Here is a 55,744-nt window from a genome sequence, read left to right on the forward strand (position 1 = left end):
CGGTCGCTTCGAGGATGTCCTCCTCCGCCTCTCCCCCGTCCAGGTACCGGAACGTGAAGGCCGGTCGCGCGGCGAGGTCGTAGCTGAGGTTCCCCTCGGGGGTGAAGGCCGCGCGCAGGATGTCGTGCTCCCCGGCCCGGGCCAGGAGCTCGGCCCGCTGTTCGGGGGCGAGCCCGTCGAAGACACCACGGACCATGATGCGGAAGGTGTGAGTACTCATCCGGCGACCCTAATCAGCGGGATCGACGTCGCTCCACCGAGTTTCCCGCGACGCACCGCCGCTGCCGTATCAGCGCCGTACGGTGCGGCGTCGGCCCGGGCCCGAGCCCGTCGTCGGGCCCCGCGTTGCGGCAGGGGCGCGTCCGGCACGTACGGTACGGCAGGTGAATGAACCGCTCGAAGCCGTGACCGGCCCCCCTGCGGACGAACGCGTCCGGGCCACGACGACCCGCGTGTTCCTGGCGCTCGCCCCGCCCGACGACGCGAAGGACGAGCTGGCGCAGGCGCTGCGCCCGGCCTACGACGCCTACCCCCGGATGCGGTGGAACCGCATCGAGGACTGGCACATCACCCTGGCGTTCCTCGGTGAACTGCCGGTCGCCGCCGTCCCGCCCCTGATGCCTCCGCTCGCCGGGCTCGCGGCGGGGCGGCGGCCTCTGCGGCTGGCGCTGCACGGCGGCGGGCACTTCGACGAGCGGGTGCTGTGGACCGGGGTCACGGGGGACCTCGACGGGCTGCATCACCTCGCCACGGACGTACGCGCCCTCGTCAGGGAGTGCGGTGTGTCCTTCCCCGAGCGGCCGCTCCGGCCCCACCTGACTCTGGCCCGGTCCCGCCGGGGCGACCACGCGGCCACGGTGGCGGCCGCCGAAGGGCTCGCCGCGTTCGCCGGCCGGAGCTGGGAGGCCGGGCGCCTCCACCTGGTCGGCAGCAACATCGGCCGGGGTCCGGGGCCGATCCACTACCGCGACATCGACGCCTGGGACTTCCGCCACGGTGCGGGCGGGACCTGAACGGGCCTAAGGGCTGTCCCGCACTCAGCCGAGGACGAACGGGAGAACAGCTGCCCGTTCGCCCAATTCGCGCCTCTCTGTATCGGTCGGGGCCCGCCGCCCGGTGCCGACCAGCAGCACGTCCTCGTCGGTGAACGAGGAGGGGAACGCGATCCCGCCGATCCTCTCGATCATCTCGCGCGACCGGGCGAGCCCCTCCCGGGGCGGCCCCGCCGCGTCCGGGAGGTGCATGACCAGGTCGAGGTGGTGCAGAGTCCACTCCAGTACGTACGCGGAGAGGTAGTCGCCCGCGGTGAGGACCTCGCCGCAGGTGCCGACCCGAAGGTCAGGATCGGCGAGCCGGGCGGCGCGTCCGGCGGCGGAGCCCACGTCTTCGAGGTGAAACGTGAGCAGAGCCGGGTCCTCGTAGGCAGCGGCGAGTCGCACGGTCAGGGCGTCGAGCGGGTCGTCACCCGTCGGCGGAGTGCCGGAGACGGTCCAGTAGGTGAGCGCGTCCCTGGTCGGCTCCGTTCCGGCGGGCGTCGCCAAGGTGATCAGGACGTCCTGCGCGTCGATGATCAGGTGGCACACCAGGTCCCGCACGAGCCAGCCCGCACAGCCCGACGGCCGGTCGAAGTCCTCGGCGGGAAGTCCGACGGCCGTCGTGCGCAGCGCTGTCCACGAGCGCGAGAAGAGATCCACATCGGTAACGGTAGTGCGATGCCGGAACAGGCGCCGGGCCGTCGTCCGGTCTCACGCGGTTTCGTGCCGCGCGGGCCGGGCGTGCGTCAGCAGGAATTCGGTCGCCCGCGCGATGGCCTCGGCGGACGTGCTGTGCACGGCCTCCGACTCGTCCTCCTGCAGGTCCGCACCCGTGGCGGTGTACCACCAGGCGTCGGCGCCCGGATCGTGGTGAATGACGGCGTCCCCGCCCGCGTAGTGGAGCGGAATGGACTCGCTGGCCGACTTCTTGGGCACCGCGTGGGGCCACTTGAGGCGGGCCGACTGGCGCTTGATGCCACCCCAGGCCGCGCCGAGCTGCGCGTAACTGGATCCACCGCGTCCGGCGACGGTGGCCGCGCTCTCGGCCAGCCGGTCGACGGACCGCTTGGCCTCGTAGAGGGACCGCAGCATCGCCAGCTGAACGTCGGGCGCGGCCATGAGCGCGGCGTCGAAGGGCTTGCCGGCCGCGCGGTAGGCCGACGCGCGTGTCGAGATCCGTTCGGCCAGCGACCGGACCGCGGCGAGCACCTGCTCGTCCATGGCGAACGTGTCGTCGTCGCCGGGCTCGTTCCAGGCGGGGTCCACCGGGGTCAGGACCGTGGCCCAGAAGTTCTCATCGCTCTGGTCAGGGGTCGGGATCGCCTTCTCGTCATCCATGTGACAACCCTAACTGTCGCCAAACGGGTCGGCAATCATTCTTGTCGATGCGACGCATCGACAGCTTTGACTGTCGCTGCGATTTTCATAACTGTACCTTTCGTCAGGTACAGTTATGAAGATCGGAACGGTTCGCACAGTGAGGCTCACAAGGGATGACCATCAGCACGAAGCGGCGCTGGCTGCTCCTGACAGTGGTGAGCGCGGGGCTGCTGCTGATCACGCTGGACAACTCCATCCTGTACGCGGCCCTGCCGACCCTGGTGCAGGATCTCGGCGCGAGCAGCTCCGAGGGTCTCTGGATCATCAACGCCTACCCGGTCGTGATGGCCGGCCTGTTGCTGGGCAGCGGGACGCTCGGCGACCGGGTGGGGCACCGGCGGATGTTCCTGATCGGCCTCGTGGTCTTCGGTGCGGCATCGCTCGCCGCGGCGTTCTCCACCAGTCCGGAGGCCCTGATCGCCGCGCGGGCCTTCCTCGCCGTCGGGGCGGCCGCGATGATGCCCGCCACGCTCGCCCTGATCCGCGTCACCTTCGAGGACGAGCGCGAGCGCAACATGGCCATCGCGGTCTGGGGCACCATGGCGGTCGTCGGCAGCGCGCTGGGTCCGATCATCAGCGGGATCCTGCTGCAGCACTTCTGGTGGGGATCGGTCTTCATCATCAACATCCCGGTCGTCCTCGCAGCGATCGTGGCCACGCTGTACGTCGCTCCGCCGAACGACCCGGACCCGTCCAAGCGCTGGGACCTGGTCTCCTCGCTCCTGGCGCTCGTCGCCCTGGTCGGCCTCGTCATCGCGATCAAGGAGACGGCGAAGACCGACCCCGCTCCGGCCCTCATCGCCGCCGCGGTCCTCGCGGCCGCGATCGGCGGGTGGACGTTCGCCCGGCGCCAGCGCCGCCTGCCCTACCCCCTGCTGGACTTCGCGATCTTCCGCAACCGGGCCTTCCTCGCGGGGGTGCTGGCCGCCGGATTCGCCCTGTTCGCCATCGCCGGCATTCAGCTCGTCACCACCCAGCGCTTCCAGCTGGTGGAGGGCTTCACCCCGCTACGGGCCGGATTCCTCGTCGCGGCCGTCGCCGTGGGCGCGTTCCCCACGGCGATGCTCGGGGGCGCCGTCCTCCACCGGGTCGGGCTGCTGCCCCTCATCACCGGAGGTCTCGCCCTGGGCGCCGTCGGCACCGTGCTGGTGCTCATGAACTTCTCCACCAGCATGGGCCTGCTCGTCACCGGGCTGATCATCACCGGCGGCGGCCTCGGCGCGGCCATGTCCGTCGCGTCCAGCGCGATCATGGGCAATGTCCCGGCCCGCAGGGCGGGCATGGCCTCGTCCGTCGAGGAGGTCTCCTACGAGTTCGGAAGCCTGGTCGCGGTGGCCCTCCTCGGCAGTCTGCTGACCGCCGTGTACTCCGCGACCATCGAGCTCCCCACCGGGGTGTCCGAGCGTGCGCGCGACAGTCTCGACAGCGCGCTCGCCCTGGCCGGCGAAGGGGCGGAGACCAACAGCGCGCTGGTCACCGCCGCATCCGAGGCGTTCGACGGCGCGTACCTCGCCGTGATGATCGTGGTCGCCGCCGTCCTCGCCGTCGGCGCCCTCGCGACCGGCGTCCTGCTGCGCCGCCACGGCCCGGGCTCGGCGCTGTCCGGCCCCGTGCACCACTGAGTCCCGCACACCAACGACCCCACGGCACGGGAGCAACGCATGCGCACCAGCAAACGGACCCAGATCCTCGAAGCCGCCACCCGTGTCGTGCAGCGTGAAGGCGTCAAGAGCGTCACCTTCGACTCCGTCGCCGCGGAGGCCGGGCTGACGAAGGGCGGCCTCCTCTACCACTTCGCCTCGCGCGACGACCTCGTCCAGGCGATCCACCAGCATCTGGCCGACCGATGGGAAGCCGACCTGGTCGCGGCGGCCGGGAAGCCCTCGGCCGAGGCCACCCGGCAGGAACGGCTCGCCGCCTATACCCGGGTCGCCATCCAGAGCGCCACGCGGGCCGAGCTGCTGCTCATGCTGGAAGGATCGACGAACACCGCGCACGCGGCCGTGTGGGAAGCCGTTACGGAACGGTGGGCGCCGTCCGCGGCCTCGGCGGCCGACGATCCGGCCGCGCTCGACCGGTTCGTCGTCCGCCTCGCGGCCGACGGTCTGTGGCTGTACGAATCCCTGACCTCGGAGCGACTGGATCCCGCGCTGCGGCGGGCGGTCGCCGACCGCATCGCCGACGTCCTGGCCCACCGCGAGAGCTGATCACCGGGCACGGGTTCGCCGGCTCCAGCCGCTCCGTCGCGGCGCGGAGTCGCTTCCGGCCGGGCTCCGGCCCCCGACGGATAAGTACCGGACCCCCGAAGGCTCAGTAGGCGTCGGCAGCCTCGCCCAGGGCAGTGGTGAGACGGCCCAGGACTTCCTGCAGCCCGAGAACCTCGTCCAGGGACAGGCCCGTGGCGGCCAGCACGCCACGGGGGACGGACAGCGCGCGGTCGCGCAGTCGCGCGCCCTCGTCGGTCAGGTCGATCACGACGGAGCGTTCGTCCTCGCGGCTGCGTTCGCGCCGGACCAGTCCGGCGGTCTCCAGACGCTTCAGCAGCGGCGAGAGCGTCCCGGAGTCCAGATGGAGGCGCTCCCCGATGTCCTTGACCGGCTGGGGACCGTGCTCCCACAGGACCAGCATGACCAGGTACTGCGAGTAGGTGAGCCCCAGGTCCTTGAGTGCCTGCCGGTAGAAGCCGCCGAACGCGCGCGACGCGGCGTGCAGCGAGAAGCAGACCTGGTGGTCCAGTCGCAGCAGCTCCGTGTCGGGAACGTCGGAGAGATCGGGCGAGGCGCCCGGAGCGGTGGTCATGAGAACCAGCGTACCGCCGGCCGCACCATTGAGTTGTGCACAACTTAGTTGTGTGCAATCTTTATGTCTGTCGCCGCGACCATCCCGGTCGGGGCTCCAGTGGAGGGTCACCCATGGACGCGTTGTACACCGCCGCCGCCACCGCCAACGGCCGCGAGGGCCGTGCCGTGAGCTCGGACGGTCAGATCGACCTCCCCCTCGCCATGCCGCCGGCCCTCGGCGGCAACGGCCGGGGCACCAACCCCGAGCAGCTCTTCGCCGCCGGCTACGCGGCCTGTTTCGCCAGCGCGATGGCCGCGGTCGGCCGCGAGATGAAGGTCGACACGAAGGACGCCTCCGTGACCGCCGAGGTCTCCATCGGCAAGGAAGGCGACGGCTTCGGGCTCGCGGTGGTCATGCGCGTGGAACTCCCGGACTCCCTCGCGGGCGAGGCCGGCCGGAAGCTGGTCGAGGCCACCCACGCCTACTGCCCGTACTCCAAGGCCACCCGGGGAAACATCGACGTCGAGCTGGTCATCGAGTAGTCACCCACTCCGGTCCGGTCGCCCCACCTCGCCGCACGCCCGCCCCGGCCCCCGCCGTTCTCGCGGCGGGGGCCGGCCGGGAAGGCGCCTTCGGCCCGGCCCCCGCGCATCAGGGCGTCACCCCTTCAAGCGGGTCAGCACCGCGCCCACCGCACGGTGCACGGCCTCGCGCGCCCCGTCGGTCGGGTCGAGCGTCTCGAAGCCGTGCCGCCCCTCCGGTACGTCGATGACCTCGACGTTCGCACCGCAGCGGGCGGCCTCGGCCAGGAACTCCTCGACGGTGGCGGCGATATCGGCACTCTCGCGTTCCGCCCGGACCAGCACGACGGGAAGACGGCCGGCCCGGGAGACCGCTCGGACCGGGTGGAAACGGCTGCCGCCCAGTCCCCAGCTCGGCATCGGCGCGAGGATCGGGTAGTTCGCGGCCACGCAGCGCAGCCACGCCGGGGGGTTCGTCAGCCAGTCCGCCACGATCGGGCCGCCGCCCGAGAAGAACCACAGGGCGACCCGGTCCGCGTCCACCCGTGGATCGGCGCGCACCCGCTCCACCGCGTCGGCCACGTCCGCGGCGGCCACCTCGTAGTCGGTCACGGCGTGCAGGCGGTGGTCGAGCGTCACGCCCACGGCTCCCTGTCCCGCGACGAGGCGCGCGTACCCCGTCAGGGTCGGCCAGTCCCGGGGCGTGGGCCGTGCCTCGGCGGGCACCGGTCCGCCGTGCACGAACACCACGGCCGGGTGCGGGCCCGGACCGTCCGGCAGGTACAGGTCGGTGTTCCCGGCCCGTTCGCGGGGCCGTTCGGGCACGTCGAGGAGGAACGGCCGCAGATGGGCCGGCGTATGGGCAGCGTCGGCAACGGTCAGCCGGTGTCCGCCGCCGGCCGCCGCCTCGATCAGGGTCCCGGCCAGCGCGGCGGGGCAGGACAGCATCGGCCAGTGTCCGGTGGGCAGTTCGAAGAAGGGCACCCGGGCCTCGGCCAGGGACCGGACAGCGGGATCGCCGACGTCCACCAGGATCTGGAGCACCTCGACGCCCGGACCGTTGCCGGTGCACAGCACCCCGGTCACGGGCACCTCGGCCACGGCTCCGGTGAGCCGCAGCGGCTGGAGCAGCGTGCCCAGCGGCTGCGGCGCCGCGAGGGCGGTGAGCCCGTCGAGCGCCGCGTCGGAGAGGCCCGCGGTGCTCCCCCAGCGGGACCACCCGTCCCGGGGCGGGGGCGGCAGCTCGCCTCCCGCACCCCGCTCCCCTCCTCCGGCGGCGCGCTCCACCACCTCGTCGCGCACGAGCTGGTCGGGCACGGCGGCCAGGGCGGGCACTCCGTCCCTCGGCATCCCGGCGTCCAGGTGGACGATCCGTGCGATCGCCCCTGCCCTCCGGTCGGCCGCGCCGAGCACCGGGTGGATCCCGTAGTCGTGGCCGACGAGCACGATCTCCCGGCCGGCCTCCGCCGCCACCGCGTCGATCACCGCCAGCACGTCCGCGACATGGGTCTCCAGGTCGACGGTTTCGCCGGGGTCTCCGGGGCGGCCGCCGAGTCCGGTGAGCGCCACCGTTCGTACCTCGGCGCCGTCCGCGGTCAGCCGGGCGGCGGTGTCCCGCCACACGTGCGGTCCGGTGAACGCCCCGGCCACCAGGATGAATACGGTCATGGTCCCTCCTCGTCACGGTGTCTCCCGCGCACCGGCCCGATCTCCCGGCAGCGCTCGCCGGTACCGTAGGAACTCCCCCTGGTGGAGGTTCAAGTGTTCTCGTCGTACGACGGTCTGTGCACCATCGGCGAACTGGCCGAGCACGCGGGCGTGAGCGTCAAGACCGTCCGCTTCTATTCGGACCGGGGGCTGCTGCCGGAGGCGTCCCGCAGCGCCGGCGGACACCGCAGGTACGCCCCGGAGGCCGTGGAGCGGCTGGGCATGATCCGCTCCCTGCGCGGCCTCGACGTGTCGGTTCCCGAGGTGCGCCGCATCCTCGACGAGCAGGACGACGGGGCCGGGGCGGGCGGCGCGTTGGAGGATGCCGTGGCCGGCCGGCTGCGCTCCCTGGGGTCCGAACTGGCCGCGCTGCGCTGGAGGGAGGCCGCGCTCAGGCTGGTGCAGGAGAGCCCGCCGGCCGAACGGCCCGGCCGGCTGCGGCTGGTCGGTGCGGTCGCCGCCCCGCCGAGCACCGCCTCGCTGGCCCGTTTCTGGCGTTCGTGGCTGCCGCCCCGCATGCCCGCCCGGTCCGTCACCGCGTTCCTGGAGGCGGCGGTGCCGCATCCGCCCGAGGACCCCCGCCCGGCCCAGGTGCTCGCCTTCGCCCGGCTGCACGCCTACGTGACCCGTCCGTGCGGCGGCGGGGGCGGCGGCTCCTGCCAGCCCCGGGCGCACGGCGTCGCGGGGGCCCGGGCTTCGGCCGTGCTGTACGCGGGTCTCGCCGAGGCGTACGAACTGGCGGGCGGGGAGCTGCGGCGCGGTGCGGAGCCCTGTCCCGGTGAGGCGCTGGACGGGTTCGTGGACGCGTACGCGAGCACGTACGGCGCCCACGACACGTCCGCCTTCCGCCGTGTGCTGGCGGGCCGGCTCGCAACCGATCCGCGCATCGACCGGTACTGGGACCTGACGGCCGAGGTGATCAGCGATCCCGGCGGCCGTCCCGAGCCGACCCCGGGCTCCGCGCACGACTGGCTCCTGGCGGCCCTGGACACGCAGTTGGGGACGACGGCCGGCCGCGGCGGTGCGCTGGGCGTGGCCCCGGGTGAGGGGCCGGACGTACCGGATCGGGCGCGGGCCGTTTCACCCCGGTGAGCGGGGCCGTTCCCGGTCCGCGACCGCCTCGATCAGGAACTCCCGCAGGGCCAGGGCCGCCGGGAGCGGCGCGTCGGGCAGCGCCACGTGCACGGTCCGACGCAGGGTGGGGTCGGTGAGGGGGCGCAGGACGAGTTCGCCGGGGACCGCCGGCGCCGCCAGCGAGGGGACCAGGGCCACGCCGAGCCCGGCGACCGCGTAGCCGAACTTGCCCGCCCACCCGGCGATCCGCATGACTTTTCCCGGGGTGAAGCCCGCGCGGGCGCAGGCGTCGGCGAGCGTCGTGGGTCGATCGCCGTACGCGCTCTGGATCCAGGTCTCGTCGCGGAGTTCGTACAGGTCGACGGCTTCGGCCCCGGCCAGGCGGTGTCGGCGCGGGAGGGCGACGAGCAGGTCGTCCTCGCACAGTACGGTGGTCGTGATCCCGTCGGCCGAGGGCAGGCCGTAGGGGTAGTCGCTCACGACGGCGAGGTCCAGCGTTCCGTCCGCGAGCTGCCGCATCAGCGTGCCGGTCGGGCTCTCGGCGGCCACAACGTCGATCCCCGGCCGGGCGTCCTTGAGGGCACGCAGCGCGGTCGGCAGGAGTGCGATGTTGGCGGTGGCGAACGCGCCCGCGTGCAGGGGCCCGCCGTCCCCGGCGTGCAGCACGGTCAGGTCCCGCTCGGCCCGGGCCAGGCGGTCGAGCACGTCCACGGCGTGCCGGTGCAGCACCCGCCCCGCGGGGGTGAGCCGTACGCCGCGCGGCAGGCGTACGAGCAGCGGCCCGCCCGCCCGGAGTTCCAGCGCGGCGATCCGCCGGGACACCGCGGACTGCGTGTAGTTGAGCCGGGCCGCCGCCCGGGTGAACGATCCGGTCTCGGCCACGGTGACGAGCAACCGCAGCGATTCGTTCTCCCACATGTCTTCCTCCTGGCCGCCGCGCTCGTCGCCCGGACACCGGCATCCTCCCCGATCGCATTCCGGTCGCGCATGGGTCCCCCGCGATTCGGTCGCTGGTGTCATGCCCCGGGCAGCCATAGCGTCGGTTGCGCGGCGGCGCCGAGGGGCGGTCGCGCGGCCGTCCGTGCCCGCCGCTCGCTCAGCCGGGGGACACGCGGACCCCGTGGCTTCGATTCAGAGAAGGCGGTTCATCGTGCGACAGACCCGGAGCGGGCCGGAGTTGGGGCAGCGGATCGGCACGTACCACGCCGTGGGGCTCGCGGGCGCGCTCGCCCAGTTCGCGGTGCGGACCATCACGCTGCTGGTGGTCGTCCTGATCGTCCTGCTGGTGTGGATCAGGCCCAACTCCGCGCTGCTCAAGGGCAGCGTGGCCGCGGCCGTGGTGCTCGTCCTGTTCGGCCTGCGGCTGGTGTGGCGCTTCGTCACCGCGCGGTGCGGCGGCAACCGGTGCAGGCTGCACCAGGGGGGTATCGCCGTCACCGGCCCGCTCGGCGGGGTGCGGGACGCGGTGGTGTGGCGGGAGGTGACCGGTCTGCGCAGGACGAGCAGCGCCTCCCTCCTCATGGCCTTCCACCGCGTCGAGGTCGAACGGCGGGGCGCGCCGCCGCTCACCTTCACGGCGCTGGGGCTCGAACCCGCCGTGATCGGGGTCCTGTTGAGGCTCGCCGCACGCAACGGCCTGGAGTAGCCGCCCGGCGGCCCGGTCGCGGTGGTCGACCTGCGGCGTGGCCGCCCGGCCCGGTCGCGGTGGTCAGCCCGCGGCGCACGGGCCGAAGCGCTCGGGGTCGAGCGTCGCCAGCAGTGAGGTGACCACGAGGTCGGTCGATGCGGCCATGTCCACGGATTCCGGCGACAGGAGCCACTGGACCTGCAGGCCGTCCATGACCGCGATGATGGCGTTGGCCGCGTTGTCGGTCAGGTCCGCCCGGTCGGCGGGCGGTTCGCAGGCCTCGCGCAGGGCGTCGGCGACGAAAGCGCGCAGCCCGTGGTAGCGGTCGCGGAAGTACTCCTGGGCGGGGTGGTCGTCGGTGACGGACTCCGCCGAGAGCACCGCGTACAGCCGGACGATGCCCTCGCGCTCCGCGTTGCGCAGTGCGGTGTTCACCAGGTGGCGCAGGAAGTCCAGCCCCTGGGGGCGGTCGGGGCCGAGGTGCTCGATGTCCCGCTGGTCACGCAGTTCGAGCACGCTGGTGAGGAGAAGGGCCTTGGAGCGGAAGTAGTGCAGCACGCCCGCCTGTGTGAGGCCGACCCGGTCCGCGATCTCGGCGAGCGAGGCGTTGTTGTAACCACGGGCAGCGAAGGTGTCCATGGCGATGGCCAGGATGTCCTGTTGTCGCTGCCGGGCTTCCGGGCTGCGCGGCGTACGGGGTTTGGCCGGACTGCGCGTCGGTCTGCCCACTGACTGGTTGCTCACCGGTTCAGCTTAAGCCTGCCGGAGCCCGGTGAAGATCTTCCGGGCGGCGGGGAAGAACACCGGGACAGACTACTTACTAACCACTTAGTGAGTGTGCTTTCATGCCGTTGTCCCGCCCTCTTGTGACCGGCACACCCGGAGCGAGGCGTCCGCCGCGCCCTCCGTCGGCCGGGGTGCAACCTGTCAGCAGGTACGAACCCAAGGAGAGCCGCAACCATGCCAAGCTCCACTCCCCCGCACCGGAGAGCGCGCGCGGCAGCCGCCGCACTCGTCATGGCCGTCGCCGCACTCGGCGTCAACGGCGCCGTCGGAACCGCCCGGGCGGCCGACCCCGCCGCACAGGTGTGGGTCACCACTCCCGACGGCTCCAAGAAGCTCGCCCCGGAAGGGAGCATCCCCTTCACCGGGAGCCCGCAGGCGGTCGACATCCGCATCGACGCCGCCGACAAGGGCCAGAAGTTCACCGGTGCCGGAGCCTCGGTGACGGGCGCCTCCGCCCATCTCCTCCAGAGCCTCCCCCAGGCCCAACGCACCGCGGTGCTGAAGTCCCTCTTCTCCGCGGAGGGCGACGGGATCGGGCTCAACTACCTGCGCCAGCCCCTGGGCAGCACCGACTTCGACGCGGACGGCAACGCGTACACGTACGAGGACACCCGGGGCGCCTTCTCCATCGACCGGGACCGGAGCCGGATCGTCCCGGTCCTGAAGCAGGCCACCGCCATCAACCCCGCCATCCGCTTCATGGGCTCCCCCTGGTCGCCCCCGGCCTGGATGAAGACCAACAACTCGCTCAACGGCGGCAGTCTGCGGACCGAGCACTACCAGACGTACGCCGACTACCTCGTCAAGGCGATCAAGGCGTACGGCCAGGAGGGCATCGCCCTCACCGACCTCACGGCGCAGAACGAGCCGGAATTCGCGACCAGTTACCCGTCCATGAGCATGACCTCGGCCCAGCAGGCGGACTTCCTGCGGGTCCTGGACAGGGCGCTCACCGCGGCGAACCTGCCGACCAACATCCTGGCGTACGACCACAACTGGGACCATCCGAACTACCCGCTCGACGTGTTCGCACGGACGGGCGGCATCCAGCGGATCATCGGCGCCGCGTTCCACTGCTACGGCGGAGCGCCCTCGGCGCAGAAGCAGATCGCCGACGCCGGGAAGCGGGTCTTCTTCACGGAGTGCTCGGGCACCGACAGTGCGAACCCGGCCACGACGTTCGGCGACACGCTCAAGTGGCACACCGAGAACCTCGTCGTGCAGAACATGCGCAACGGGGGTGAGACGGTCATCAACTGGAACCTCGCCCTCGATCGGAACGGCGGCCCCCACCAGGGTCACTGCACCAACCGCTGCAACGGCATCGTCGAGATCGACGGCGGCCAGGTCACCCGCAACGCCGAGTTCTACGTCCTGGGCCATGTCGCCAAGTTCGTCAAGGCGGGCGCGGTCCGGATCGGCTCCACCAGCCAGGGCGCCGGAGGGGTGCAGAACGTCGCCTTCCAGAACAGCGACGGCAGCCGCGCGGCCGTGGTCGTCAACACCGCTTCCGGAGCGCAGCGGTTCTCGCTGACCGACAACGGGAAGTCGCTCGCGTACACCCTGCCCGCCGGGGCCGTCGCCACCTTCACCTGGGACGGCAGCGGCGGTACGACGGAGCCGCCCGTGGGCTCCATCGACCCCGCCGCGTGGTACCAGGTGCGGAACGCCAACAGCGGGGCCTGCCTCGACGCGGCCGACGGGGGTACGGCCGACGGCACGGCGTTGCAGCAGTGGGCCTGCGGGACCGGGGTCAACCAGGGCTGGCAGTTCAGGCCGACCGACGGCGGCCACTACCAGGTGGTGAACCGGCACAACGCCAAGGCCTGGGACGTCGACGGCGGTTCCGGGGCGACCGCCGACGGCACCAAGGTGCACCTGTGGTCCTACGAGGGCGGCCTCAACCAGCAGTGGCGGCCGGAGGCCCTGGCCGCCGGCGGGCAGTACCGCTTCGTCGCCCGCCACAGCGGCTCGTGCCTGAGTGTCGACAACTCCTCGAAGGCCGACGGGGCCGGGCTCTCGCAGCAGCCCTGCTCCGGCTCCCCGGCCCAGGCGTTCACCCTGACCCGCTGACGCGGGCGACCGGGACCGCGGCGGCTCTCCGTACAGGGGGAGCCGCCGCGGTGCGCGTTCTCGGCGGCTCTCCCGTCCGGCGGGCCGCCGCCCCGGCGCGGGTCAGGCGTGCCGTGCCAGCCAGTCGGTGTAGCGGGTGGGGGCGATGCGGGCGTCGCCCTTCGGGGTGAGGACGTCGCCGTTGACCGCGGCGAACATTCCGGCGGTGTCGTCGGTGGTCACCGAGCGGCTGTCGCCCTTGGCGCGGAGCGTGATGAGCCCCAGTTCGTCCAGCGGGTAGGCGTCGGGCCCGGCGAGGTCGACGGTGCCCCGGAGCGGTGCGCCGGCCGCGACCTCGGCGACCGTGGCGGCGACGTCGGCGGCGGCGACCGGCTGGAGCCGGGTACGCGGGAGGCGGACGGTGTCGTCGTCGGAGGTCCAGGAGAGGACGGCGTCCATGAACTCCATGAACTGCGTGGCGCGAACGATGGAGTACGGCACGGGGCCGGCCCGCAGGATCTCCTCCTGGAGCGTCTTGGCCCGATAGTAGTCCAGTTCGGGCACCTGGTCGACCCCGACGATCGACAGGACGACGAAGTGCCCGACGTCCGCCTTCCGTGCGGCGGCGACGAGGTTGTCCATCGAGGTACGGAAGAACGTCGGCGAGGCGTCGTCGAACGTCGGCGAGTTGGTCAGGTTGACGACCACGTCCGCACCGGCGAGGGCGGCCTCCAGCCCTTCGCCGGTGATCACGTCCACCCCGGTGGACAGGGAGTGGGGTACTGCGCGGTGACCGGCCGCGTCGAGATCCCGCACCACCTGGGATCCGATCAGCCCGGTTCCGCCGATGACGGCAATGTGCATGGCCCTGCCCTTCCTCGATCACGCGTCCCGTCCGGCTCCGGGGGCGTCGCCGCACCCCGCACCAAACGCGGACATCTTCTATCCGAGATGCTACTCGGACATCTCCTATCCGGGTACACGGCGCCGTGGAATAGAGTGAAGAAGTGAAAATGTCTGGTGGCGTCGAGTGGGCACTGCACTGCTGCGTCGTGCTGACCTCGACGGAAGAACCCGCGCCGGCCGCGCGCCTGGCGGAGCTGCACGACGTCTCGCCCAGCTATCTCGCCAAGCAGTTGCAGGCCCTGTCGCGAGCCGGACTCGTCCAGTCGGTCCAGGGCAAGTCGGGCGGCTACGTCCTCACCCGCCCGCCGGCGCTCATCACCGTGCTCGACGTCGTCGAGGCGGTCGACGGCCCCGGGCCCGCCTTCGTCTGCACCGAGATCCGGCAGCGCGGCCCGATGGCCACTCCGCCGGAGGCCTGCACCACCCCCTGCGCGATCAACCGCGCCATGGGCCGGGCCGAGGCCGCCTGGCGCGACGCCCTCCGCTCGGTCACCGTCGCCGACCTCGCCACCGATGTCACCTCCGACTACGGACCCGGCGCGCTGGGCAGGATCAGCTCCTGGTTGAACCCGGCCGACACCTAGGGCGTGGTGCGGAAGTCCCGCCTGCCCGGCGACGCCTGTCACGCACGCCCGCCGCCGACACCGACCGGATCGGGCGCGCCGCACCGCACCCACACCCGATGCGCCCTCATATGCTTCGCCTTCTGTCAGTTCGCCCGCTTCAGGAGGTCCTGTGCCGGCCCGCGCCATGTACTGCCACACGTGCGATTCCGACGAGCAGCACCGCTCCCTCACCGCCGACGAGAAGACCTGGCTCCGCGGCAGGACGGGCCGCCGGAGCGTCGACGAGTTCTTCATGTGCAAGGCGCCCGACTGCCGCAATGTGCGCAGCGGTTTCAACAAGCACCCGTTCGACCCCGTGATCCGCGTCCCTCTGCCGGACTGACGTCGGCTCAGGACGCTTCCACGGCTTCCTTAATACGCTGCCCGAACTCCGGTGCGTCCTTGCGCGCCGCGCCGCCGGCGAAGCCGACCAGCAGCTTGCCGACCCCATGGCCCTCCAGGACGTTGAAGAGCCTCACGTGGGTACCGCCGCCCGGCGCGCGTTCGAGGTCGTAGCCGCCCTCGGTCGCGGTGATGAGGTTCTTGGACTGCTCGCGCCAGCGGATGCGCGTCGGCTCCACCAGCTCGCTGATCTCGAAGTCGCGCCGGGACGTCATGCCCGCGTCCTTGACCGTGCTGTGGAAGACGGTGCCGACCCGGGTCGGGCCGTTCGGCTCCTTCTCGATGCGCTGCACCCGGGGGCTGAACTCGGGGTCGTGCTCCCCGTCCGCGAGGTAGGCGAAGACCTCCTCGATGGGCCGGTCGATGTCGACCGTCGCTTCGAACTGTGTGCCCATGGCTCTCTCCGGTCCGTCGGGACGCGCCGGCCGGAGCGTCCGCCGGCGCGTCGATCGCGGGCGATGGCGCGGAATCCGCTGTCCGTCATCAGTTTCGGCCGAGGTCCCCGGGAGCGCACCCCGAGGGGCCGACGGCGCGACCCTTGTCAGTATCCAGAATCCTGTTTACTGTTTGATCCGTGAACGACCTCGACGACCGCTTCCTCACACGCAACGGCCTCGCCGCCCGGCAGCTGGCCGTCCTGCTCCTGCATCACGAGCCGGACACCCGCCTGCCCCGTGTGCGCGACTTCGCCGAGGAGCTGGGCTGCGGGAACGGAACCGTCCAGGCCGCCCTCCAGTTGCTGGAGGACGCCGGGGCGATCTCCACGACCGCGCGCGGCCACCTGGGGACCTTCCTGGTCCGCTCGGACCGCACCGTCCTGTGGCGGCTGTCCGGGCTGGGGACCCTGCTCGCGGCCATGCCGCTCCCCTACTCCCGCAGGTACGAGGGGCTGGCGACCGGCCTGCGCAGCGCCTTCGAGGAGGCGGGCGCACCGTTCGCGATCACGTTCATGCGGGGCGCCGGAGCCCGCACCGCCGCCCTGCTGGAGGGCAAGGTCGACCTGGTGGTGCTGTCGCGCTTCGCCGCCGACCAGCTGATCGCCGAGCATCCGGTGGAACTGGTGGCCGATCTCGGCCCCGCCACCTACGTCGGCGCGCACGGCATGCTCGTACGGCACGGGGTCGACCTGGCTTCGCCGGGGCTCCGGGTGGCGATCGACCACGCCTCGGAGGATCTGCGGATGCTCGTGGAACGGGTGTTCGCCGGCCGGGAGGACATCGTGTGGCGGGAGGCCTCCTACATGCAGCTGCACGACCTGTTCGCACGGAACGAGGTGGACGCGACCGTCTGGAACCTCGACGAGGCGCAGGACCGGCTCGGGCTCGGCGTCGACGTAGTGCCGCTCGGCGACGAGGTGACCCGGGAACTGGCGCTGCGCAACTCCACCGCCGCCGTGATCGGCCGGGCCGAGGGGGCGAAGGCGCTCGCAGCCGTCCGCGAGTCGCTCGACCTCTCGACGGTGACGCGACTGCAGAGTGAGGTGCTGCGGGGGGAGCGCGTCCCCTCGTACTGACCCCCCGCCGGACCGGCTGCCGGGACGCGGATGTCCCCGAACGCCGTACAAGCTGAAAATACAGAATCCTGGTTATTGTTGATTGAGGAGGACCATCATGGACGACCAGCTCGCGCTGCGGATCCAGCTGTTCCGTGAAGGCGGTCAGGTCAAACCGGAGGTGGTCGACTTCGTCGCCGCCGAACTCACCGCCCTGGAAGCCGAGGGGCACCTCGTCACCGAGGCGACTGCCTCCATGCTGACCAGCCATCTCATGATGGCGATCGGCCGGCTGCTGAACGGCGAGCCGATCGAGCAGTTCCTCACCGACGACCAGGTCGCCGCCGAACTGGCGGACCATCCGGAAGCGGTCGCCCGCGCCCGCGCGGTCGCCGCACGGGCCGAGCGGGAGCTGGGGGCAGCGCTCCCCGCGTCCGAGATCAACTTCCTCGGCATGCACCTGGCCGTACTGACCCGGCAGTCCCCGCCCGCCCCCGCGTCCTGACCGGTCGGCGCGCCCTACCTCTCGTACGCCCCTCGCCGTACGCCTCCCCCCGTACGCCCCTCTCTCCTCACGCCCCGCAGGAACACGTAGAAAGCAGAACAGCCATGACGAAGATCCTCACCGGTGGAGTCGGCAAGGTCGAGGTCACCCAGGCCATCGGCGGGCTCGGCATCGACTCCCTCGACGTCGTCCCCTCCAGCGACATGGACGCCGCGATGAAGCTGCGGGTCGGCCAGGCCGACTACTACCTGGGCACCTGCCACACCGGCGCGGGCGCTTCGCTGGGCGTGCTCGTGGGTCTCCTGGGCAGCGCCTCCTGCCACACATTCGGCCGGAGCGTCCCCACCGAGGAGGCCGTCACCGCCCTGCTCGCCGAGGGCAAGAAGGCCTTCGGCTTCTCGATGGACCAGATCGACGTCATCGCCCCGCTGATGGCCCGTGCCATCGCGGCCCGCGGCTGATCGCAGCCTCCTTCTCATCGTCCCGGGCACCAAGGAGTGACTCGTGAGCACCACCCTCGCCGCCGGCGCGGAACTCGACTTCTCGCTGGCCCAGCAACTGACCGTGATAGCCCTCTGCGCGCTCACGGCGTTCATCGCGCACATGGCGCTGGCCATCTTCAACGACGGTGTGCGTCCCTTCCTGCTGGACTTCATCCAGGGGCGCACCACCCGCAGCGCGACGACGGCCGTCTCCTTCGGGCTCTCCGCCGGGTTCATCTTCGGGCTCGGCGCGCCGATGGCCCTGTCCACCGGTGTGCTGAACCCGTGGCTGCTCTTCCTGCCCACGGACATCCTCGGGATGCTGTCACCGAAGAAGTGGCTCGCCCCGGTCCTCGGCGGCGCGTGGGGCGCGGTGGTCGTCTTCGGCCTGAACGGCGCCAACAACATCGCCCATGACCTCCCGGTCGACTTCCTGACCGCGATGCAGCAGATGTCGACGCCGATCCTGTTCCTGTTCACGCTCTTCCCCGTGCTCGCCATCACCAAGCAGTTCGGCCGCAAGTGGGGCGGCATCGCGGGCGTCCTCGAACTGGCCCTGGTCGTCATGACGATGAAGCTGTGGCCCACCATGTTCGCCGGGGCGCTGGCCATGGCGGTGGGCGTGCTGATGCTCATCGGCCTCGCCGTGTCCAAGGACCTGCGGCAGCGCCGGGCCGACCGGGCGGCGGGCGTCGTGGAGGAGGTGGGCGGGGACGACCCGATGGCGTCCCTCTTCAGCGCCAGCGCGACCCGGCTGCGGAAGTACCTGCCCCTGTTCATGCTGCTGGGCGCGGGCGTGTGCGTGCTCGCCCAGATGCATGTGTTCGGCGGCGGCGAAGCCACCAGCTTCCTGATCGCGAAGGGGCAGTACGCGGAGGCGGCGCAGGTCGACTTCTACCGTGTATTCGGCTTCATCCCGCTGATCGCCACGACCGCGCTGGCCTCCGGCGCGTACGGCATCGCCGGCTTCACCCTGGTGTACCCGATCGGGTACCTCATGCCGAACCCCTTCCTGGCCGCCGTCGTCGGTGCGCTCGTGTTCGCCGTCGAGGTGCTGGCGCTCTCCTGGATCGGCAAGGTGCTCGGCAAGCTGCCGAGCGTCCGGGACTCCTCGGAGCACCTGCGCAGCGCCATCGGGGACACCCTCCAGCTCGCGATCCTGTTCGGTTCCCTGATGGCCGCCAACGCCATGGGCGGCGGGCTCGGCATCCTCGTCGTCGGCGGGCTCTACCTGCTGAACGAGGCGATGGGCCGGCCCGTCGTCAGGATGGCCGCGGCACCGGCGGCCGTGATCGTCGGCGGCATCGTCCTCAACATCCTGTACTGGCTCGACCTGTTCACCCCGATCAAGGGCTGAGACCCGAACGGGTCCGGCCGGGCCGTACACGGAGAAGGAACCCCACGATGAACCACCCCGCACCGCACACCCTGCGCACCGTCACCGGAGAGCTCCGGGCCGCGTCGGTACGCGGCCCCGCCCTCGCCCACGAGCATCTCGTCCTCGATCTGGACCACGTGGGCGACGGCGCGGCGGTCCTCGACCCGGAACGCCACGCGGCGGCCGTGACAGCGGAACTCACCGCACTGCGCGAGCGGTTCGGGCTGTCCCTCGTCGTCGAGCTGACCTGCCGGGGCATGGGGCGCGACGTCCGGGCCCTGGCCCGGGCGGCCCGGGAGACCGGCGTCGCCGTCATCGCCGCGACCGGCTGGTACTACGAACCCTTCCACACCCCTGAGGTCGATGCCCTCGACGTGGAACAGCTCACGGAGGTCCTCGTCCGGGAGATCGAGGACGGCATCGACGGGAGCGGCATCCGGCCCGGTGTCCTCGGCGAGCTCGGCAGCCACGGCGACGTCCCCACCTCGGCCGAGGCCAAGGTACTGCGGGCCGGTGCGCGCGCGGCGCTGGCCACCGGTCTCTCCCTCGCCACCCATGCCCAGCTCGGCCGGGGCGGTCCCGCCCAGCTGGACCTGCTCACCGGCGAGGGGCTGCCCGCCCACCGGGTGAGCATCGGCCACCAGGATCTCCTCGACGACCCGGGGGTCCACCGGGAGCTGGCGGCGAGCGGGGCGTACGTCGCGTTCGACACCGTGGGCAAGCCCTCCTACCAGAGCGACGACACCCGGCTGAGGCTGCTGCTCGCCCTGGTCGAGGCGGGCCACGCGGACCGGGCCCTGCTCAGCTGCGACGTCTCCCGTCACGGCTATCTGCGAAGTGAGGGCGGCCAGGGGTACGGGCACCTGTTCGCGGCCTTTCTGCCCCGGCTGCGGGCGGCCGGGGCCGACGACGACCTGATCGACCTGCTGACCCGCCGCAATCCGCTGCGCTTCCTGACCGGCGCGAACGTGGAGGAGAACTGACATGCGCCTCGCACCCCCGCCCTCGCTTCCCCCGACCTTCCCGCTGCCGACGGTGCCCCTGGAGGACGCCGTGGCCCGGCAGTTCCGGCTGCTGGAGGCCACCGCCGCGCACTTCGAGGGGGAGCAGCTGTTCGCCGCCGACGCGGGAGTCGTTCCCGGCCTCGGCCGGCCCCGGACCACCGCCCGCGTCGAGGCGGTCCTCGCCGACTTCTTCGGCGCCGAGGACGCCGCCCTCGTACAGGGCGCGGGCACCGGGGCGATCCGGGCCGCGCTCAACGCCGTCGTACGGGCCGGCGACGATCTGCTCATCCACCGGGCCCCGGTCTACCGCACCACCGAGGTCACGCTCAGAGGCATCGGCGTACGCACCACGGAGGCGGACTTCAACGACCGTGCGGCACTCGACGCCGCGCTGGCGTCCGGGCGGTTCCGGTGGGCGTACGTCCAGCACACCCGGCAGCGGCTCGCCGACTCCTACGATCCGGCCGAGGTCATCGCCGCCTGCCGGGCGGCCGGGGTCCGCACGATCGTGGACGACAACTACGCCGTCATGCGCACCCCCGCCGCCGGGGTCGAACTGGGCGCCGACGCCTCCTGCTTCTCGCTCTTCAAACTCCATGGGCCCGAGGGCGTCGGACTGGTCGTCGGTGCGCGCGACCTGGTCGGGGGCGTCCGCCGCGACAACTACTCCGGCGGCGGGCAGGTCCAGGGCCACCAGGCGCTGGACGCCCTGCGCGCCCTCACCCACGTACCGGTCCTGTGGGCCGTGCAGTCCCGGGTGGGGGCGGAGGTCGCCGACCGGCTCGCGGCCGGTGAGGTGGACGGGGTCGCCGAGGTGCGCATCGCCAACGCGCAGGACCGCTGTCTGCTGGTCGGCCTGGACCGGCCGGTCGCCGCGGAACTGCCGTCCGTCGCCGCACGGTTCGGCGCGGCGCCGTACCCCGTCGGCTCCAACTCGCGCTACGAGATCGCGCCGCTCTTCTACCGGATGTCCAGCTCCGCGCTGGACGACGCCCCGGAGCTGGCCGACTGGACCGTGCGCATCAACCCCATGCGGGCGGGCGCGGACCTCGTCATCGACATCCTGCGCCGTTCGCTCGCCGCCCTGGACGACCCGAAGGACCACTGACCGTGTTTCTCGACACCGTGCTCACCCGCAACCCCGGGCTCGTCGACGCCGCAGCCGCCCTGCACGGGTCCGGCGCGATCCCGCCCGACACCTATGTCATCGACCTCGACGCCGTGGAGGCCAATGCCGCGCTGCTGGCGGCCGAGGCGGAACGCCTCGGCATCGGCCTGTGGTTCGTCGTCAAGCAGCTCGGCCGCAACCCGGAACTGATCCGCGCCATCGCCCGGCACATCCCCCGCTCCGCCGCCATCGACGTGACCGAGGCCCGGGCGCTGCACGCGGCCGGCGCACGGCCGGGCAACATCGGGCACCTCGTCCAGATCCCCCGGCGGGCGCTGCCCGGCCTGCTGGCCCGGCGGCCGGAGAACGTCACGGTCTTCGATCTGGCCAACGCCCGTGCCGTCTCGGACGCGGCCCGGGAACTGGGCTTCGTGCAGGACGTCCTGATCCGGCTCGAAGGAGCCGAGGGCGCCGTCTACCCCGGCCAGGAGGGCGGGGTTCCGCTGGAGCGGCTGGACGACTTCGCCGAGGCGGCCGAGGCGCTCGCGGGCATCCGGATCGCGGGCGTCACCGCCTTCCCGTGCGTGCTGTGCGACCCCGGGACGGGTCTGCCCGCCGCGACGGCCACCTTCGACCTGGCGCTCAAGGGCCGCGACCTCCTCGCCGCGCGCGGCCACCGGGACCTGAGGCTGAGCGCTCCCAGCGCCACCTCGATGGCGTCCCTCCCGCTGCTCGCCGAGCGCGGGGCGACGCACGGGGAGCCGGGCCACGCCCTCACCGGCACCACTCCCCTGCACGCCCTGGACCCGGCCCAGCCCGAGAAGCCCGCGTACGTGTACGTCAGCGAGGTCGCCCACACCCTCGACGACAGCCGTCCGGCGCTGTACGGCGGCGGGTTCTACGCCCGCTCGCACATCCGCACGGCCCTGTTGCCGCGCACCGGCACCCGGCTGGGGGTGCAGGACGCGCCCGCCGAGAACATCGACTACTACCGGCTGCTCGACGCGCCCCCGTCCGGAGCGGACATCCGGATCGGGGACACCGCGCTGCTCGCCTTCCGCACCCAGATCTTCGTCACCCGCTCGACCGTCGCCGTCGTCTCCGGACTCGCCTCCGGTCGTCCCCGGCTGAACGGGCTCTACGACGCCCGGGGCCGAGCCCTGTAAGGAGCACCTCATGGCCAGGACCGTCATCGTCGTCGTCGACGGATTCGGCGTCGGCGCCATGCCCGACGCGGGCGCGCTGCGCCCCGGCGACCTCACCGCGGACACCTGCGGGCACGTACTCGACCACGCCCGCACCGCGTTCGGCCGGCCGCTGCGGCTCCCGGTGCTCGGGGCGCTGGGCCTCGGCCTGGTCCACCCGCACCGGGACCTGGCGCGGAGCACCCGGCTGCCCGTGTCGGCGGGCCGGGCCGCCCTCGGCTATCCGGGGGCGGACACCTTCGCGGGCCACCAGACCATGATGGGCGCGGACTTCAGCCGGGTGACCGTGGCCCGGCTCGCCGACCACCTCGACGAGGTGACCGATGCGCTCACGGCGGCCGGTCACCGGGCCGAACGGCTCGACGGGGAGCCGCTTCTGCTGGTCGACGGGGCGGTGCTGGTCCACGACAACCTGGAGGCCGACCCCGGGATCAACTGGAACGCCTCCGGCCGCCTGGAGGACCTGCCGTTCGACGGTCCGGGCGGGATCCTCGCGGTCGCCCGGACGGTACGGGCCGTCGCCCCGGTCGCGCGGGTCATCGCGGTGGGCGGGCACGCGGACGGTCCGCTCGGCTCCTTCGTACGGCGCGGGGACGGGGACACCGTCGGTCTTGACACCCCGGCCACCGGTTTCTACCGCAACGGCGGCCTGGAGGTTCAGCATCTGGGCGCCCCGCTCGACCACACCCGTCAGCTCCCCGGTCTCGCGGCGCGGGCAGGCATCCCGGTCACCCTGGTGGGGAAGGCCGCCGACATCCTGGTCTGCGGACAGGCGGACCGCCGGCCGGCCGTGGCGACCGCCGACGTCCTGACGTACACCCTGGACGCGCTACGCGCCGGGGGCGACGCCCTGGTGGTCGCGAACGTCCAGGAGACGGATCTGGCGGGACATCAGCAGGACGCCGGGAGGTACGGGCAGGTGCTGGAGCAGGTGGACGCGGGGCTCGCCGGGCTGCTGGCGCTGCTCACGGACTCCGGCGACCGGCTGATCGTCACCGGCGACCACGGCAACGACCCCTCGATCGGGCACGCGCACCACACCCGGGAGTATGTGCCGGTGCTGATCCACCGCCCCGAAGGGGCCGGGGTGGAGCTGCTGCCGGACGCGCGGAGTCTCGCCGACGTGGGCGCGACCGCCGCCCGGTCGCTGGCGCTCTCCGCGCGGGACCTGGCGGCCGGTACTCCCCTCGTCGCCGACGGGGCGCCGCGGGCCGCGGCATTCGGATAGCCGCCGGGAACGAACAATCCCCGGGCCGTAATTGCGGTCCGGGGATTGTCGCGGGTATATTGGATTCTTCATGCGCTCATGCAGAAAGGCCCCGCTCGGGGGCCTTATGAGTACGAATATATCTGGCGGGGAGCCGTTTTGTCAAACCGGGAAAGCGACGAATTGCGGGAAGAGCAGGAATTCATCGACCGGCTCCATGCCCGGGTCGACGCCCTGCGCGGGGTGGCCGCCGATGGTGTCGAGCACGCGCTGACGCCGGTCGGGACGGGCCAGCAGGCGCGGCTGGAGCGCGACATCCTCGTCGCGGAGCGCTCGGGACTGCTCGCCGCGCTCAACGCGGTGGACGGCTCACTGTGTTTCGGCCGCATCGACCGCTCCGACGGGCTCGCGCACCATATCGGCCGTATCGGGATCCGTGAGGACGACACCGAGCACACCCCGGTTCTGATCGACTGGCGTGCGCCGGTGGCGCGTCCTTTCTATCTCGCCACGGGGCACACGCCGATGGGTCTGCGCCGACGTCGGCACATCACCACCGAAGGCCGCACGGTCACCGAACTCCATGACGAGATTCTCGATCTCGGGGACCGCGACCGCACCGGCTTCGAGGATCCGAACGGCGACGCCGTGCTGCTCGCGGCGCTCAATTCCGCGCGCACGGGACGCATGGGCGACATCGTGCGGACCATCCAGGCCGAGCAGGACGGCATCATCCGGGCCCCGCACCGGGGCGTCCTCGTCGTCGAGGGCGGGCCCGGCACCGGCAAGACGGCCGTCGCGCTGCACCGGGCCGCCTTCCTGCTGTACGAGCACCGGGAGCTGCTGGCCAAGCGCGCCGTGCTCATCGTGGGGCCCAACCCGGCGTTCCTGCGCTACATCGCGGAGGTGCTTCCCGCGCTCGGCGAGACCGGGGTGCTGCTCGCGACGCAGGCCGAACTGTTCCCCGGCGTGCACGCCACCGGTACGGACTCCCCGCGCGCCGCGGCCGTCAAGGGCGGCGAGCCGATGGCCGAGGCGCTCGCCCTGGCCGTACGCGACCGGCAGCGGCTGCCCGAGCCGGGGGCGGCGATGGTCATCCCGCACGAGGACGGCGGGGATCTGGTCCTGGACTGGGAGATCGCGTACGAGGCCCGGCAGGCGGCCAGGGACACCCGCCTGCCGCACAATCTCGCCCGCCCCCACTTCGTCTTCCGGGTCATCGACGCGCTCACCGCGCAACTCGTCGAACGCATCGGCGCGGACCCCTACGGCGGGCCCAACTTCCTCGGCCCCGACGACGTGGCCCAGCTCGGCCGGGACGTCGCGCTGAGCAAGGAGGTGCACGCGGCCGTGGACGAACTGTGGCCGCCGCTGAGCCCCGAGGGCTTCCTCGCCGACTTTCTGGCCGACCCGGTGTACGTACCGGACGAGGACGCCGAGGCGATCCGGCGCCCGTCCGTGACCGGGGCGTGGACGCCCGCCGACGTACCGCTCCTGGACGAGGCCGCCGAGCTGCTCGGCGTCGACGACAGCTCGGAGAAGGCGGCTGCCGAGGCCGCCCGTCAGGAGCGGGTCGGCTACGCGCAGGGCGTGCTGGAGCTGTCGCGCGGCTCGGAGAGCTACGAGTTCGAGGACGAGGAGTCCGAGGTCCTCGCCGCCCACGACATCATCGACGCCGAGCGGATGGCGGAGCGGCACGAGGAGGCCGACCACCGCACCGCCGCCGAGCGGGCCGCCGCCGACCGCACCTGGGCGTTCGGGCACATCATCGTCGACGAGGCGCAGGAGCTCTCGCCGATGGCGTGGCGGCTGCTGATGCGCCGGGCCCCGAGCCGCTCGCTGACGCTGGTCGGCGACCCGGCCCAGACCTCGGAGGAGGCCGGCGTCGGGTCGTGGGAGAAGATCCTCCGGCCGTACGTCGGTGACCGCTTCGAGCACGTCACCCTGGAGGTCAACTACCGTACGCCCGCGGAGATCATGGAGCTGGCCGCCGGGGTCCTGAGGGAGAAGGACCCCTCGTTCACCGCCCCCGTGTCGGTGCGGTCGACCGGCGAGAAGCCGTGGACGCGGGACTCCGGCGAGGACCTGGCGGCCGAGGTGTCCCGGGCGGTCGCGGAACTGACGCCCCGGGAGGGACGCCTCGCGGTGATCGCGCCGCGCGCGCTGCACGAGGAGATCGCCGCCCCGCTGGACGGCGTCACGGCGGGTGGGGCCCCCGACCTCACGCGCCCGGTGGTGCTGCTGGACCCGCGCCAGGCCAAGGGGCTCGAGTTCGACCATGTGCTGGTCGTGGAGCCCGCCCGGTTCGGCAGGAGCGATCTGTACGTGGCGCTCACCCGCGCCACCCAGCGTCTGGGCATCGTCCATCGGGAGGAACTGCCCCCGGCGTTGCGCTGACGGAGCCGGGCGGCCCGCCCTCGCAGTGGTCGGCGGGGCGCGGGCGTGGCCGGAACAAGGTTGGCGAAGCCATAGGGTAACGCCATGTCTTCGCCATTGAGTTCGACAAAGACCGCGGCTGCTCTCCGCACGTCGGCACGGGTCTCCGCAGAGGTGCTGCTGGTCCTCGTGGCGGCCGCGGTCGCCCTGTGGGTGCTGGGCCGGATGTGGTCGGTCGTGTGGCCGCTGATAGTCGGCCTGTTCCTCACCACGCTGACCTGGCCGCTCGCCCGTTTCCTGCGCCGGCTCGGGTGGTGGCCCTCGCTCGCCGCTTCGGTGGTGACGGTGTTCTCCCTGCTCGTGGGGGCGGGCATCGTGGCGCTGATCGCGGTGCCGGTGGCGGGTGAGTCCGGGGAACTGGCCGACGGGGTGATCGAGGGCATCGACAGGCTCCGCGAATGGGCGGCCGGTCCGCCGCTGAACATCGGCGACGACCAGATCACCGGCGCCCTCGACACCGCGACCGCTCAACTGCAGGACAGTGTCGGCAGTGTGGTCACCACCGCTGTCACCGGGGTGAGCACCGTGGTCAACGGGCTGGTCACAGCGGTTCTGGCGATCTTCCTGATGTTCTTCTTCCTCAAGGACGGCCCGCGCTTCCTGCCCTGGCTCACCCGTCAGCTTCCCGGCCGGCTCGCCACCGACGTCCCCGAGGTGGCCTCCCGTTGTTGGGACACCCTGGGCGCGTTCGTACGGTCCCAGGCGTTCGTCGGTCTGCTGGACGCGGTCTTCATCGGGCTCGGCCTGTGGATCCTGGGGGTGCCGCTGGTTCTGCCGCTGGCGGTGCTGACCTTCGTCTGCGCGTTCGTGCCGATCGTGGGGGCGCTGTTCGCCGGATTCGTGGCAGTCGTCATCGCGCTGGTCTCGAACGGACCGATGGACGCCCTGCTCGTGCTGGCGATCATCGTCGTGGTGCAGCAGTTGGAGGGCAATGTGTTCCAGCCCATGATCCAGAGCCGTGGGCTGGGTCTGCACGCGGCGACGATCCTGCTCGCGGTGACCTTGGGCGGCAGTCTGGCCGGTGTGGTGGGAAGCCTGCTCGCCGTGCCGGTGGCGGCGCTGCTCGGGGTGGTCTGGAACTATCTCCGCGAGCAGCTCGTGGAGGACTCCCCGGAGCAGGAGGCGGAGGCGGAGGCCCCGGACGACGGGGCCATCGGTTCACCGGTCCCGTCGTAGGGCCCGGCCGGTCCATGGATCCGGGCCTTCACGCGAGCGGAAACAGAAGGCTTCTCCTGGAGTCGTCCAGGGAACCATCCGACCGTGGATGCCTCCGCCGATGAACCGCTTGCAGCCGACAGCCGCGGCAATTCTCTGATGTCGTTCGTATCCGGGAGCGAGGGAGAACCGCCGCAAGACGCACCGCTGTCGGCGGCGTTGGTCGCCCTGTGGCAAGCGGATCGGGTCCTCATGGTCTTCGATCGGCACCGCCGGTCCTGGGAGCTACCCGGGGGGAAGATCGAAGACGGCGAGTCACCCCGTCGGGCGGCTGTGCGCGAACTGGCGGAGGAAACCGGGCAGCAGGCGGCCGAGGAGCTGCGGTTCATCGGCTATGCGCGGTTCGTGTTGGCACCCGACCGGCGAACCGAGTACGTGGCCCTGTACGCAGGGCCCTGCGCTGAGACCCGCCCCTTCGAACCCAACGAGGAGATTGCGGCGGTCCGCTGGTGGGACCTTCGCGAACCTCCACCGGTGTGTACGCAGCCCTTGGACGCCTATCTCGTCGCTCTCACGAGGTAGGCGAGCAACCGGTCCATGAGCGTCCTTTCGGAAGAGGGGGTGCGGACGGACGGCCCGCCCGGCTGGGGGCCGGGCGGGCCGACGTTGTCGTCGTGGGCCCGCCCGGGTGCTGCGGGATCAGAAGGGCTTGGTCGGCAGGTACTTGCCGTCCATGGTGATGACTGCGCGCTCGCCACCCTCGGGGTCGGCGACCTTCTTCACGTCCAGCTTGAAGTTGATCGCGGAGATGATGCCGTCGCCGAGCTGCTCGTGGACCAGGGCCTTCAGGGTCGTGCCGTAGACCTGGAGCATCTCGTAGAAGCGGTAGATGGTCGGGTCGGTGGGGATTCCGCCGGGGATGGAGCCGCGGGTCGGGATGGTCTGCAGCCTCATCGTGTCGTCGGCGTCCAGGCCCAGAAGCTCGGCCACGGCCTCGGCCGATGCCTTGGGCAGCGGGTGCTGGCCGAGTACGGCGGCGGTGACGAAGGCGACGGAGAGGTCCGCGGCTTCGGCGATCTGCTGCCAGGACAGGTCCTTGCTGATCTTGGCGTCAACGGCCTTGGCGGCCAGGGCCTGACGGGCGGTGTTGTCGAACTGGGCGTGCACCATGAGATGGGCTTCCTTTCGGTGATGCCGATCGCCAGGAGAAGGTGGCACCGGCGGGCACAGGGGTGAGGGGGGATCCCGCGTCGGGGGGATCGGTCCGGTCAGGCCGCGAGGGCGGGCGACGGGACGCTGGTGCGGAGTTCCGTGACGGTGCCGGACGGGATGTCGTAGACCCAGCCGTGCAAGGTGACCGACTTCGCGGTCAGGGCGCGGGCGACCGACGGGTGAGTGGCCAGGTTGGCCAACTGCGCGATCACGTTCTCCCGCACCAGGACATCCACCTCCTGCGCGCGGGACTCTCCGGCGATGCGGGCGAGAGAGGCGTCCGCGTGCCGCAGCCAGTCGGCGATCGCAGGCGCGCCGGACAGGTCGTGCTGCTCGGCGAGGGCGGTCATCGCGCCGCAGGCAGAGTGCCCGCACATCACGATGTCGCTCACGCCCAGGACGGACACGGCGTACTCGATGCTGGCCGCGACCCCGTCCGGACCGGGGGTGTAGGCGGGGACGAGGTTCCCGGCGGTGCGGATCACGAACAGCTCGCCCGGCTCGCTCTGGGTGATCAGTTCCGGCACCACACGGGCGTCCGAACAACTGATGAACAGCGTGGAGGGGCGGTGGTTGGTCGCGAGGTGGGTGAAGAGGCCCGCCTTGGCCGGGTAGACGTCCCGCTGGAACTGCGCGACGCCCTCGCTGAGGTCTTGCATGGTCACTCCCTTCGTGGCTGTCGGCCCCGTGGGACTGACGAGATCCACCATGCATGAACAGCACCTATAGCGTCCAAGACTCGATATCGATGCCTGCTATCGATCTCATCTATAGTTGCGTTTATGGCTGTGGAACTTCGTCACCTGCGCTACCTGCTCGCCGTCACCGAGCACGCCAACTTCACCCGCGCGGCCGAAGACCTTCACATCTCCCAGCCCACGCTCTCCCAGCAGATCAAACAGCTCGAGCGCACCGTCGGCGCCCAACTGCTGGACCGAACCGGCCGCACCGTACGCCTCACCGACGCCGGGCAGGTCTACGTCCACCACGCCCGCCGGGTTCTGCGCGACCTGGCGGCCGCCGAACGTGCCGTCCTGGACGTCGCCGACCTCTCCCGCGGCCACCTCCGCCTCGCCTTCACCCCCACCTTCACCACGTACCTCATCGGCCCCCTCACCGCCGAACTCCACACCCGCCACCCCGGTATCACCGTGGACGTCAGGGAAATGACCCAGGACCACATCGAAGCCGGCCTGCTGGCCGACGAACTCGACCTCGGCATCGCCTTCCACAGGCCCCACCTGCCCGGCATCACCCCTACCGCCCTGTTCACCGAGACACTCACCCTCGTCATCGGCACCGGCCGGTCCGGAGCCGACGGACAGGAGCCGCTTCCTGTACGAGACCTAGCCGATCGCCAACTCGCCCTATTGAGCGGCGACTTCGCCACCCGCGGCCACATCGACGCCTACTTCACCGCCCACTCGGTGCAGCCACGCATCGCGGTGGAAGCCAACTCCATCCAGGTCCTCACCGAAATCGTCCAGGCGACCACGCTGGCCACTGTCCTGCCCAACGCCATCACCCACGACCACCCCCACCTCACACCCATCCCTCTCGACCCCGCTCTCCCCGCCCGCACCGTCACCCTCCTGAGGCGCGAAAGCGCCTACCGGAGCGCCGCGACGCGCGCCTTCACCCACCTCATCCACGACCACATCAACACCCGCGGCTACATTCCCTCGTTCCGTCGTGAGGACGCGGCCGGGTTGCGTGGCCGCGGTACGAGCGACCGCTGACGACCAGGCCGGACCCCGCCGGAGGATCGCCAGGCGGGAGTTGGTCAAGAACTCCTGGCGATCCTCCGGCGGGAGGCCGCCCCTGCACCGACGGCAGGCGGCCTCCCGCTCCGGGTCACTTCACGCAGCTCTCGTCCTGCTCCGGGAGCCGGCCCGTCGCCAGGTAGCGGTTGACCTCGGTGTCCACGCAGGCGTTCCCGTACTCCCCGTAGAGGGCGTGCCGGTTGGCGTTCTCGAGGGTGAGGAGCCTGGAGCCGGGAAGACTGCCCTGCAGGGCCTTGGTGCTCCGGTAGGTGGTGCGGGGGTCGCCCGTGGCCGCGACCAGGAGGACGGGGGCGTCGTGGCTGATGCGGGTGGGGGCTTCCCGTGGCGCGTCCCAGAAGGCGCAGGGGCCGATGTTCTCGGTGAGGGGGCCGAACAGGGGGTGTGCGCCACGGCTCCGTTGGATGTCGCGCCAGTAGCGCTCGGTCTCGCGCGGGGCCGGTACGTCACCGCAGATGATCGCCATCTGTGAGCTGCCGGAGGGGGAGTCCGCGCCGGAGAGCAGGAGACGCAGCGTCTCGGCGAACTCCGGGGACAACGGGGCCTCGCGGCCCTTCGACGCCTGGGACAGTGCCGCCACCTGCCGGGCCAGGAAGTCCCGCGAGTCGTCGACGTCGTCGGCCACGCCCATGAAGAGCAGCGTCGGTATGTGGGTGTCGTCGACCCGGAAGACGTCGGGGGCGGTGCCGAGGGTCAGCGGGGCGCGGGCCGCCTTCGCCATGACGCGGTCGATGGTGGCGAGCACCGCCGTACGGGAGCGGCCCAGGCCGTACGTCGTGTGGCGGGCGGCCGCCCAGGCGGCCCAGGCGGAGAGCGCCTGCTCGTTCTCGCGCACCGTGTCCTTCAGAAGGCGCGGGTTGTAGTCGTCCGGACCCACCGCTCCGTCCAGGACCATCCGGTCGTAGCGGCCGGGGAACATCTGGGTGTAGACCGTGCCCAGGTAGGTGCCGTACGAATAGCCCAGGTAGGAGATCTTCCGCTCACCCAGTGCGCCCCGGATCACGTCCATGTCCCTGGCCGTGTTGCGGGTGGTGATGTGGGGGAGCACCGAGGCGTTCGTGGCGCGGCACTTGGCGGCCAGGCTCTTGCTCAGCGCCACCTGGCGGTCGAAGCCCGCCCGGCTCGCACCGGCCGAGAACCAGGTGAAGCTGACGGGCCAGCCGCAGTCCAGCGGAGTGCTCCGGCCGACGAAGCGCGGGTCGAAGCCGACGATGTCGTAGCGGGGGCCGACCTCCTTCATCGCCGTGCGGACGATCGGCGGGGAATCCACGGCCGGGCCGCCGGGGCCGCCGTTGTTGAGGAGGATCGCGCCGATGCGGCGGCGGGTGTCGGTGGCCTTCAGGCGGGACAGCGCGACCGTGACCGTCCGGCCCCCGGGGGCCGTGTAGTCGAGCGGGACCGTGACGTCGGCACACTGCACGCCCGCCTTGTCCAGGTCTCTGCCCGTCCCGTCCTGCGGGGAGCGCATACAGGAGCCCCAGTGCAGCGTTTGGTGGTAGTAGCGGTCGAGCGCTCCGGCAGTCGTCGGCGGTGCGACCGTACGGGATTCCGGGCCGGGCCGTGCGGTGGCCAGAGCCGGTGACACGGTGATGCCTGCCGCGAGGGTCAGGGCCAGGCCCGCGGCGGCGGTCCTGGCGGTCGTCCGGGCGGCCGCGGTGGTGCGGGGGGCCGCCGGGGTCCGGGTGGTCTTCTCTGTGTCCTCTGCGTAACTCACATCAAGAGACGCTAGGAGAAGGACCGTTGGGGATCACTGGTGCTGGCACCCCGGCTCGGCGGGGGTCACCTCCCCTTCTCCCCGGGTTTCCCGGTGCCGGGACCGCCGGTCCACTCCGGCGGGGAGCCGGTGCCGGGTGCGGATGTCAGCGAGGCTTCGATGCGGGCGAGTTGCCGGGCCAGGCTCGTCATCCACACCTCCAGGTCCACGGAGAGCGGTGCCGACGGGGCGCCGTCCGGGCCGGCCGCCCGCGCGGTGTCCGGGGCGGTCAAAGGCGCGGGTCCGGTCCGCTCCGCGACGAGCAGGGAGGCGATGCGGTCGGCCTCGGCCTCCAGTGCCGCCGAGGCTTCGAGGGCCCGGGCGGCGGAGGCGTCACGCGCGCCGGGAGCCGGCCGGAGGCCGAAGCGCGGGAGCCACTGCGCGCCGAGGAGCATGTGGTGGGCGGCGATGAGCAGGGCGTGCCAGTCGGCGCGGTCGCCCTCCCGGTCGGCCGGGGGTTCGGCGCGGTACTGCGCGTAGGCGGCCTCGGCGAGGCGCAGCCGGTGGATGCCCGGGAGGGTGACCGGTGCCGCGCGGGAGCCGCCCGACGGTGCGAGCAGCGTCTGTGCCGTGGCCGGCACAAGTGGGGCGCACGCTCTCAGGAGCCCGCACATGGCCCGGTGGACCTCCCGGCGCGCCCCGGCCGGCCAGGCCAGGAGGCCGCACACCAGGCCGATGACGCTGCCGGTGACGACGTCGATCATCCGGGCCTCCGACAGCCGCCAGGTGACCGGCGCGATCTGGGCGAACGCGGTGGCGACGACGAGCGTGAACAGCGCCTGCGCGTACGCGAGGCCCAGCAGCGGCCCCAGCGCGAAGGCCACCAGCATGACGGGGGCGAGGAGTGCGGCGTACACGTCGGTGTGTCTGCCGAGCCCGATGACGAGCGCCCCGGCCACCAGTGCTCCCACGGCGTTGCCCACGACCGCGAGGCGGACCGCCCGCCAGGTCGCGCCCGCGGTCGTCCGGCCGAGGGTCAGGACGGCGAGGAGGACCCAGAACCCGTGGACCAGGTCCAGGGAACCCGCCACCGCGCGGGCGGCGGCGAGTCCGAGCGCGGTGCGCAGGGCGTTCTGGAACAGCACCGACCGGAACGTCACGTTGCCGGCGAGGCGCCGGGCCCACAGCCTCGGCGTGGACAGCCCGGCGTACCAGAACTGTTCGGGCGGGAAGGCCGGTTCGGTGGGCCGCCCGTGCAGGGCGATGTCGACGGCGACCCCCACCGTGCGCGCCGATTCGGCGAGCGCCAGCACCCGCGACTGCCGACGTTGCACGTCGACGGCGGGCTGGGCGTCCGGGCCCTGCGCGGCGGCCCGCGACCGGTGGTCCTGGAAGGCGCGCATCGCCTCCTCCAGCACTCCGGCGGGCGGTGGAGCGCTGCCGGTGCGCAGGAACCGCGCACAGCCGGTGCACAGGTCCGCGACCCGGTCCAGGAGCGTGGCGGACTCGGTGTCGGCAGGCACCGGCGGGGCTTCGGCGAGGGTGGCCAACTGGTCGAGGAGCCGGCGTGCCGAGCGTCCGGCCTGTTCATGCGCCCGGTCCGTGCGGCCCGCGCCGGCCGGGCGTTCCGCCGGCGGAACGTCGGCCAGTCGCAGCGTCGCTCCGACGGCGCGCAGCCGCCGCGGTGGCACGTCGCCCGACCCGGCCCCCCGCGCCGCCACCACGAGTGCGTCGGCCAGCCGGTCCCGGTAGGAGGGCGCGGCCGGATCGGGCAGCAGGACTTCGCAGGCGGTGAGGAGCAGCGCGCCCGCCGTCAGGCCCCCGAGCCGCTCGACGAGCGTGCCGGGGGCGTACGGCGGAAAGCAGGCAAGGATGTAGAACAGTTGGAGGCCGGGGGCGATGCCCGCGGGGCGGGGGCCGGCGACGGTGGCGAACGCCAGCAGGAATCCGACGAGGAGCATGCCGCCGACGGCGGCCAGGGTGTCGGCCGCCAGCAGGGTTCCCAGGGTCGCGAGAACCAGTGCCGGGGGCAGGGCCCGCAGCATGGTGGAAGCCCGTTGGCGGCCGGAGCCGGGCACGGCGGAGAGCAGACCCATGGCGATGGGCGCGAAGAGCGCGTACAGCGCCGCGACGGGGAGTCCGGCCCCGTACAGCAGCGGATAGAACCCGGCGCTCGCCGCGCCGGCGACGCGGACGGCCCGGCGCAGGATCGTCGCCCGGTCCTGCGCGGCGGTCACTTCCCCGCTCCGCTCATCCGGCGCTCCTCTCCCGACCGGGCCGCGGTGGCGTACCTCCGTCCGGCTCCCGCCATTGTCGGACGCCTACGAGCCGCCCGCGCGCGCTGGCCCGGAGAGCGGCGCGGGCCGCCAGGGCCTCGGCCTGGGGGCGTCGGGGATCAGGCCCGCGACGGAGTGGGGAGGCCGGTGGTTCGCCGGGCCTGTCCCACCCCTGTCCACCCCGGCCCGCGGAGCCGCGTCCGGAGACGGCCCGCCCCTCCGCTCCGGGCGGAGATCCGTCCGGGGACGGTCCTGCGCGCATCGGCCGACCCCATCGGGCCGCGCAGCGCCCATGAGCCGGCGGACGGGGGCGTCGACATGGTCGGGAAGGGGCGCTCCGGTCGGCGGGAGCCCAGGAGCATGGGAACGGGTCCGCCCCGAGCACCTCATCAGGCGCTCGGGGCGAACGTTCGCGTGGTGGGGCGGCCCGGCGGCCGACGCCTCAGATCGTCGCCGTGTCGATCACGAAGCGGTAGCGGACGTCGCTGGCGAGAATCCGCTCGTACGCCTCGTTGACCTGGCCCGCGTCGATCACCTCGATCTCGGCGCCGAGTCCGTGCACGGCGCAGAAGTCGAGCATCTCCTGGGTCTCCTTGATCCCGCCGATCGCCGAACCCGCGATCGACTTGTTGCCGAGGATCAGGGAGAAGAGGTTCAGCGAGATCGGCTCCTCGGGGGCGCCGACGTTGACCAGGGTGCCGTCGGTCCGCAGCAGACCGAGGTAGGCGCCGAAGTCCAGCGGGGCCGAGACCGTGGAGAGGATGACGTCGAAGGTGCCGGCCAGTTCCTCGAACGTCCGGGGGTCGCTGGTCGCGTAGTAGTGGTCGGCGCCCAGCTTGAGCCCGTCGTCCTTCTTGCGCAGCGACTGGGACAGGACCGTGACCTCGGCGCCGAGCGCGTGCGCGATCTTGACGGCCATGTGGCCGAGACCGCCGAGGCCGACGACGGCGACCTTCTTGCCGGGGCCCGCGCCCCAGCGCTTGAGCGGGGAGTACGTGGTGATGCCCGCGCACAGGAGCGGCGCGGCCTCGTCCAGGGCGATGCCCTCGGGAATGGAGAGGGCGAAACTCTCGGCCACGACGATGTGCGTCGAGTAGCCGCCGTAGGTGGGCTCGCCGCTGCGGTCGAGAGCGTTGTACGTCTGGGTGTTCCCCTCGGCGCAGTGCTGCTCGCGGCCCATCAGGCACGCGTCGCACGTTCCGCAGGAGTCGACCATGCAGCCGACGCCGACGCGGTCGCCGACCTTGAACCGGGTGACCCCGGAGCCGGTCTCGGCGACGATCCCGGCGATCTCGTGGCCGGGCACCATCGGGAAGATGCCCTCGCCCCAGCCGTCGCGGGCCTGGTGGATGTCGGAGTGGCAGATCCCGGCGAACTTGATGTCGATCAGGACGTCGAACTCGCCCACCGGGCGGCGTTCGATCGTGGTGCGCTCCAGCGGGGCCTTGGCACGGGGAGCGGCGTAGGCGGCAACGGTGGTCATGCCGGAGGTTCTCCTCTGGGTGATGCGGTAGGAACGTCTCCCAGCATCACGCCGCGAAGGATGTTTACCCAGGTCACCGCTTTGCCTACGTCCAGTGGTCCTACTACTGACGGGGACAGGCTCCGGCGCGTACGACCAGGAATCACAGGAATAATGGAAGGCATGGACGATCAGCCGGAGCCCGCCCCCGAGCCGCTGGACCGGCGCGCCGAGCTCAGCGAGTTCCTGCGCACCCGGAGGGCCAAGCTCCAGCCGGGCGACGTGGGGCTTCCGGAGTTCGGCCGGCACCGCCGGGTGCCCGGTCTGCGCCGGGAGGAGCTGGCACAGCTGGCCGGGGTGTCCGTGGCGTACTACACGCGCCTGGAGCAGGGCAACGGGCGCAACGTGTCGGCCGAGGTCCTCGACGCGATCGCGCGGGCCCTGCGGCTCACGGACGCCGAGAGCGCGCATCTGACGCACCTGGCCAAGCCCGCGCGGCACAAGAAGAAGCGCCGCCCGGCCAGGGTGCAGCGGGTGCGGAAGGGGCTGCTGTATCTGCTCGACAGCATGGACGGCATCCCCGCGTACGTGACCGGGGCGCGCTCCGACGTGCTCGCCTGGAATGCGATGGCGGCGGCGGTGTTCGGCGACTGGGGCGCGCTGCCGCCGGCCGAGCGCAACTGGGCGCGGCTGGTGTTCCTCTCCCCCGCCTACCGGGACCTGTTCGTGAACTGGGACTCCAAGGCCTCGGACATGGTCAGCTATCTGCGGCTGTACGCGGGCTGCCACCCCGACGATCCGGAACTGTCGGCGCTGGTGGGCGAACTCTCCGTCAAGAGCGATGAGTTCCGGCGGCTGTGGGCCACGCACAACGTCAAGGAGAAGGGCCACGGCGTCAAGCTGCTGCGGCATCCGCTAGTCGGGGAGCTGACCCTGTCGTACGAGACGCTGAACCTCCCGGACGACGAGGAGCAGCATCTGGTGACCTACCACGCGGAGCCGGGCTCGGAGTCGGCCCAGTCCTTGCGCCTGCTGGCGAGCTGGGGTGCCGACGCGGGATTGACGGACGTCATCGGCGACGCGGGGCGGGGCCCGGCCGACGAGCGATGAGGACGAGCTCCCGGCCGGGCCGGTCGGGAGCGCCGCGCACCTCGCGTACGACGAACCCCTGCGCCGCCAGGTCCGCCTCGGCCTCCTGACGTTCACGGAAGCGGAGGGTGGAGTCGGAGGTGAGGACCTGCCCGTCGCGCCGGAACACGTAGGTCCAGCGGAACGACACGAGCGGCCCGACGATCTCGGTCACCTCGACCCAGGTCTCGACAGGGCCGACGTCGGGGATCTCGGTGACGCGGTGGGAACTCTCCCGGTTCCAGGTCTCCCAGGCGCGCCGTGCCGGATCCCGGGTCTCGAAGACCAGTTGCCCACCGGGCCGCAGCGCTGCGTGGGCGCCGTGCAGTGTCGCCTCCCAGTCGCCCGGGTCGACGATCTCCTGCGCGGCGTTGGCCGTCAGGGTGACCAGGTCGACCCGTAACGGCGGAAGGGACGCGGCGTCACCGTGGATCCAACGGACCCGGTCGCCGCCCGGCTTGGCGCGCGCCACGTCGAGCGAGGCCCGATCGGGGTCGACCCCGACGACCTCGATCCCCCGGTCCGCCAGCAGCAGGGCGAACACGCCCGTACCGCAGCCGATGTCCAGCACCCGCCGCGCGCCGGACTCCTCGGCGAGGCGGACGTACGGTTCCAGGTCACCCCGGTCGGGATCGAGCGGGTCGTAGAGGGCAGCCAGCCTGGGACGCAGGAAATTCTCGTCAGCCATGGGGCGGAAGGTACAGGATCCTGTCGCTGGAGCAACGTGCGGAACTGGACCCGCGTACCCGGGAGATCGGGAGATTGTCCGACCGACTCACCGGTTTCCCTTTCGGGGAAACGGAGGAATACGGCTGAGGCTCCCGGGCCTTTTTTCGGGCCCGTCTATCCTGAGAACCGTGAAAGCGGGGCGGAAAAGGAATACGCGCGATGTCGCACGTATCCGCGGCCCGCAAGGAGCCGATGCGTCCTACTCGCCCGCGAAACGACCGGCTTCCGGCGCGAACGCCTCCGCGTGCTCGGCCGACCAGATGCGGTACGGCCTGGCCGGACGGCCCGTCAGGTCCTGGATCGTGGGCACCACGGCCGCCTTCGCTCCCGCCCGCTGCCGCTCCGCGCTCTGCAGGAAGGCCTCAGCGACGGGCGGCGGATACTTCGCCAGCAGGGCCGTGCGCGCGGCGTCCACGCCCAGTTCCTCGAAGCGCAACGGCCGCTCCAGCACCCGGGAGAGCTGAGCCGTCTGCTCCCGCGCGGTGATCGCCTCCGGGCCCGACACGGCGTACGCCCTGCCCTCGTGTCCCGTACCGGTGAGAACGGCGACGGCCGCCGCGGCGACGTCACGTGGGTCGACGCACGCGACCGGGGCGTCGCCGTACAGGGCGCGCACCACTCCCGTCGACCGGATGCCGGGCGCCCAGGACAGCGTGTTGGACATGAAGGTCCTGGGGCGGACGAACGTCCACGGGACCCCCGACTCCCTGACCGCCTGTTCGTTCTCCCGCTGACGCCGGGTGATGAAGTCGTCGGCGCCCGGCTCCTCCACCGCCATCATGGACAGCTTGACCAGGTGGCGTACGCCTGCCGCGGCCGCCGCCGCGGCGACCCGCTCGTCGTCGGGTTCCGTGGGGCTGTTCGTCACCAGGAACACCGAGGCGACGCCCCGCAGGGCCCGGTCGAGAGCGGCGCGGTCCCCGTACTCCCCCTCGACGACCTCGACCCCTCCTCCCCGCACCGTGAGCCGCTCGGGACGGCGCGCGAGAATCCGCACGGGGCCGGCCGCCGACAGTTGTCCGGCGACCTCACGGCCCACCGCTCCGGTCGCACCCGTCACGAGAATCACTCGAGAAACCTCTCAGCCGTCGGCCCGGGGGCCGGACAGGATGGTGGAGAACACCGCTTCACCGTCCTGATGGCCTGTCACCTGGACCGTCACCGTATCCTCGGCCGTCTCCGGCAGGACCACCGCCCCTATCCAGCACGGACTGCCGAACTCGGAGTACCGGTGGAACCGGGTGCGCGCCTCCGCCGGCACGATTCCGGCGGGCCCCACCGCCAGCCACGCCGCCTGACGGGCCGCCTCCAGCAGCAACATGCCCGGGACGTGGTCGTTGGGGCGCTGGAACAGGGTGGGGTGCCGGGTGTCCACACGCAGCTCCCAGACTCCGTCCCGCCCGGTCTCCGAGAGCACCACGTCCTCGGCGCGGGCACGGCCCGCCAGGACGGGCGAAACCGGTGCGGTCTCCGGTATGGATATCCCCTCGGCCGGGGCCTCGCCGCGCATCCGCCGGTACGCCTTGGGGGTGCTGAACCGGGTCTCCCCCATCCCCGTCGCGGCGAGCCGGCCGTCCCGGTGCACCGCCCAGCCGACCCGCCCCTGGGCCGGGAGCCCACCCCGCCACTTCAGGTCGGAGCAGAACACCTCCACGTCGATCTCGGTGGGGGCGCCCCCCACGGTCAGGTGCTCCTGATGGCAGACGTAGTCCAGTCCCGACATCAGGAACTGGTAGCCGAGCGGGATCCCGTAACCGGCGTGGAAGGCGAGCATGGCCGCCTGCCGCATCGCCTCCGCGACCAGCAGCGGGTCGTGCCGGTCGTCACCCACCGGGGCGAAGAACGGATGGTCGTGCGGGAGAACCGCCCCCACCGAGAACCGGTCGTGACCCAGGCGTACCCAGTTCCGCGGAAAGGCGTCCTCCGGCCTGGTCCGGTGCACCATGTCGATCTCCACGGGATGCACCACCTCGGCCTCCGCGTCCATGGTCGGCACCGGATCGATCAAGACTGCTGCTTCGGGCATAACTCCCCCCAGGGGTCATGTAGTGGCGAGCCGTTCCTGCGATGCACATACCGGCAAGATTAGGTACAGACTAATAGGTTTTCTTCTCCGGCCAGGGTGAGACCCCCCACACCGACCCGTCCGATTCGCGGGCCCCGCCCGGGAATCCGGAGGACAGCGGCGCGGGCATCCGGTAAATGCGTCCGCCAATCCGCGAGAATCACCGGAATTCCCAAAAGCGCCAACTGTGCGAAAGGCGATATCCGCCGCCGTTTCCCGTGCGGCCACGGGCGCCCGGCCCGGGAGACCGGGCTCGAACGGATGCGACCCGTCCAGGGCGAGAACGACGGCCCGTTGCACGCTTCCCATGGCACGATCCTGTCGGAAGATGGCGATCATGGCATGGTACGCCGGGCGAGCACCCTCGACCCTGGACGCGTGGAGCGCCCAGGGAGGCCCCTGGGCGCAGGCGGTCAGGCGGTCAGGCGGTCAGGCGGTCAGGCGGTCAGGCGGTCAGCGCCAGTTTCGCGCCGAGGCCGATCATCATCACGGCGACCAGGCCGTCCAGCACCCGCCACGCGGAAGGCCGCGCGAGGACTCCGCTCAGCAACCGGGCGCCGTACCCGAGCGCGGCGAACCAGCACACGCTGGCGAGAACGGCGCCGAGGCCGAAGGTCCAGCGCAACGGCCCCCGGTCGGCGGCGACGGACCCGAGCAGGAACACGGTGTCGAGGTACACGTGCGGGTTGAGCCAGGTCATCGCCAGGCAGGTCAGCACCACGCCCCGGCGTGAGGCGGCCGGGGCGTCCCCCGCGTGCAGGGCCGACGGGCGCAGGACCCGGCGCGCGGCGAGCAGGCCGTAGCCGATCAGGAACACGCCGCCGAGCAGCCCCACCACCGTCAGCGCCGACGGCCAGGCGACGACGAGAGCGCCGACCCCGGCGACCCCCAGCGCGATGAGCACCGCGTCGGACAGGGCGCAGATCCCGACCACCGCGAGCACGCCGTCACGGCGGACGCCCTGGCGCAGCACCAGGGCGTTCTGGGCTCCGATGGCGACGATGAGCGAGAGGCCGGTGCCGAAACCGGCGGCCGCGGCGGTCAGGGCGTTCGTCATGCGGTCGACGCTACGGAGCGGGAGATCATGGTGTCCAGCTAAAGATTCTTACGTATCATTAACGGTCATGATGTCCGAGCTCCCTCTCGACCAGGTGCGGACCCTGCTGGCCGTGGTCGACGAAGGCACGTTCGACTCGGCGGCGAACGCTCTGCGGCTGACGCCGTCGGCGGTCAGCCAGCGGGTCAAGGCACTGGAGCAGCGCACGGGCCGGGTGCTGCTGATGCGTACGAAGCCGGTGCGGCCCACCGAGTCCGGTGAGGTGGTGGTGCGCTTCGCCCGCCAGCTGGCCAGGCTGGAGCACGACGCGCAGACGGCGCTCGGAATGTCCGGTCCCGGCGAGCCGACCATCCTGCCGATCGCGGTGAACTCCGATTCCCTGGCGACCTGGTTCCTGCCCGCCCTGCGGCGCGTGCCGGAGGAGCTGGGGCTCTGTTACGAGCTGCGCCGGGAGGACCAGGACCATACGGCCGCCTTGCTGCGGGAGGGACTGGCGATGGCCGCGGTGACCTCCTCGCCGGAGGCGGTGACGGGCTGCTCGGTGCGCCGGCTGGGCCGGATGCGGTATCTGCCGGTGGCCAGTCCCGGTTTCGCCGACCGGTGGCTGGGACCGCGGGAGGACACCGCGTTGCGCGAGCTGATCGCCGACGCCCCGGTGATCGGCTTCGACCGGCGCGACGACCTTCAGGACGCCTTCGTGCGCCGGCTCGGCCCCGGACCCCGGGCGAGCGCGCGGCGCCACCTGGTTCCCACGTCGGAGGGGTTCGCGAACGCCGTGGCGACGGGCATGGGCTGGGGCATGGTGCCCGAGGTCCAGGCGGAGCCGTTGCTGAGCAGCGGCCGGCTGGTGCGGCTCACCCCGGACCACACCGTGGACGTGCCGCTGTACTGGCAGCAGTGGAAGCTGGAATCACCGGCCCTGGCGGCCGTCTCCGAGGCGGTGGCGGCGGAGGCCGCCGAAGCGCTCGACGGCGACTGGCCCGGCTGAGCGGCACACCGCCCGCCACCGGAACCCCGCTCGCCACGCCCATGGGTGATTGCCACCCCACCCCTCCAAGGTTAGGTTTACCTAACTGAATGGAAAGGGGCAGGTGATGACGGACCGTCACGACCAGGATGCGGGCAACGGCCGGAAACAGCCGGTGGATGGGGAGGCACGGGGGGCGGTGGCCCGGCTCGTGCTCGGCCAGATGGCCACCCAGGCGCTGGGCACGGCGGTGCGGTTGGGCGTCTTCGACCGGATCGGGCCGGACGAGCTGAGCGCCGAGGCGCTCGCCGGTTCCCTCGGCACCCACCCGCAGGCGACGCTGCGTCTGCTGCGCGCCCTGGCCGGACTCCAGCTGCTGTCCGAGACGGAACCGGGCGCCTTCCGGACCACCGCGGCCGGCGACGCCCTGCGCGCCGACACACCCGGCACGATGGTCGCCATGGCCCGGATGTTCACCGACCCGGTCATGCTGCGGGGCTGGGACCTGCTCGACGAGAGCGTCCGTACGGGAGAGACCACGTTCGACACGGTGTTCGGGACCGACTTCTTCGGCCACCTGAAGGAACACCCCGAGCTGTCCGCCTCGTTCAACGAGGCGATGAGCCAGGGCACACGGCTGACCGCCGCGACCGTCCCGCACCACTACGACTTCGGGCGCTTCCACACGCTCGTGGACGTCGGCGGCGGCGACGGCACGCTGCTGGCCTCGGTCCTTCGCGAGCACCCGAAACTGCGGGGCATCCTGTTCGACACGGCCGAGGGGCTCGCGCAGGCTCCTCGACGGCTGGCCCAGGAAGGTCTGACCGAGCGCGTCGCCCTGGAGACCGGCGACTTCTTCGCCTCGGCCCCGGCCGGCGGCGACCTCTATCTCCTCAAGAGCATCATCCACGACTGGGACGACGAGAGGTGTGCGGCCATCCTGCGGCACATCCGCGACGTCATCCCCGACCACGGCTCCCTGCTGATCGTCGAACCGGTGCTGCCCGCCACCGTCCCGCCGGACCGGCAGGACAACGTCTACCTCAGCGACCTCAACATGCTCGTCAACGTCGGCGGCCGGGAGCGGACCGCGGACGACTTCGCGGCCCTGTGCACGGCGGGCGGCTTCGCCCTCCGGAGCGTGACACCACTGCCCGCGCCCAACATCTTCCGGATCGTCGAGGCCTCCCCGGTCTGACGGGCCCCCGGGGGCGGGTGCCCGGCTCGCCTTAGAATGACGGGTCCATCCCCCCGGAAGAAGACTCGGAGGCATCCTCCCCATGCGTGTGCTGCTGGTGGAGGACGACGACGACCTGCGGGACGTGATCGCGTCCGGGCTGCGGGACGGCGGCTTCGCCGTGGACTGCGCGTCGGACTGGCCGGAGGCGGACGTGCTGCTGCACGTCACCGCGTACGACTGTGTGGTGCTGGACCGGATGGTGCCCTCCGGCGACACCCTCGCGCCGCTGGAGGGCAGGCGTCGGGCCGGCTGGTCGGTGCCCGTGCTGTGCCTCACCGCTCTGGACTCCCTGCACGAACGGCTGCGGGGGCTGGAGAGCGGGGCGGACGACTACCTGGCCAAGCCGTTCTCGATGCGCGAGCTCGTCCTGCGCGTCCGGGGCCTGAGCCGGCGGGCGCCGGCCCGGCTGCCTTCCTTCCTGAGCTGTGCGGACGTGGTCATGGACGTGGCGCGGCACGAGGTGCGGCGCGGTGGTGTGCTGCTGTCGCTGAGCCCGAAGGAGTACGCCGTACTCCAGCAGCTCCTCGTCCACCGGGACGCCGTCGTCACCCGCACCGGGCTGCTGGAGCACTGCTGGGACGAGATGGCCGACCCGGTCTCCAACGTGGTGGACGCCGTCGTCGCGGGCCTGCGGCGCAAGCTCGGCTCCCCCGGCCTGGTGCACACCGTGCGGGGGCAGGGGTTCCTGCTGTCGGCGGAGCCGGGGCCGTCCTGATGGCGAAGCCCCTGCGGCCCCGCCGCTCCCCGGCCAGGAGACGGCTGCACCGGCTGCGGCTGCGGCTGACCGCCGCGTACACCCTGATCACCGTCGTCGGGCTGGCCTGTCTGTCCTGGCTGGTGATCCGTACCGACGACCGGGCGCGGCTGGACGCCGAGTACGACGAGATGCGCCGCCGGGCGTCCGTCGCGGCCTCGCTCGTCTATTACGAGGACGGCCGGATCCGTCTGGACGGGCTCGACGACGACGAGGCGACCTCGGGGACTCCGCAGGTCCTGGTGCTGGAGGCCCGGCCCGGCGGTGATCCGGTCATCGTGTTCCGGGGCCGCACCGCGCAGTTCGCAGTACCGGCGGGGGCGCTCCGGGCGGCGGCTCTCTCGGCGATGGACGACGAAGGGCCGGTGCGGGCCGAGGCGCGCGACCGCGCGGGAGAGGCCGTTCACGTGCTGGCCGTGCCCTTCTACCACGACGCCACCGACGAGGTGGCGGGCGCGGCCGTCGCGGTCGGCGATCCGGAGCGCGGGGCGGCCGAACATCGCAGTCTGGTCCTCTCCCTCGTCGTCGGGGCCGGTGCGCTGACGGCGCTGGCCGCGCTGACCGGGCACGTCCTCTCCGCGCGGAGCATGCGGCCGGCCTGGGAGGCGCTGGAGCAGCAGGAGCGACTGCTGGCCGACGCGGCGCACGAGTTGCGGACCCCGGTCGCGGTGATGCGCGGATCGGTGGAGGTGGCCGCCGGAGCCCCGGGCGGGCTGGAGGCTCATCTGCCCCGGATCCGGCGGGCGGCGGACCGGATGGCCGACGTCGTGGAGAACCTGCTGACGCGGGGGCGGTTGGAGGCCGCCGTGGACGTCGTACGGGCGGAGCCGCTGCGGCTGGACCAGCTCGTCGAGGAGGTGTGCGCGGAGCTGCCGGAGGGCGGGCACGGCCTGGAGTCGCGGTGGGAGGAGTCGGTGGTCGAGGCGGACGCCGCGCTCGTGCGGGTCGCCGTGCGCAACCTGCTGGACAACGCCGTACGGCACGGTCGGGGTCCCTGCGCGCCGGACAGGGCCGAGCTGCTGGTGACCGTGCGCGGACCGGAGGTGTGGGTCGCCGACCGGGGCCCGGGGGTGGATCCGGCCCGGCTGCCGGAGCTGATGGAGCGGTTCGGCTCGCCGGGCGGGGGAACGGGCATCGGCCTCTCGCTGGTACGGCGGATCGCGGAGGCCCACCGGGGGTCGCTCACCGTCCGGGCCCGCCCCGGCGGCGGCGCGGAGTTCGTCCTGCGGCTCGCGCCCGCCCGGTCACGGCGCGAGCGTCGGCGCGGCGCCGGGCGGACGCTCACGATTCGCTCATGATCGGCCGTCCATGATGTGGGGGCAGGTTCCGAAGCCCACGCACGGGAGTCACGTATGTCCCAGCACGCCGTCCGTCCGTTCCTCCGCCGAGGAAGCACACGCGCCGGTCTGGCCGGCGGGGTCGTGGTCGCGGCGGGAGCGGGACTGCTCCTGTCCCACGCCTTCGCCTCGGGCTCCGCGGCGGAGGCCGCGCCCGAGGTCGTGCCGCCCTCGGCGAACGTGACCTTCGACTACCAGATCGGCGGCGCGTACACCCCGCCCGCCGGGGTCGGGGCGGTCTCCCGCGACCGTGGCGACGAGCCGGCCGATGGCCTGTACAACGTCTGTTACGTCAACGCCTTCCAGACCCAGCCCGACGCGCTGGGCTGGTGGGAGAAGAACAACCCCGATCTGCTGCTGCGCGACGAGGACGGAGACCTCGTCGACGACGAGGCCTGGGGCGAGGCGCTGCTCGACACCTCGACCGCGGACCGGCGGACCCGGCTGGCGGACATCGTCGGGGGCTGGATCGACGGCTGCGCGAAGGCCGGCTTCCAGGCGGTGGAGCCGGACAACCTGGACTCCTTCGAGCGCTCCGACGGCCTGCTGACCCCGGAGCACAACGCGGCGTTCGCGAAGCTCCTGGCCGACCGGGCGCACAGCGCCGGGCTGGCGATCGGCCAGAAGAACACCACCGATCTGCTGGAGCAGCGCGGGAGGATCGGGTTCGACTTCGCCGTCGCCGAGGAGTGCGGCCGGTACGACGAGTGCGCCGACTACGCCTCCGCGTACGACGACAGGGTGTTCGTCGTCGAGTACACCGATCGCGATTTCACGAAGGCGTGTTCGTCCGTGGGGGCGAAGGTCTCGGTGGTGCGCCGCGACCTCGACGTCCGGCCGGCCGGACAGCCGGGGTACGTGTTCCGCGCCTGCTGAAGGGTCTTCTCGGGGCGGGCCGGGCTCAGGGGGTGTCCGGCGGGTGGGCGCAGACGGTGAAGATGCCACCGTCGGGGTCCCTGATCACCGCTTCGGTCCCGTCGGCGGGCGAGTCCACCGGCGGGCCGACCGTGCCACCCGCCGCGCGGGCCGCCCCGGTGGCCGCTTCCAGGTCCTCGACCCGGAAACGGACGTGCCAGCGCGGGCGCAGCCGGGGGTCGGGGGACGACGCGTCCCCGCCCCCGCGCAGGGTGGCCACGGTGCGGCCGCCCTGCCGTACGACAACCGTGTCCTGCTGGTACGCGTAGCCGACCTCGCAGCCGCCGGGCTCCTCGGAGGCCCAGTCGAACACCTCGGCATAGAAGATCGCGGAGTCGAAGGCGTGGCTCGTCCGCAGTTCGAGGGAGGCGGGCGGGTGGTCGCGGCCGAACGACCAGGGCGGGGTGCGGCCTTCCCAGAAGCCGAATCCGGCCCCTTCGCGGTCGGCGGCCACGGCTCCGCGCCCGGGGCCCAGCCGGATCGGGCCGACGGCGATGGTGCCGCCCCGTTCGCGGACCCGGGCCGTTGTGGCGTCGACGTTCTCGACGGCGAAGTACGGGGTCCAGGAGACGGCCGTGGGCAGACCGGGGGCGATCTGCCCGATCCCGGCGACCGGCAGGCCGTCGACGAGGGCGACGGTGAAGCCCTCGCCGAGGGTGCCTGAGCGGAAGGTCCAGCCGAGGACGGTCCCGTAGAAGTCCTGGGTGCCCTGAAGGTCCCGGGTCATCAGGCTGACCCAGCACGGAATCCCGGGCACCGGGGTGCTCTGCTCCGCCACGGTCATCGGGATCCGTCTCCTCGTCCCCGGTGGTGGGCCGCCGGACGCGGGCGCCGGTCCGGCGGGTGGGTCTGCTGGTCACCGGCCGTCGCAGGCCGGTGCGCTCCGTGGCCTCGCAGGTCCTCCGGAGCGGCACGCCTCCATACCTACGCCGCCGGGGTCGCCGCCGCCACCCGGGCCGCGTCCCGGAACGGTGCGCAGCGCACGCCCCGGGCTGTCCCCGGACGTGCCCCCGGCAGGTCAGTGACCGGTGGCAGACTGCCCGCATGACCGCCTCGCAGCCGAAGGCTGACCTCCAGCACTATCTGCAGTCCGCCCGTGACGCCCTGCTGTGGAAGCTCGAAGGGCTCTCCGAGTACGACGTCCGTCGCCCTCTGACGCCGACCGGGACGAATCTCCTCGGTCTGGTCAAGCACGCCGCAGGGGTGGAGCTGGGCTACTTCGGCGAGACGTTCCGGCGGCCGTTCGGCGAGACGCCGCCCGCCTACGGGGACGACGCCGAGGAGAACCAGGACATGTGGGCGTCCGCGGACGAGTCGCGCGAGGACGTCCTCGCCCTCTACCGCCGGGTGGCGGAGCACGCGGACGCCACGATCGCCGAGCTGCCGCTCGACGCGGTCGGGCACGTCCGGTGGTGGCCCGATGAGCGGAGCCGCGTGACGCTGCACCAGATCCTGGTGCATGTGATCTCCGACCTCCAGCGGCATGCCGGGCACGCCGATATCGTCCGGGAGCTCATCGACGGGACGGTCGGGCTGCGGTCCGCCGCCGGCAACATGCCGCCGGGCGACCACGTCTGGTGGGAGGAGTACCGCCAGCGCCTGGAGCAGGTGGCGCGGGAGGCCGGGTAGCCGCTCCCCCTCCGATCGCGTGGCCCCTTCAGCGTCCGGTGAGCGCCGCGGGTTCGCCGAGGTGGTGCGCTGCGGTGCGCCAGGCGGCGGTGACGGCTTCGCGGGCCGTGGCGGTCGCCGCCCCGACCTCCGGCGGGAGGTGCAGCGGGGCGCCGACGTGGACGTGGAGCCGGGGGCGACGGGCCGGAGCGGTGAGGAGCCCGGTGATCTGCTTGGCGCACGAGCCCGAGGTCACCCGGCGGGCTCCCGCCTGGCCGAGCGGCACGACGGGCGCGCCGGACGCGTGCGCGAGGCGGGCGAGGCCGCTGCGGAAGCTTTCCGGCGGAGCCTCCGCCGCGTCGGCGCGGCAGGGCAGCCGTCCTTCGCCGTAGATGAGCAGGTGACGGCCGTCCCTCAGCGCGAGGGCCGCCGCGTCGAGGGCGCCCGCGGCCCGGTCGGTGTTCCGGTGCACGGGCACGTGGCCGCCGCGCTCCAGGAGGCGGCCGAGGACCGGTATGCGCCACAGGCCCGCGGTGGCCATGACGACGGGTTCGACGCCGAGGCGCAGCAGTGCGGCGAGGACGATGCCCGGGTCGGCCAGTGAGGTGTGGTTGGCGACGATGATGCTGCCGGCGGCCGGGGCCGTGGCGTGGTCGGACGTGACCGTGAGGCGTCCGAGCGAGGGGACGACGGTGGCGGCGATGCGGCTGAGCACGGTTCTCCCGGGGTTCGGCGGGCGAGGCCGTCCTGGTGACGGCGGTGCGTGCGGGTTCCGCCTCTCCCGGCTTCGCCCGCCACGCCCTCATCGTCGTGGCGGGCGAGGTGCGGGGCCTGAGTGCGGGTACTCAGGGCCCCCTGGTCGATCGCCCCTGTTCCGGGGCCGCTCCCGGGGCTGCCGGGACTCCCCCGGTCGGTGCGCCGTGCCGGTTCAGAGGGCCAGCCACACCGCCGTGTCCCGGGGCAGCCTGCCTTCGGCGTCCAGGGGGCCGCTGGTGAGCAGGACCTCGGTGTGGGCGGGGAGTCGTGCGGGGCTCCCGGTGAGGTTGACGGCGCAGACCAGGCTCCCGCCGCGGGCGAACATCAGGAGGCCGGGTTCTTCGCTCAGCCAGCGCAGCGGTCCGGTGTGCAGTGCGGTCAGGGTGCGGCGCTGTCGCAGGGCCTCGCGGTAGAGGGCCAGCATGGAGTGGGGGTCCTGTGCCTGGAGGTCGGCCGCGCGGGCCGGCCAGTCGGCCGGGAGGGGGAGCCAGGGTTCCTCGGTGGAGCCGAACCCGGCGAACGGTTCGCCGGCCGCCCAGGGCAGCGGGGTGCGGCAGCCGTCGCGGCCGGGGGCCCGGCCCTGGGAGCGGAAGTACATGGGGTCCTGGATGCGGTCCAGCGGTACGTCGGCCTCGGGCAGGCCCAGTTCCTCGCCCTGGTAGAGGTAGACGGAGCCGGGCAGGGCGAGCGAGAGCAGGGCGGCGGCGCGGGCGCGCCGGGTGCCCAGCTCCAGGTCGCTGGGGATGCCGAACGCCTTGGCCGTGAAGGCGAAGCCGGTGTCCTCGCGGCCGTAGCGGGTGACGGTGCGGGTGACGTCGTGGTTGCAGAGGACCCAGGTGGCGGGGGCGCCGACGGGGGCGTGTTCGGCGAGGGTCTCGTCGATGGCGCGGCGCAGCAGGGCACCGTCCCAGGGGCAGCTGAGGAAGGTGAAGTTGAAGGCGGTGTGCAGTTCGTCGGGGCGGAGGTAGCGGGCGAAGCGCTCCGAGTCGGGCAGCCACACCTCGCCGACGAAGATGCCGTCGAACGCGTCGGCGATGGCCCGCCAGCCCCGGTAGATGTCGTGCAGTTCGTCCCGGTCGATGTACGGGTGGGGCCCCTGGTGCCCGTCGAGGTCCGGGAGCGCCGGGTCCTTGGCGACGAGGGCGGCGGAGTCGATGCGCACCCCGGCGACGCCGCGTTCGAACCAGAAGCGCAGGACGTCCTCGTGCTCCTGGCGTACGGCCGGGTGGGCCCAGTTGAGGTCGGGCTGCTCGGTGGCGAAGAGGTGGAGGTACCACTCGCCGTCCTCGACGCGGGTCCAGGGCACCCCGCCGAACTCGCTCTCCCAGTCGTTGGGGGGCAGTTCGCCGTGTTCGCCGCGGCCGGGCCGGAAGTGGAAGAGTTCGCGCTCGGCGCTGCCGGGGCCGGCCGCGAGGGCGGCCCTGAACCAGACGTGCTGGTCGGAGACGTGGTTGGGAACGATGTCGATGATGGTCCGGATGCCCGCCTCGCGGGCCTCGGCGATGAGCTTCTCGGCTTCCGCGAGGTCGCCGAAGGAGGGGTCGATGGCCCGGTAGTCGGCCACGTCGTACCCGCCGTCCGCCATAGGCGACAGATACCAGGGGGTGAACCACAGGGCGTCGACGCCGAGTTCGGCCAGGTAGGGCAGCCGGGACCGCACGCCCGTCAGATCGCCGGTGCCGTCGCCGTCGCCGTCGGCGAAGCTGCGCACGTAGACCTGGTAAATGACGGCCGAGCGCCACCAGTCGTCGGCGGCAAGCTGGCTGCCTTCCATAAGGCGGGTTCCTTTCGGGCGGGGCGCGGTCGCCGGCGGGGTGGGCCGGTCCGCGCAACAGGGGGCGGGAGGTTCTGACGCCGCCGCCCCGGAGCGGGGCGGGAAGGCCGGGGGCGGCGGCGGGTCCGGGACGGGTGGCACGGATGGTGCCGCCCTGCGGGGTCAGCCTTTTGTGCTGCCGGCGCTGATTCCGGCGATGATGTGCCGCTGGAAGACCAGGAACATCAGGACCATGGGGATGCTCGCGATGACCATGGCCCCGATCAGCACCGTCAGCGGAACGTTCTGCGAGAGCTGCACCAGTGCCACGCTGATCGGCTGCTTCTCGGTGTCGGAGAACACCATCAGCGGCCAGAGGAAGTCCTGCCACACGGCGACCAGCGCGAAGATCGACACGACGCCGAGGACGGGCCGTGACAGGGGCAGGACGATGGACCACAGGGTGCGGAGCCTGCCCGCCCCGTCGATCTCGGCGGCTTCCAGGACATCGCGCGGGATCTGGTCGAAGAACCGTTTGAGCAGATAGAGGTTGAAGGCGTTCGCGACGGCCGGCAGCCAGATGGCCAGCGGGTCGTTCAGCAGGTTGACGTGGATCAGCGGCATGTCCGCGATGGTGAGGTACTTCGGTACGACGAGGGCCTGCACCGGGACCATGAGGGTGGCGAGGATGCCGCCGAGGATGATGTTGCCGAAGGCCGGCCGGAGTTTGGACAGGGCGTAGGCGGCGGCCGTGCAGAAGACGATCTGCAGTATCCAGGCGCCGGTCGCCTGGACGACCGTGTTCCACAGGTGGGTCGGCAGCCGCATCAGGTCCCAGGCGTCGGTGTAGCCGCTCGTCCGCCACTGCTCGGGGACCAGGGTGGGCGGGGTGCGCACCACTTCCTCGGGCGGCTTCATCGCGCCCGTGACCATCCAGTAGACGGGGAAGAGGAACGCGAACGCGAAGAGCAGGACGACGAGGGCGAACACCGACCAGTAGGCGGCCTTGCCGCGTCTTCCGGCGAGCGCCAGCGGCGAGACGACGGTCCGTGTCGACCGCTCGGCCGGGGCGTCGCCGGACTTCCCGGCGCGGACGGCGGGCGGTTTCTGTGCCGGGGGCGGAGCTGTCCGGGTCATGGCGGGCGACGCTCCTCTCAGTCGGTGCGGGTGAGTCGCAGATACAGGGCGGAGAAGGCGCTGAGCACCAGCAGGAGCATCACGCTGAGGGCGGAGGCGCCGCCGAAGTCGTTGTAGAGGAAGGCGTACTTGTAGATCAGGTAGAGCACGGTGACGGTGGAGTTCTCCGGTCCGCCGCCGGTGATGACGAAGGGTTCGGTGAACACCTGCATCGTCGCGATGACCTGGAGGAGCATCAGCATCAGGATGATGAAGCGGGTCTGCGGGATCGTGACGTGCCGGACGCGCTGCCACACGGACGCGCCGTCCAGCTCGGCGGCCTCGTACAGCTCGCCGGGGATGCCCTGGAGGGCGGCGAGGTAGATGAGGACGGTGCCGCCCATGTTGGCCCAGGTGGCGACGATGACGAGCGAGACGAGCGCGGTGTCGGCGCCGTTGGTCCAGTTCGACGTCGGCAGGTGGAGGAAGCCGAGCACCTCGTTGGCCAGGCCCGCGCCCGGATCGTAGAACCACTTCCACAGCAGGGCGCTGACCACCGGCGGGATCATCACGGGGAGGTAGACGACGACCCGGAAGAAGGCTTTGGCGTGCCGCAGTTCGTTGAGGACGAGGGCCATGAGGAACGGGATGGCGAAGCCGATGACCAGGGCGAGCACGGTGAAGGTGAGCGTGTTGCGCCAGGCGGCGGCGAACTCCGGGTCCTGGAAGACCCGGGTGAAGTTCGCGGTGCCGACCCATTCGGGGTCGGAGCCGGGGGTGTACTTCTGGAACGCGATGATCACCGACCGGACGGCCGGGTACCAGGAGAACAGGATGAAGCAGAGCAGGCCGCCGATCAGGAACCCGTAGGCGGTGGCCTGGTCGGCGATCTTCCTGCGCAGCGGGCCCAGCGGCCCGCGGCCCGCCGGACGCGCGTCCCCCGGGGGAGGCGGCGTGCCGGCGGACCGAGGTACCGCTTGCGCTGCGGGCTGGGACGTGGTCTTCATGGCTCTCTCAGCCCCGGGCCAGGATTCCGTCGATCTTGGACTGGGCGTCCTTCAGCAGGGCGTCAATGTCGGCGTCCTTCTTCGTCAGGACCGCCGAGACGGCGCCGTCGAGGACCGCGTAGATCTGCTGGCCGTGCTTGGGCTCCAGCTTCATGTCGAGCTGCTGGCCGCCGTCGATGAAGGCCTGGTAGTTGGCGACCGGGACGTTGGCGGACGCCTTCTTCAGCTCCTGGTCCTTGGCGTCGGTGGCGCCGGTGAACAGGCGCGGCTCGGGCAGGCCGACCGGGGACTTGTCCTCGGCGGCGCGGGCGTAGTTGTTCATGTAGCCCTGGCCCGGGGTGAGGAAGGTCCACTCCAGCCACGCGAGGCCGGCCCTGATCTGCTCCGGGGTGGCCTTCTTGTTGAACATGTAGCCGTCGCCGCCCATGAGGGTGCCCTTGCCGCCGGGCATCGGGGCGAAGGCGAGGTCCTCGTACTTGCCGCCGGCCTCCTTGACGATGCGCGGGACGTTGTCGGGGGCGGCGAGGTACATGCCGAGCTTGCCGGAGCCCATCATCTGGAGGGTGTCGTTGATGATGAGGAGCTGCTTGGCGCCCATGGAGTCGTCGCGCCAGCGCATGTCCTTGAGGTTCTGCAGGACGGCCTTGCCCTCGGGGGTGTCGACCGTGGCCTTCTTGCCGTCCTCGCTGACGACCGCGCCGCCCTGGGAGTAGATCGAGGCGGTGAAGTGCCAGCCGCCCTGGTTCTGCGCGCTGTACTCGGCGAAGCCGACGGTGCCGTCGCCGAGGGCGGCGATCTTCTTGGCCGCGGCCCGGACCTCTTCCCAGGTGGCCGGCGGCTTGTTCGGGTCGAGTCCGGCCTTGGTGAAGAGCGGCTTGCTGTACAGCAGGCCCATGGAGTAGTTCGTGCGCGGGATGCCGTAGATCTTGCCGTCGACGGTGTACGCGTCGCGCAGGGGCTGGGCTATGTCCTTGTACGCCTTGAGGTCCTTGACGTACTCGGTGATGTCCGCGGCCTGGTTGATGGAGACGACGCGCTCGGTGTCGGTGAAGTACGTGTAGAAGACGTCTTCCATCTGGCCGCCGGCCAGCTTCGCGTCGAAGGTCTTGGGGTCCTGGCACGGGAAGGCGTCGTGCGCGGTGACGTCGATGTCGGGGTTCTGCTTCTCGAACGTCCTGACGTCCTCGTCGAACCGCTGGTGGTCGATCTTCGCACTCGGCTGGGGCCAGCAGTTGACCGTGATGTGCGTCTTGCCGTCGGCGGCGCTGTCGCCCTCGGCGTCGCAGGCGGCCAGGCCGGTGATGGTCAGGGCGGTGGCGACGGCGGTGACGCAGGTACGGCGAAGAACAGAACTTCTCATCGGTGGACCCCTCTAGGGCAGGAGTGCGGGAAGCCCACAGCCCCGAGCTGTGCGGCGAGCCACACTCAACCACCGTCGACGAATGTCCGCAAGATGTCACGTTGATTTCGTAAATCTTTGACAGACCTTGCCCGGTACGGGCCCCGACGGCTGACGAAACCGTGGAGAACCAGGGGGTCGGACACCGTACGAGAGCTCACCCGGGAGCCATGGGTGCCGCGGGCGCCGCGGCGGACCGGGACACGGCCGGGCCGCCGCGCACGCGGAAGCGGCCGTGGCGGCAGGGGCCGTGAGGATGGGGTGCCGCGGCATGCGTCGCCGGGCGGCGTTCCGTGAGGTGCACGCTGCCCGCAAGCGCGGGCAGCGGCGACAGGAGGGTGGGGTCACCACGGGAAACCTGCGGGAAAACGCCCGGGCGGGCGGGGGCCCGGCCGGTGACGCCCACGGCGCCGCCTTTGCGGCCCACCGCCCCTCGGCGGCCGGCTGGGAGCGCTCTCCACGCGGCTGCGTGGACCGCTCACCGAAGCGCGGCCGCCGGGCGGTCGCGGCGGGCGACCGGGGAGCCGCGGTGGCATCGGGCGTGATGTCGGACGCCCGGCCTACCGCGGCCTCACCTGTTCCACTGACGACGGTTCTTCAGCAAACCATCGCGTCACGAACGCAAGAATATGGCAATAGTTGCAGGACGTTTATCGTCCCGTGATGGACATGTCCGCCCGGAGGCGGCTGCGACCGGGGTTCGGGCCCACGGCCCGGGCCCCCCTAGCGGGCCGCGGCGGCCGTGCGCACCGTGCCGAAGTCGATGGCCCGGTCGGCCTCGCGCAGGACCTCCTCGGCCACTCTGCGTACTTCGGCGGGCACGTCGCCGTGCTCCTCCACGAGGCCGGCGTAGATCGGTGCTTCGATGCTGTCTGCGGAACTCATACGGTTTTTCCCCGTCGGTCTGGTGCGAAAAGCCCCTGCCGGTCGGCGGAGGCGGGGGCGAGTGTACGTGGTGGGCGGCGGCGGTCGCGATTCCATTCCGGCGCGCGGACCCCGCCGCACCTGCTGGAACAGCGCCCCACCCCGCTCTCGGCGGGTGCGGGCGGCGGCTCCGTCACCGGCTGCGCCGGCCCGTGCCGAGGTGCTGCACGGGAAAGCCCGCACGGGCGGCGAGCGCGGTCAGCTCGTCGGCACGGGCCGCCCGCAGGCCCACCACCGGATAGCAGTCGGACTCGATGTCGAGGACGGCCAGCGCCGCACCGATCTCCCGGTAGCGGCGGCCGCAGGCGTGCAGGAACTTCTCGGTCGGCAGGAGCATCTCCTCGGCCTCGAACAGCACCCACGGATCCACGGAAGGCCTCGATTCCAGCTTCCGCAGCTGGTCCCGGACCTCCTGCGCGTCCTCCTTCCAGTCGAACTCCGCGAGCAGTCCGTGCGCGTCGAGCGCGTCGATGAGCGCGATCCAGGCGAGGTCGTCCACCGGCTCGTCGATCCCCCGATCCGCCAGGCGGCCCCCGAAGGCGCTCACGTAGGCGTGCGGGCTGTCGTGGGCACGCAGCACCTCCTCGGCCACGGCGGGGTGGGCCGGGGCGAGCAGCGAGGCGATCTCGGCCAGGGAGGCGCGAATCGCGTCGGCGTCGTGCGGGTCGGACATGTCGTGCTCTCCTCGCAGGAAGGGGACCGGGCCGGGGGCCGGGGTGCGGGTGGGACGGACCCTCTTCAGGAGTCCGCCGATCGGGTCGCGTCCGCAGATCAGGTCGTGTCCGCCGAGCTCCGTCGCCGGGCCTCGGGCAGGGGCCGGTGGCCCTCGGTCCACTCGTTGACCCAGCCGCAGCCCGAACAGGCGTACCGGCCGTCGAGGCCCGCGATCAGGGTGCCGCAGCGCGCGCACCCGATGTAGGTGATCTCCGGGTGCTCCATGGCCGCCTGGTCCGGGGAGCGCCGCTCCGGGCGCGGTGAGGCCGTCATCGTCGGGCGTCCGTTCCCGCGGCGTCCAGCAGGATCCGGGCGAGCTCGCCCGGCTGGGAGAACATCGGCCAGTGGCCGGTGTCCATCGTGACCAGCCGCCACCGCTCGCTCGTCAGCAGCTCGGACACCTCGGGGCTCGGCTCGGGCCAGTCGAGCAGGCACTTGACGTACGTCGCGGGCAGCAGGCCCAGGGGGCGGGTCAGCACTGCGGGTTCGGTGAGGGTGGCGCCGGGGTGGGGGGTCGAGCCGCCGAGGAACCGGGCGAGCTGTTCCTCGCCGAGACCCTGGTCCGCGCAGTCGGCGGCGGCCGGCGGCGGCCAGAAGCCCCCGTTGGCGGCGATGGCGGCCTCCACGCCGTCCCGGCCGTCCGGCCAGCCGGAGACGAAGGACGCGCCGTCGGCCGGGACGTTGGAGTCGACGAACACGACGCGGGCGAGCCGGTCGCCGATCCGCTCGGCCGCCTGCCCGACCGGGATGCCCGCGTAGCTGTGGCCGACCAGCACCACGTCGCGCAGGCCGAGGCGCTCGACCTCGTCGACGATGTCCTGGACATGGGTCTGCTGCCCCGCCGTCGCTTCCTGCTTGTCGGCGAGGCCCGACAGGGTCAGCGGGTGCACCCCGTGACCGGCCGCGCGCAGGACGGGCTCCACATCGCGCCACGCCCACGAGCCGAGCCAGGCCCCTGCCACCAGTACGAATTGCGTCATGTCAGCAACGTAGCGCAGGGGTAC

At 72.2% G+C, this 55,744-nt stretch carries 56 protein-coding genes (1 of these 56 running past the window's edge); 28 read left to right on the forward strand and 28 right to left on the reverse strand.

Translation table 11 applies throughout. The annotated features are described in order from the left end of the window. Positions 1-220: the 5' portion of a DUF6204 family protein gene (locus IE272_RS26365; protein ID WP_050363051.1), read on the reverse strand. It extends 140 nt beyond the left edge of the window; only the first 220 of its 360 coding nucleotides appear in the window; its start codon is at positions 218-220; the stop codon falls past the left edge of the window. Between the two features lie 163 nt (positions 221-383). Here IE272_RS26365 and thpR point away from each other — a divergent pair, with 163 nt between their 5' ends. Continuing rightward, positions 384-1,013 carry an RNA 2',3'-cyclic phosphodiesterase gene (thpR, locus tag IE272_RS26370; RefSeq protein WP_050363052.1) on the forward strand — a complete coding sequence of 210 codons (630 nt, stop codon included), beginning with the start codon at positions 384-386 and terminating at the stop codon, positions 1,011-1,013. 24 nt (positions 1,014-1,037) lie between these two features. On the opposite strand, the gene IE272_RS26375 is transcribed toward thpR, so the two are convergent. Together IE272_RS26375 and IE272_RS26380 are read right to left on the reverse strand one after the other, a co-directional pair. Further along, complete coding sequence (locus IE272_RS26375) at positions 1,038-1,694, reverse strand: maleylpyruvate isomerase N-terminal domain-containing protein (RefSeq protein WP_050363053.1); 657 nt, start codon at positions 1,692-1,694, stop codon at positions 1,038-1,040. A gap of 51 nt (positions 1,695-1,745) precedes the next feature. Continuing rightward, positions 1,746-2,372, reverse strand: coding sequence for a hypothetical protein (locus IE272_RS26380; protein WP_050363054.1), 627 nt, complete (start codon positions 2,370-2,372; stop codon positions 1,746-1,748). Positions 2,373-2,527: 155 nt separating this feature from the next. Here IE272_RS26380 and IE272_RS26385 point away from each other — a divergent pair, with 155 nt between their 5' ends. Both IE272_RS26385 and IE272_RS26390 read left to right on the forward strand, forming a co-directional pair. Beyond that, positions 2,528-4,036, forward strand: coding sequence for an MFS transporter (locus IE272_RS26385; protein WP_050363055.1), 1,509 nt, complete (start codon positions 2,528-2,530; stop codon positions 4,034-4,036). A gap of 39 nt (positions 4,037-4,075) precedes the next feature. Then, positions 4,076-4,621 carry a TetR/AcrR family transcriptional regulator gene (locus tag IE272_RS26390; protein WP_050363056.1) on the forward strand — a complete coding sequence of 182 codons (546 nt, stop codon included), beginning with the start codon at positions 4,076-4,078 and terminating at the stop codon, positions 4,619-4,621. A gap of 103 nt (positions 4,622-4,724) precedes the next feature. On the opposite strand, the gene IE272_RS26395 is transcribed toward IE272_RS26390, so the two are convergent. Further along, complete coding sequence (locus IE272_RS26395) at positions 4,725-5,213, reverse strand: MarR family winged helix-turn-helix transcriptional regulator (protein ID WP_050363057.1); 489 nt, start codon at positions 5,211-5,213, stop codon at positions 4,725-4,727. A gap of 113 nt (positions 5,214-5,326) precedes the next feature. Here IE272_RS26395 and IE272_RS26400 point away from each other — a divergent pair, with 113 nt between their 5' ends. Further along, positions 5,327-5,737 carry an Ohr family peroxiredoxin gene (locus IE272_RS26400; RefSeq protein ID WP_073960568.1) on the forward strand — a complete coding sequence of 137 codons (411 nt, stop codon included), beginning with the start codon at positions 5,327-5,329 and terminating at the stop codon, positions 5,735-5,737. Between the two features lie 117 nt (positions 5,738-5,854). On the opposite strand, the gene IE272_RS26405 is transcribed toward IE272_RS26400, so the two are convergent. Further along, complete coding sequence (locus tag IE272_RS26405) at positions 5,855-7,384, reverse strand: alpha/beta hydrolase (protein WP_190008301.1); 1,530 nt, start codon at positions 7,382-7,384, stop codon at positions 5,855-5,857. A gap of 93 nt (positions 7,385-7,477) precedes the next feature. Between IE272_RS26405 and IE272_RS26410 the strand changes: the two genes are divergently transcribed. Next, entirely contained in the window at positions 7,478-8,515 is a 1,038-nt protein-coding gene (locus IE272_RS26410) for a helix-turn-helix domain-containing protein (protein ID WP_190008452.1), read from the forward strand. Here the strand turns inward: IE272_RS26410 and IE272_RS26415 are convergent. Beyond that, on the reverse strand, positions 8,504-9,415 hold the full coding sequence (locus tag IE272_RS26415) for a LysR family transcriptional regulator (RefSeq protein WP_098891475.1): 912 nt from the start codon (positions 9,413-9,415) through the stop codon (positions 8,504-8,506). The two genes, IE272_RS26410 and IE272_RS26415, sit on opposite strands and share 12 nt — an antisense overlap. A gap of 232 nt (positions 9,416-9,647) precedes the next feature. Between IE272_RS26415 and IE272_RS26420 the strand changes: the two genes are divergently transcribed. After that, entirely contained in the window at positions 9,648-10,142 is a 495-nt protein-coding gene (locus IE272_RS26420) for a hypothetical protein (protein ID WP_229897680.1), read from the forward strand. A gap of 63 nt (positions 10,143-10,205) precedes the next feature. Here IE272_RS26420 and IE272_RS26425 read toward each other — a convergent pair whose 3' ends face one another. Then, on the reverse strand, positions 10,206-10,868 hold the full coding sequence (locus IE272_RS26425) for a TetR/AcrR family transcriptional regulator (RefSeq protein ID WP_268254204.1): 663 nt from the start codon (positions 10,866-10,868) through the stop codon (positions 10,206-10,208). Between the two features lie 216 nt (positions 10,869-11,084). On the opposite strand from IE272_RS26425, the gene IE272_RS26430 reads away from it, so the two are divergent. Beyond that, entirely contained in the window at positions 11,085-12,983 is a 1,899-nt protein-coding gene (locus IE272_RS26430; RefSeq protein ID WP_190008303.1) for an RICIN domain-containing protein, read from the forward strand. 102 nt (positions 12,984-13,085) lie between these two features. Here IE272_RS26430 and IE272_RS26435 read toward each other — a convergent pair whose 3' ends face one another. Then, positions 13,086-13,826 carry an SDR family oxidoreductase gene (locus IE272_RS26435; protein WP_190008305.1) on the reverse strand — a complete coding sequence of 247 codons (741 nt, stop codon included), beginning with the start codon at positions 13,824-13,826 and terminating at the stop codon, positions 13,086-13,088. Between the two features lie 149 nt (positions 13,827-13,975). Between IE272_RS26435 and IE272_RS26440 the strand changes: the two genes are divergently transcribed. Together IE272_RS26440 and IE272_RS26445 are read left to right on the forward strand one after the other, a co-directional pair. Next, positions 13,976-14,452 (forward strand): RrF2 family transcriptional regulator, encoded by a 477-nt coding sequence (locus IE272_RS26440; RefSeq protein ID WP_190008307.1) that lies wholly within the window; start codon positions 13,976-13,978, stop codon positions 14,450-14,452. Between the two features lie 151 nt (positions 14,453-14,603). After that, a complete protein-coding gene (locus IE272_RS26445) occupies positions 14,604-14,816 on the forward strand; it encodes a hypothetical protein (protein WP_050361678.1) in 213 nt (70 codons plus the stop codon). Between the two features lie 7 nt (positions 14,817-14,823). Here the strand turns inward: IE272_RS26445 and IE272_RS26450 are convergent, their stop codons facing one another. Next, complete coding sequence (locus tag IE272_RS26450) at positions 14,824-15,270, reverse strand: SRPBCC family protein (RefSeq protein ID WP_050361677.1); 447 nt, start codon at positions 15,268-15,270, stop codon at positions 14,824-14,826. Positions 15,271-15,449: 179 nt separating this feature from the next. Between IE272_RS26450 and yhfZ the strand changes: the two genes are divergently transcribed. The 11 genes from yhfZ (at position 15,450) to IE272_RS26505 (ending at position 27,429) form a co-directional block, all read left to right on the forward strand. Then, positions 15,450-16,388: a GntR family transcriptional regulator YhfZ gene (gene yhfZ, locus IE272_RS26455; RefSeq protein WP_190008309.1), complete on the forward strand. Its 939-nt coding sequence runs from the start codon at positions 15,450-15,452 to the stop codon at positions 16,386-16,388. Positions 16,389-16,485: 97 nt separating this feature from the next. Beyond that, the gene (locus tag IE272_RS26460) at positions 16,486-16,872 is read left to right on the forward strand and encodes a PRD domain-containing protein (protein WP_050361675.1); all 387 of its coding nucleotides are present in this window, start codon (positions 16,486-16,488) and stop codon (positions 16,870-16,872) included. A 104-nt stretch (positions 16,873-16,976) separates the two neighbouring features. Next, entirely contained in the window at positions 16,977-17,333 is a 357-nt protein-coding gene (locus IE272_RS26465) for a DUF2620 domain-containing protein (RefSeq protein WP_007459190.1), read from the forward strand. 43 nt (positions 17,334-17,376) lie between these two features. Continuing rightward, on the forward strand, positions 17,377-18,711 hold the full coding sequence (locus IE272_RS26470) for a YhfT family protein (RefSeq protein ID WP_190008312.1): 1,335 nt from the start codon (positions 17,377-17,379) through the stop codon (positions 18,709-18,711). A 47-nt stretch (positions 18,712-18,758) separates the two neighbouring features. Beyond that, positions 18,759-19,715: a phosphotriesterase family protein gene (locus IE272_RS26475; protein WP_190008313.1), complete on the forward strand. Its 957-nt coding sequence runs from the start codon at positions 18,759-18,761 to the stop codon at positions 19,713-19,715. A gap of 1 nt (position 19,716) precedes the next feature. Continuing rightward, positions 19,717-20,844 carry an aminotransferase class V-fold PLP-dependent enzyme gene (locus tag IE272_RS26480; RefSeq protein ID WP_050361672.1) on the forward strand — a complete coding sequence of 376 codons (1,128 nt, stop codon included), beginning with the start codon at positions 19,717-19,719 and terminating at the stop codon, positions 20,842-20,844. A gap of 2 nt (positions 20,845-20,846) precedes the next feature. Further along, on the forward strand, positions 20,847-22,010 hold the full coding sequence (locus tag IE272_RS26485) for an alanine racemase (protein ID WP_056708174.1): 1,164 nt from the start codon (positions 20,847-20,849) through the stop codon (positions 22,008-22,010). 10 nt (positions 22,011-22,020) lie between these two features. Beyond that, complete coding sequence (locus tag IE272_RS26490; RefSeq protein ID WP_190008315.1) at positions 22,021-23,277, forward strand: phosphopentomutase; 1,257 nt, start codon at positions 22,021-22,023, stop codon at positions 23,275-23,277. A gap of 162 nt (positions 23,278-23,439) precedes the next feature. Then, positions 23,440-25,653, forward strand: a complete 2,214-nt coding sequence (locus tag IE272_RS26495) for a HelD family protein (protein WP_190008456.1) — start codon at positions 23,440-23,442, stop codon at positions 25,651-25,653. Positions 25,654-25,737: 84 nt separating this feature from the next. Further along, positions 25,738-26,868 (forward strand): AI-2E family transporter, encoded by a 1,131-nt coding sequence (locus IE272_RS26500; protein WP_050361669.1) that lies wholly within the window; start codon positions 25,738-25,740, stop codon positions 26,866-26,868. Positions 26,869-26,952: 84 nt separating this feature from the next. Next, the gene (locus IE272_RS26505; protein WP_229897681.1) at positions 26,953-27,429 is read left to right on the forward strand and encodes an NUDIX hydrolase; all 477 of its coding nucleotides are present in this window, start codon (positions 26,953-26,955) and stop codon (positions 27,427-27,429) included. A gap of 117 nt (positions 27,430-27,546) precedes the next feature. Here the strand turns inward: IE272_RS26505 and cynS are convergent, their stop codons facing one another. Continuing rightward, positions 27,547-28,017 carry a cyanase gene (cynS, locus tag IE272_RS26510; protein WP_050361667.1) on the reverse strand — a complete coding sequence of 157 codons (471 nt, stop codon included), beginning with the start codon at positions 28,015-28,017 and terminating at the stop codon, positions 27,547-27,549. Between the two features lie 98 nt (positions 28,018-28,115). Then, entirely contained in the window at positions 28,116-28,718 is a 603-nt protein-coding gene (locus IE272_RS26515; RefSeq protein ID WP_050361666.1) for a carbonic anhydrase, read from the reverse strand. 123 nt (positions 28,719-28,841) lie between these two features. On the opposite strand from IE272_RS26515, the gene cynR reads away from it, so the two are divergent. Further along, a complete protein-coding gene (gene cynR, locus IE272_RS26520) occupies positions 28,842-29,798 on the forward strand; it encodes a transcriptional regulator CynR (RefSeq protein WP_190008317.1) in 957 nt (318 codons plus the stop codon). Between the two features lie 115 nt (positions 29,799-29,913). On the opposite strand, the gene IE272_RS26525 is transcribed toward cynR, so the two are convergent. The 3 genes from IE272_RS26525 to IE272_RS26535 all read right to left on the reverse strand — a co-directional run bounded on the left by IE272_RS26525 (position 29,914) and on the right by IE272_RS26535 (position 35,292). After that, positions 29,914-31,554 (reverse strand): alpha/beta hydrolase, encoded by a 1,641-nt coding sequence (locus IE272_RS26525; protein ID WP_107481639.1) that lies wholly within the window; start codon positions 31,552-31,554, stop codon positions 29,914-29,916. Between the two features lie 65 nt (positions 31,555-31,619). Then, a complete protein-coding gene (locus IE272_RS26530) occupies positions 31,620-33,770 on the reverse strand; it encodes an FUSC family protein (protein ID WP_190008319.1) in 2,151 nt (716 codons plus the stop codon). Positions 33,771-34,251: 481 nt separating this feature from the next. Further along, a complete protein-coding gene (locus tag IE272_RS26535) occupies positions 34,252-35,292 on the reverse strand; it encodes an NAD(P)-dependent alcohol dehydrogenase (protein WP_190008322.1) in 1,041 nt (346 codons plus the stop codon). Between the two features lie 162 nt (positions 35,293-35,454). Between IE272_RS26535 and IE272_RS26540 the strand changes: the two genes are divergently transcribed. Further along, a complete protein-coding gene (locus IE272_RS26540; RefSeq protein ID WP_056708722.1) occupies positions 35,455-36,381 on the forward strand; it encodes a helix-turn-helix domain-containing protein in 927 nt (308 codons plus the stop codon). On the opposite strand, the gene IE272_RS26545 is transcribed toward IE272_RS26540, so the two are convergent. The 4 genes from IE272_RS26545 to IE272_RS26560 form a co-directional block, all read right to left on the reverse strand. Continuing rightward, positions 36,341-37,087 (reverse strand): class I SAM-dependent methyltransferase, encoded by a 747-nt coding sequence (locus IE272_RS26545; RefSeq protein ID WP_056708150.1) that lies wholly within the window; start codon positions 37,085-37,087, stop codon positions 36,341-36,343. The genes IE272_RS26540 and IE272_RS26545 overlap by 41 nt on opposite strands. 240 nt (positions 37,088-37,327) lie before the next feature. Beyond that, the gene (locus IE272_RS26550; RefSeq protein ID WP_190008324.1) at positions 37,328-38,197 is read right to left on the reverse strand and encodes an NAD(P)H-binding protein; all 870 of its coding nucleotides are present in this window, start codon (positions 38,195-38,197) and stop codon (positions 37,328-37,330) included. A 12-nt stretch (positions 38,198-38,209) separates the two neighbouring features. Then, positions 38,210-39,154, reverse strand: coding sequence for a 2-oxo-3-(phosphooxy)propyl 3-oxoalkanoate synthase (gene afsA, locus IE272_RS26555; protein ID WP_190008326.1), 945 nt, complete (start codon positions 39,152-39,154; stop codon positions 38,210-38,212). Between the two features lie 484 nt (positions 39,155-39,638). Beyond that, positions 39,639-40,250, reverse strand: coding sequence for a LysE/ArgO family amino acid transporter (locus IE272_RS26560; RefSeq protein ID WP_190008328.1), 612 nt, complete (start codon positions 40,248-40,250; stop codon positions 39,639-39,641). A gap of 67 nt (positions 40,251-40,317) precedes the next feature. Here IE272_RS26560 and IE272_RS26565 point away from each other — a divergent pair, with 67 nt between their 5' ends. The 5 genes from IE272_RS26565 (at position 40,318) to IE272_RS26585 (ending at position 45,424) form a co-directional block, all read left to right on the forward strand. After that, on the forward strand, positions 40,318-41,238 hold the full coding sequence (locus IE272_RS26565; protein WP_050361659.1) for a LysR family transcriptional regulator ArgP: 921 nt from the start codon (positions 40,318-40,320) through the stop codon (positions 41,236-41,238). A gap of 106 nt (positions 41,239-41,344) precedes the next feature. Continuing rightward, positions 41,345-42,415, forward strand: coding sequence for a methyltransferase (locus IE272_RS26570; RefSeq protein WP_190008330.1), 1,071 nt, complete (start codon positions 41,345-41,347; stop codon positions 42,413-42,415). An 82-nt stretch (positions 42,416-42,497) separates the two neighbouring features. Continuing rightward, positions 42,498-43,172, forward strand: a complete 675-nt coding sequence (locus IE272_RS26575; protein WP_050361657.1) for a response regulator transcription factor — start codon at positions 42,498-42,500, stop codon at positions 43,170-43,172. Beyond that, on the forward strand, positions 43,172-44,509 hold the full coding sequence (locus IE272_RS26580) for a sensor histidine kinase (protein WP_050361656.1): 1,338 nt from the start codon (positions 43,172-43,174) through the stop codon (positions 44,507-44,509). Before IE272_RS26575 ends, IE272_RS26580 begins: the two co-directional genes overlap by 1 nt. Positions 44,510-44,563: 54 nt before the next feature. Beyond that, the gene (locus IE272_RS26585; protein WP_050361655.1) at positions 44,564-45,424 is read left to right on the forward strand and encodes an endo alpha-1,4 polygalactosaminidase; all 861 of its coding nucleotides are present in this window, start codon (positions 44,564-44,566) and stop codon (positions 45,422-45,424) included. A gap of 25 nt (positions 45,425-45,449) precedes the next feature. Here the strand turns inward: IE272_RS26585 and IE272_RS26590 are convergent, their stop codons facing one another. Further along, positions 45,450-46,247: a VOC family protein gene (locus tag IE272_RS26590; RefSeq protein ID WP_050361654.1), complete on the reverse strand. Its 798-nt coding sequence runs from the start codon at positions 46,245-46,247 to the stop codon at positions 45,450-45,452. 260 nt (positions 46,248-46,507) lie between these two features. On the opposite strand from IE272_RS26590, the gene IE272_RS26595 reads away from it, so the two are divergent. After that, positions 46,508-47,092, forward strand: coding sequence for a DinB family protein (locus IE272_RS26595; protein WP_190008332.1), 585 nt, complete (start codon positions 46,508-46,510; stop codon positions 47,090-47,092). A 28-nt stretch (positions 47,093-47,120) separates the two neighbouring features. Here IE272_RS26595 and IE272_RS26600 read toward each other — a convergent pair whose 3' ends face one another. The 9 genes from IE272_RS26600 to IE272_RS26640 all read right to left on the reverse strand — a co-directional run bounded on the left by IE272_RS26600 (position 47,121) and on the right by IE272_RS26640 (position 55,720). Further along, positions 47,121-47,786 (reverse strand): lysophospholipid acyltransferase family protein, encoded by a 666-nt coding sequence (locus IE272_RS26600; protein ID WP_190008334.1) that lies wholly within the window; start codon positions 47,784-47,786, stop codon positions 47,121-47,123. Positions 47,787-47,999: 213 nt separating this feature from the next. Then, a complete protein-coding gene (locus IE272_RS26605; protein WP_190008336.1) occupies positions 48,000-49,601 on the reverse strand; it encodes a glycoside hydrolase family 13 protein in 1,602 nt (533 codons plus the stop codon). A gap of 162 nt (positions 49,602-49,763) precedes the next feature. Then, the gene (locus IE272_RS26610) at positions 49,764-50,717 is read right to left on the reverse strand and encodes a carbohydrate ABC transporter permease (protein WP_179890690.1); all 954 of its coding nucleotides are present in this window, start codon (positions 50,715-50,717) and stop codon (positions 49,764-49,766) included. Positions 50,718-50,734: 17 nt separating this feature from the next. Beyond that, positions 50,735-51,703 carry a carbohydrate ABC transporter permease gene (locus IE272_RS26615; protein ID WP_073960545.1) on the reverse strand — a complete coding sequence of 323 codons (969 nt, stop codon included), beginning with the start codon at positions 51,701-51,703 and terminating at the stop codon, positions 50,735-50,737. A 7-nt stretch (positions 51,704-51,710) separates the two neighbouring features. Then, positions 51,711-53,063: an ABC transporter substrate-binding protein gene (locus IE272_RS26620; protein ID WP_050361649.1), complete on the reverse strand. Its 1,353-nt coding sequence runs from the start codon at positions 53,061-53,063 to the stop codon at positions 51,711-51,713. A 762-nt stretch (positions 53,064-53,825) separates the two neighbouring features. Next, complete coding sequence (locus tag IE272_RS26625; protein ID WP_169808522.1) at positions 53,826-53,987, reverse strand: hypothetical protein; 162 nt, start codon at positions 53,985-53,987, stop codon at positions 53,826-53,828. Positions 53,988-54,159: 172 nt separating this feature from the next. Beyond that, a complete protein-coding gene (locus IE272_RS26630) occupies positions 54,160-54,699 on the reverse strand; it encodes a DUF6630 family protein (RefSeq protein ID WP_190008338.1) in 540 nt (179 codons plus the stop codon). 98 nt (positions 54,700-54,797) lie between these two features. Next, positions 54,798-55,013 (reverse strand): hypothetical protein, encoded by a 216-nt coding sequence (locus tag IE272_RS26635; protein WP_050361647.1) that lies wholly within the window; start codon positions 55,011-55,013, stop codon positions 54,798-54,800. Beyond that, positions 55,010-55,720 carry an alpha/beta fold hydrolase gene (locus IE272_RS26640; protein ID WP_190008340.1) on the reverse strand — a complete coding sequence of 237 codons (711 nt, stop codon included), beginning with the start codon at positions 55,718-55,720 and terminating at the stop codon, positions 55,010-55,012. Before IE272_RS26640 ends, IE272_RS26635 begins: the two co-directional genes overlap by 4 nt. Between the last annotated feature and the right edge of the window lie 24 nt (positions 55,721-55,744).

Source organism: Streptomyces anulatus (assembly GCF_014650675.1).
Classification (GTDB): Bacteria; Actinomycetota; Actinomycetes; order Streptomycetales; family Streptomycetaceae; genus Streptomyces; species Streptomyces anulatus.

Bases quoted from the DNA above. Each gene is read 5' to 3' on its own strand.
- IE272_RS26405 (WP_190008301.1), bottom strand. From the start codon at position 7,384: ATGACCGTATTCATCCTGGTGGCCGGGGCGTTCACCGGACCGCACGTG.
- IE272_RS26460 (WP_050361675.1), top strand. From the start codon at position 16,486: ATGGACGACCAGCTCGCGCTGCGGATCCAGCTGTTCCGTGAAGGCGGT.
- IE272_RS26605 (WP_190008336.1), bottom strand. From the start codon at position 49,601: ATGGAAGGCAGCCAGCTTGCCGCCGACGACTGGTGGCGCTCGGCCGTC.
- IE272_RS26590 (WP_050361654.1), bottom strand. From the start codon at position 46,247: ATGACCGTGGCGGAGCAGAGCACCCCGGTGCCCGGGATTCCGTGCTGG.
- IE272_RS26400 (WP_073960568.1), top strand. From the start codon at position 5,327: ATGGACGCGTTGTACACCGCCGCCGCCACCGCCAACGGCCGCGAGGGC.
- IE272_RS26595 (WP_190008332.1), top strand. From the start codon at position 46,508: ATGACCGCCTCGCAGCCGAAGGCTGACCTCCAGCACTATCTGCAGTCC.
- IE272_RS26480 (WP_050361672.1), top strand. From the start codon at position 19,717: ATGCGCCTCGCACCCCCGCCCTCGCTTCCCCCGACCTTCCCGCTGCCG.
- IE272_RS26380 (WP_050363054.1), bottom strand. From the start codon at position 2,372: ATGGATGACGAGAAGGCGATCCCGACCCCTGACCAGAGCGATGAGAAC.
- IE272_RS26390 (WP_050363056.1), top strand. From the start codon at position 4,076: ATGCGCACCAGCAAACGGACCCAGATCCTCGAAGCCGCCACCCGTGTC.
- IE272_RS26415 (WP_098891475.1), bottom strand. From the start codon at position 9,415: ATGTGGGAGAACGAATCGCTGCGGTTGCTCGTCACCGTGGCCGAGACC.
- IE272_RS26565 (WP_050361659.1), top strand. From the start codon at position 40,318: ATGATGTCCGAGCTCCCTCTCGACCAGGTGCGGACCCTGCTGGCCGTG.
- IE272_RS26440 (WP_190008307.1), top strand. From the start codon at position 13,976: ATGTCTGGTGGCGTCGAGTGGGCACTGCACTGCTGCGTCGTGCTGACC.
- IE272_RS26490 (WP_190008315.1), top strand. From the start codon at position 22,021: ATGGCCAGGACCGTCATCGTCGTCGTCGACGGATTCGGCGTCGGCGCC.
- IE272_RS26465 (WP_007459190.1), top strand. From the start codon at position 16,977: ATGACGAAGATCCTCACCGGTGGAGTCGGCAAGGTCGAGGTCACCCAG.
- IE272_RS26430 (WP_190008303.1), top strand. From the start codon at position 11,085: ATGCCAAGCTCCACTCCCCCGCACCGGAGAGCGCGCGCGGCAGCCGCC.
- IE272_RS26580 (WP_050361656.1), top strand. From the start codon at position 43,172: ATGGCGAAGCCCCTGCGGCCCCGCCGCTCCCCGGCCAGGAGACGGCTG.
- IE272_RS26570 (WP_190008330.1), top strand. From the start codon at position 41,345: ATGACGGACCGTCACGACCAGGATGCGGGCAACGGCCGGAAACAGCCG.
- IE272_RS26500 (WP_050361669.1), top strand. From the start codon at position 25,738: ATGTCTTCGCCATTGAGTTCGACAAAGACCGCGGCTGCTCTCCGCACG.
- IE272_RS26450 (WP_050361677.1), bottom strand. From the start codon at position 15,270: ATGGGCACACAGTTCGAAGCGACGGTCGACATCGACCGGCCCATCGAG.
- IE272_RS26615 (WP_073960545.1), bottom strand. From the start codon at position 51,703: ATGAAGACCACGTCCCAGCCCGCAGCGCAAGCGGTACCTCGGTCCGCC.
- IE272_RS26545 (WP_056708150.1), bottom strand. From the start codon at position 37,087: ATGGCTGACGAGAATTTCCTGCGTCCCAGGCTGGCTGCCCTCTACGAC.
- IE272_RS26515 (WP_050361666.1), bottom strand. From the start codon at position 28,718: ATGCAAGACCTCAGCGAGGGCGTCGCGCAGTTCCAGCGGGACGTCTAC.
- IE272_RS26625 (WP_169808522.1), bottom strand. From the start codon at position 53,987: ATGAGTTCCGCAGACAGCATCGAAGCACCGATCTACGCCGGCCTCGTG.
- IE272_RS26395 (WP_050363057.1), bottom strand. From the start codon at position 5,213: ATGACCACCGCTCCGGGCGCCTCGCCCGATCTCTCCGACGTTCCCGAC.
- afsA (WP_190008326.1), bottom strand. From the start codon at position 39,154: ATGCCCGAAGCAGCAGTCTTGATCGATCCGGTGCCGACCATGGACGCG.
- IE272_RS26475 (WP_190008313.1), top strand. From the start codon at position 18,759: ATGAACCACCCCGCACCGCACACCCTGCGCACCGTCACCGGAGAGCTC.
- IE272_RS26585 (WP_050361655.1), top strand. From the start codon at position 44,564: ATGTCCCAGCACGCCGTCCGTCCGTTCCTCCGCCGAGGAAGCACACGC.
- cynR (WP_190008317.1), top strand. From the start codon at position 28,842: ATGGCTGTGGAACTTCGTCACCTGCGCTACCTGCTCGCCGTCACCGAG.
- IE272_RS26575 (WP_050361657.1), top strand. From the start codon at position 42,498: ATGCGTGTGCTGCTGGTGGAGGACGACGACGACCTGCGGGACGTGATC.
- IE272_RS26640 (WP_190008340.1), bottom strand. From the start codon at position 55,720: ATGACGCAATTCGTACTGGTGGCAGGGGCCTGGCTCGGCTCGTGGGCG.
- IE272_RS26620 (WP_050361649.1), bottom strand. From the start codon at position 53,063: ATGAGAAGTTCTGTTCTTCGCCGTACCTGCGTCACCGCCGTCGCCACC.
- IE272_RS26435 (WP_190008305.1), bottom strand. From the start codon at position 13,826: ATGCACATTGCCGTCATCGGCGGAACCGGGCTGATCGGATCCCAGGTG.
- IE272_RS26535 (WP_190008322.1), bottom strand. From the start codon at position 35,292: ATGACCACCGTTGCCGCCTACGCCGCTCCCCGTGCCAAGGCCCCGCTG.
- IE272_RS26635 (WP_050361647.1), bottom strand. From the start codon at position 55,013: ATGACGGCCTCACCGCGCCCGGAGCGGCGCTCCCCGGACCAGGCGGCC.
- cynS (WP_050361667.1), bottom strand. From the start codon at position 28,017: ATGGTGCACGCCCAGTTCGACAACACCGCCCGTCAGGCCCTGGCCGCC.
- IE272_RS26560 (WP_190008328.1), bottom strand. From the start codon at position 40,250: ATGACGAACGCCCTGACCGCCGCGGCCGCCGGTTTCGGCACCGGCCTC.
- IE272_RS26610 (WP_179890690.1), bottom strand. From the start codon at position 50,717: ATGACCCGGACAGCTCCGCCCCCGGCACAGAAACCGCCCGCCGTCCGC.
- IE272_RS26385 (WP_050363055.1), top strand. From the start codon at position 2,528: ATGACCATCAGCACGAAGCGGCGCTGGCTGCTCCTGACAGTGGTGAGC.
- IE272_RS26540 (WP_056708722.1), top strand. From the start codon at position 35,455: ATGGACGATCAGCCGGAGCCCGCCCCCGAGCCGCTGGACCGGCGCGCC.
- IE272_RS26630 (WP_190008338.1), bottom strand. From the start codon at position 54,699: ATGTCCGACCCGCACGACGCCGACGCGATTCGCGCCTCCCTGGCCGAG.